This is a genomic window from Candidatus Competibacter denitrificans Run_A_D11 (assembly GCF_001051235.1).
GTDB classification, from domain to species: Bacteria; Pseudomonadota; Gammaproteobacteria; order Competibacterales; family Competibacteraceae; genus Competibacter_A; species Competibacter_A denitrificans.
Map to the genome: position 1 here is coordinate 1 of NZ_CBTJ020000080.1, position 56,974 is coordinate 56,974.

Annotated in this window: 48 protein-coding genes and 2 tRNA genes; 20 read left to right on the forward strand and 30 right to left on the reverse strand. The window is 55.0% G+C overall.

The genetic code is table 11. The annotated features are described in order from the left end of the window. Window positions 1-59: 59 nt before the first annotated feature. From BN873_RS14420 to BN873_RS14430, 3 genes are all read right to left on the reverse strand, one after another. Window positions 60-136, reverse strand: a tRNA-Arg gene (locus BN873_RS14420). A 171-nt stretch (window positions 137-307) separates the two neighbouring features. Further along, entirely contained in the window at window positions 308-1,093 is a 786-nt protein-coding gene (locus BN873_RS14425; protein ID WP_048675124.1) for an NRDE family protein, read from the reverse strand. Beyond that, window positions 1,084-1,776: a response regulator transcription factor gene (locus BN873_RS14430; RefSeq protein WP_071244295.1), complete on the reverse strand. Its 693-nt coding sequence runs from the start codon at window positions 1,774-1,776 to the stop codon at window positions 1,084-1,086. The genes BN873_RS14425 and BN873_RS14430 overlap by 10 nt, the downstream gene beginning before the upstream one ends. Before the next feature lie 422 nt (window positions 1,777-2,198). On the opposite strand from BN873_RS14430, the gene BN873_RS14435 reads away from it, so the two are divergent. Both BN873_RS14435 and BN873_RS14440 read left to right on the forward strand, forming a co-directional pair. After that, on the forward strand, window positions 2,199-2,996 hold the full coding sequence (locus BN873_RS14435; RefSeq protein ID WP_048675127.1) for an enoyl-CoA hydratase: 798 nt from the start codon (window positions 2,199-2,201) through the stop codon (window positions 2,994-2,996). A 64-nt stretch (window positions 2,997-3,060) separates the two neighbouring features. Further along, entirely contained in the window at window positions 3,061-4,704 is a 1,644-nt protein-coding gene (locus tag BN873_RS14440) for an acyl-CoA synthetase (RefSeq protein ID WP_048675130.1), read from the forward strand. Window positions 4,705-4,824: 120 nt separating this feature from the next. Here the strand turns inward: BN873_RS14440 and BN873_RS14445 are convergent, their stop codons facing one another. Then, the gene (locus tag BN873_RS14445; protein WP_048675133.1) at window positions 4,825-6,720 is read right to left on the reverse strand and encodes a propionate--CoA ligase; all 1,896 of its coding nucleotides are present in this window, start codon (window positions 6,718-6,720) and stop codon (window positions 4,825-4,827) included. 131 nt (window positions 6,721-6,851) lie between these two features. Beyond that, a complete protein-coding gene (locus BN873_RS14450) occupies window positions 6,852-7,838 on the reverse strand; it encodes a malate dehydrogenase (RefSeq protein ID WP_048675136.1) in 987 nt (328 codons plus the stop codon). A 233-nt stretch (window positions 7,839-8,071) separates the two neighbouring features. Here BN873_RS14450 and BN873_RS20480 point away from each other — a divergent pair, with 233 nt between their 5' ends. From BN873_RS20480 to BN873_RS14500, 13 genes are all read left to right on the forward strand, one after another. Then, a complete protein-coding gene (locus BN873_RS20480) occupies window positions 8,072-8,209 on the forward strand; it encodes a hypothetical protein (protein ID WP_171820490.1) in 138 nt (45 codons plus the stop codon). A gap of 82 nt (window positions 8,210-8,291) precedes the next feature. After that, complete coding sequence (gene cysZ, locus BN873_RS14455; RefSeq protein ID WP_048675139.1) at window positions 8,292-9,032, forward strand: sulfate transporter CysZ; 741 nt, start codon at window positions 8,292-8,294, stop codon at window positions 9,030-9,032. Further along, window positions 9,029-10,333: a lipid IV(A) 3-deoxy-D-manno-octulosonic acid transferase gene (waaA, locus tag BN873_RS14460; RefSeq protein WP_048675142.1), complete on the forward strand. Its 1,305-nt coding sequence runs from the start codon at window positions 9,029-9,031 to the stop codon at window positions 10,331-10,333. Before cysZ ends, waaA begins: the two co-directional genes overlap by 4 nt. Window positions 10,334-10,343: 10 nt before the next feature. After that, window positions 10,344-10,901: a GspH/FimT family pseudopilin gene (locus tag BN873_RS14465; protein WP_048675145.1), complete on the forward strand. Its 558-nt coding sequence runs from the start codon at window positions 10,344-10,346 to the stop codon at window positions 10,899-10,901. 91 nt (window positions 10,902-10,992) lie between these two features. Further along, window positions 10,993-11,454, forward strand: coding sequence for a type IV pilus modification protein PilV (gene pilV / locus BN873_RS18885; protein ID WP_171820491.1), 462 nt, complete (start codon window positions 10,993-10,995; stop codon window positions 11,452-11,454). A gap of 34 nt (window positions 11,455-11,488) precedes the next feature. Next, window positions 11,489-12,100 carry a PilW family protein gene (locus BN873_RS14475; protein ID WP_048675148.1) on the forward strand — a complete coding sequence of 204 codons (612 nt, stop codon included), beginning with the start codon at window positions 11,489-11,491 and terminating at the stop codon, window positions 12,098-12,100. Continuing rightward, a complete protein-coding gene (locus tag BN873_RS14480) occupies window positions 12,097-12,795 on the forward strand; it encodes a pilus assembly PilX family protein (RefSeq protein ID WP_048675151.1) in 699 nt (232 codons plus the stop codon). Before BN873_RS14475 ends, BN873_RS14480 begins: the two co-directional genes overlap by 4 nt. 175 nt (window positions 12,796-12,970) lie before the next feature. Then, complete coding sequence (locus BN873_RS19640; RefSeq protein WP_171820492.1) at window positions 12,971-13,594, forward strand: GspH/FimT family pseudopilin; 624 nt, start codon at window positions 12,971-12,973, stop codon at window positions 13,592-13,594. Further along, a complete protein-coding gene (gene pilV / locus BN873_RS14485) occupies window positions 13,585-14,076 on the forward strand; it encodes a type IV pilus modification protein PilV (RefSeq protein ID WP_048675155.1) in 492 nt (163 codons plus the stop codon). Before BN873_RS19640 ends, pilV (BN873_RS14485) begins: the two co-directional genes overlap by 10 nt. Before the next feature lie 82 nt (window positions 14,077-14,158). After that, window positions 14,159-15,250, forward strand: coding sequence for a PilW family protein (locus BN873_RS14490; RefSeq protein WP_048675160.1), 1,092 nt, complete (start codon window positions 14,159-14,161; stop codon window positions 15,248-15,250). Window position 15,251: 1 nt separating this feature from the next. After that, the gene (locus BN873_RS19645; RefSeq protein ID WP_171820493.1) at window positions 15,252-16,040 is read left to right on the forward strand and encodes a pilus assembly PilX family protein; all 789 of its coding nucleotides are present in this window, start codon (window positions 15,252-15,254) and stop codon (window positions 16,038-16,040) included. Window positions 16,041-16,056: 16 nt separating this feature from the next. Continuing rightward, on the forward strand, window positions 16,057-20,358 hold the full coding sequence (locus BN873_RS14495; RefSeq protein ID WP_082161312.1) for a pilus assembly protein: 4,302 nt from the start codon (window positions 16,057-16,059) through the stop codon (window positions 20,356-20,358). 86 nt (window positions 20,359-20,444) lie between these two features. Continuing rightward, window positions 20,445-20,924, forward strand: coding sequence for a type IV pilin protein (locus tag BN873_RS14500; RefSeq protein WP_071244299.1), 480 nt, complete (start codon window positions 20,445-20,447; stop codon window positions 20,922-20,924). Window positions 20,925-20,995: 71 nt separating this feature from the next. Here BN873_RS14500 and ispH read toward each other — a convergent pair whose 3' ends face one another. The 4 genes from ispH to ribF form a co-directional block, all read right to left on the reverse strand. Then, window positions 20,996-21,934: a 4-hydroxy-3-methylbut-2-enyl diphosphate reductase gene (gene ispH / locus BN873_RS14505; RefSeq protein WP_048675179.1), complete on the reverse strand. Its 939-nt coding sequence runs from the start codon at window positions 21,932-21,934 to the stop codon at window positions 20,996-20,998. Window positions 21,935-21,962: 28 nt separating this feature from the next. After that, complete coding sequence (gene lspA / locus BN873_RS14510) at window positions 21,963-22,463, reverse strand: signal peptidase II (protein WP_048675182.1); 501 nt, start codon at window positions 22,461-22,463, stop codon at window positions 21,963-21,965. Next, window positions 22,463-25,297, reverse strand: coding sequence for an isoleucine--tRNA ligase (gene ileS, locus BN873_RS14515; RefSeq protein ID WP_048675185.1), 2,835 nt, complete (start codon window positions 25,295-25,297; stop codon window positions 22,463-22,465). Before ileS ends, lspA begins: the two co-directional genes overlap by 1 nt. A 68-nt stretch (window positions 25,298-25,365) precedes the next feature. Next, window positions 25,366-26,337 carry a bifunctional riboflavin kinase/FAD synthetase gene (gene ribF, locus BN873_RS14520; RefSeq protein ID WP_048675188.1) on the reverse strand — a complete coding sequence of 324 codons (972 nt, stop codon included), beginning with the start codon at window positions 26,335-26,337 and terminating at the stop codon, window positions 25,366-25,368. Between the two features lie 314 nt (window positions 26,338-26,651). Here ribF and BN873_RS14525 point away from each other — a divergent pair, with 314 nt between their 5' ends. After that, window positions 26,652-27,677 carry an amino acid ABC transporter substrate-binding protein gene (locus tag BN873_RS14525; RefSeq protein WP_048675191.1) on the forward strand — a complete coding sequence of 342 codons (1,026 nt, stop codon included), beginning with the start codon at window positions 26,652-26,654 and terminating at the stop codon, window positions 27,675-27,677. A gap of 134 nt (window positions 27,678-27,811) precedes the next feature. Further along, window positions 27,812-29,152 (forward strand): dicarboxylate/amino acid:cation symporter, encoded by a 1,341-nt coding sequence (locus BN873_RS14530; protein WP_048675193.1) that lies wholly within the window; start codon window positions 27,812-27,814, stop codon window positions 29,150-29,152. Between the two features lie 39 nt (window positions 29,153-29,191). Here BN873_RS14530 and BN873_RS14535 read toward each other — a convergent pair whose 3' ends face one another. Genes BN873_RS14535 through BN873_RS14555 form a run of 5 tightly spaced genes read right to left on the reverse strand, consistent with a single transcriptional unit; the run spans window position 29,192 to window position 34,457 of the window. Continuing rightward, a complete protein-coding gene (locus BN873_RS14535; protein ID WP_048675195.1) occupies window positions 29,192-29,809 on the reverse strand; it encodes a lysophospholipid acyltransferase family protein in 618 nt (205 codons plus the stop codon). A 17-nt stretch (window positions 29,810-29,826) separates the two neighbouring features. Next, window positions 29,827-30,753 carry a phosphatidate cytidylyltransferase gene (locus BN873_RS14540; RefSeq protein WP_048675197.1) on the reverse strand — a complete coding sequence of 309 codons (927 nt, stop codon included), beginning with the start codon at window positions 30,751-30,753 and terminating at the stop codon, window positions 29,827-29,829. Continuing rightward, entirely contained in the window at window positions 30,744-31,355 is a 612-nt protein-coding gene (locus tag BN873_RS14545; RefSeq protein ID WP_171820494.1) for a CDP-alcohol phosphatidyltransferase family protein, read from the reverse strand. Before BN873_RS14545 ends, BN873_RS14540 begins: the two co-directional genes overlap by 10 nt. Beyond that, a complete protein-coding gene (locus BN873_RS14550) occupies window positions 31,352-32,695 on the reverse strand; it encodes a phosphatase PAP2 family protein (protein WP_048675199.1) in 1,344 nt (447 codons plus the stop codon). Before BN873_RS14550 ends, BN873_RS14545 begins: the two co-directional genes overlap by 4 nt. Further along, window positions 32,688-34,457, reverse strand: coding sequence for a bifunctional alpha/beta hydrolase/class I SAM-dependent methyltransferase (locus BN873_RS14555; protein ID WP_048675202.1), 1,770 nt, complete (start codon window positions 34,455-34,457; stop codon window positions 32,688-32,690). The genes BN873_RS14550 and BN873_RS14555 overlap by 8 nt, the downstream gene beginning before the upstream one ends. Before the next feature lie 180 nt (window positions 34,458-34,637). Here BN873_RS14555 and BN873_RS14560 point away from each other — a divergent pair, with 180 nt between their 5' ends. Further along, window positions 34,638-36,164: a sigma-54-dependent transcriptional regulator gene (locus BN873_RS14560; RefSeq protein WP_048675205.1), complete on the forward strand. Its 1,527-nt coding sequence runs from the start codon at window positions 34,638-34,640 to the stop codon at window positions 36,162-36,164. On the opposite strand, the gene murJ is transcribed toward BN873_RS14560, so the two are convergent. Next, window positions 36,105-37,646, reverse strand: a complete 1,542-nt coding sequence (gene murJ, locus BN873_RS14565; RefSeq protein ID WP_082161313.1) for a murein biosynthesis integral membrane protein MurJ — start codon at window positions 37,644-37,646, stop codon at window positions 36,105-36,107. The two genes, BN873_RS14560 and murJ, sit on opposite strands and share 60 nt — an antisense overlap. Window positions 37,647-37,826: 180 nt before the next feature. Between murJ and rpsT the strand changes: the two genes are divergently transcribed. Then, window positions 37,827-38,093, forward strand: a complete 267-nt coding sequence (rpsT, locus tag BN873_RS14570; RefSeq protein WP_048675209.1) for a 30S ribosomal protein S20 — start codon at window positions 37,827-37,829, stop codon at window positions 38,091-38,093. Window positions 38,094-38,143: 50 nt separating this feature from the next. Here rpsT and BN873_RS14575 read toward each other — a convergent pair whose 3' ends face one another. From BN873_RS14575 to rpsU, 15 genes are all read right to left on the reverse strand, one after another. Continuing rightward, window positions 38,144-39,487, reverse strand: a complete 1,344-nt coding sequence (locus tag BN873_RS14575) for a sigma-54-dependent transcriptional regulator (RefSeq protein WP_048675215.1) — start codon at window positions 39,485-39,487, stop codon at window positions 38,144-38,146. Between the two features lie 22 nt (window positions 39,488-39,509). Further along, window positions 39,510-41,453, reverse strand: a complete 1,944-nt coding sequence (locus BN873_RS14580) for an ATP-binding protein (protein ID WP_139031738.1) — start codon at window positions 41,451-41,453, stop codon at window positions 39,510-39,512. A 45-nt stretch (window positions 41,454-41,498) separates the two neighbouring features. Next, the gene (locus tag BN873_RS14585) at window positions 41,499-42,641 is read right to left on the reverse strand and encodes a 4Fe-4S binding protein (protein ID WP_082161315.1); all 1,143 of its coding nucleotides are present in this window, start codon (window positions 42,639-42,641) and stop codon (window positions 41,499-41,501) included. Between the two features lie 736 nt (window positions 42,642-43,377). Next, complete coding sequence (locus tag BN873_RS14595; RefSeq protein WP_048675226.1) at window positions 43,378-44,163, reverse strand: TorD/DmsD family molecular chaperone; 786 nt, start codon at window positions 44,161-44,163, stop codon at window positions 43,378-43,380. Then, on the reverse strand, window positions 44,160-44,834 hold the full coding sequence (locus tag BN873_RS14600) for a 4Fe-4S dicluster domain-containing protein (RefSeq protein WP_048675230.1): 675 nt from the start codon (window positions 44,832-44,834) through the stop codon (window positions 44,160-44,162). Before BN873_RS14600 ends, BN873_RS14595 begins: the two co-directional genes overlap by 4 nt. A 21-nt stretch (window positions 44,835-44,855) precedes the next feature. Continuing rightward, window positions 44,856-47,432: a molybdopterin-dependent oxidoreductase gene (locus tag BN873_RS14605; RefSeq protein WP_242434444.1), complete on the reverse strand. Its 2,577-nt coding sequence runs from the start codon at window positions 47,430-47,432 to the stop codon at window positions 44,856-44,858. Next, entirely contained in the window at window positions 47,429-48,247 is an 819-nt protein-coding gene (locus BN873_RS14610; protein WP_053085386.1) for a hypothetical protein, read from the reverse strand. The genes BN873_RS14605 and BN873_RS14610 overlap by 4 nt, the downstream gene beginning before the upstream one ends. 142 nt (window positions 48,248-48,389) lie before the next feature. Further along, a complete protein-coding gene (locus tag BN873_RS20655; protein ID WP_197613646.1) occupies window positions 48,390-49,232 on the reverse strand; it encodes a hypothetical protein in 843 nt (280 codons plus the stop codon). 42 nt (window positions 49,233-49,274) lie between these two features. Further along, window positions 49,275-50,012 carry a hypothetical protein gene (locus BN873_RS20660; RefSeq protein ID WP_197613647.1) on the reverse strand — a complete coding sequence of 246 codons (738 nt, stop codon included), beginning with the start codon at window positions 50,010-50,012 and terminating at the stop codon, window positions 49,275-49,277. A gap of 179 nt (window positions 50,013-50,191) precedes the next feature. Next, window positions 50,192-50,503 (reverse strand): hypothetical protein, encoded by a 312-nt coding sequence (locus BN873_RS19655; protein WP_082161317.1) that lies wholly within the window; start codon window positions 50,501-50,503, stop codon window positions 50,192-50,194. Between the two features lie 332 nt (window positions 50,504-50,835). Next, window positions 50,836-50,911, reverse strand: a tRNA-Ile gene (locus tag BN873_RS14625). 79 nt (window positions 50,912-50,990) lie between these two features. Beyond that, window positions 50,991-52,853, reverse strand: coding sequence for an RNA polymerase sigma factor RpoD (gene rpoD / locus BN873_RS14630; protein WP_048675233.1), 1,863 nt, complete (start codon window positions 52,851-52,853; stop codon window positions 50,991-50,993). Between the two features lie 81 nt (window positions 52,854-52,934). Then, window positions 52,935-54,689 (reverse strand): DNA primase, encoded by a 1,755-nt coding sequence (gene dnaG, locus BN873_RS14635; protein ID WP_053085390.1) that lies wholly within the window; start codon window positions 54,687-54,689, stop codon window positions 52,935-52,937. A gap of 105 nt (window positions 54,690-54,794) precedes the next feature. Beyond that, window positions 54,795-55,241, reverse strand: coding sequence for a GatB/YqeY domain-containing protein (locus BN873_RS14640; protein WP_048675236.1), 447 nt, complete (start codon window positions 55,239-55,241; stop codon window positions 54,795-54,797). A gap of 52 nt (window positions 55,242-55,293) precedes the next feature. After that, window positions 55,294-55,509 carry a 30S ribosomal protein S21 gene (gene rpsU / locus BN873_RS14645; protein ID WP_048675239.1) on the reverse strand — a complete coding sequence of 72 codons (216 nt, stop codon included), beginning with the start codon at window positions 55,507-55,509 and terminating at the stop codon, window positions 55,294-55,296. Between the two features lie 110 nt (window positions 55,510-55,619). Between rpsU and tsaD the strand changes: the two genes are divergently transcribed. Beyond that, a complete protein-coding gene (tsaD, locus tag BN873_RS14650; protein WP_048675242.1) occupies window positions 55,620-56,633 on the forward strand; it encodes a tRNA (adenosine(37)-N6)-threonylcarbamoyltransferase complex transferase subunit TsaD in 1,014 nt (337 codons plus the stop codon). Window positions 56,634-56,974 lie beyond the last annotated feature (341 nt).

The window sequence follows — 56,974 nt, forward strand, 5'->3', positions numbered from 1 at the left end:
ACCTTTCACTTATGGCTGGTTGGTGCTCAATGAGGGTATCAGTTAACTCATTGAAAACATGGTGCCCCGAACAGGAATTGAACCTGTGACCTCACCCTTAGGAGGGGTGCGCTCTATCCAACTGAGCTACCGGGGCCAAGCGAGGAGAGTATCCAGGGAAACGGCTACCCGTGATCGGGTTTATTGGTATGTAGTCTGTCTAGCATAGCTGATAGGGCTTTGCGCGAAAAGAGGCTACCCTTGGCCATCACTGGCCGCTCAGCGCTGCCTCCGAGGCAAGATAAACATCAGAGGCAGGCTGATGCAGTCACGGCGAATGGCCGATACCCAGCTTAAGTGGCGGCCACTCTATTTGAAATTGCCGTTGACTATGCTCCGGCCAGGTTATTTCGACCAGGCGAACGCGACCCGAATCCTGCACACAGAGAGCTGTCGAAGCGCGAGTCCCATAACCTGGGGCGGTAATGAAGATCGGCGACAGCCAGCGTTCCCATTCTAAAGGGATACCGGTATCGGGCAATTGGTGATCGGGCGCGGGTTCCTGATCGCGTAACAGCCCCAATAGATCTTCCGGGATTGGCTCAGCGTGCTGATCAAGTATCTGACGTAAAGCGGTGCGCGCCCGCTCCACCTTTGGCCAGGGGGTATCTAGAAAATGATTACTAAGGCCGTATAGCCCAGGCTTTAGCTCGCGCGGCCGACCTTCATAATTGGCGTAATAAAACAACCCTTCGCTATCACCTAACAGCAGGTTAAAGCCGTTGTAAAGATTGGCTCGCTCGACTACTCGGTCGAGATACTGGCGGGCCGGTTCTGTGCAGCGCAGATAATCGCTCACGAGTTGCCCCCGCGAAGGGGCGTTCGGCGTCAGCCGGGAGGGGTCGCGGTAATTGGTCAGGGCTGCGAAACGGCCTGTCGTGGTGATGCCCAACCATGTACCACCACCTTGGATATCACGGCCGGCAATAATGTGTGGCGTATCTTGCCATTGAGCGAGCGGTTCGGTGGGGCGGTTGTAAAATTCATCTCGATTAGCTGCTATCAGCAGGGGATAGCCTGGCTGGTAGCGATAGGCAATCAGGATTAGGCACACGATCTTTCGCTGTAGTCGGCTATGGTCTCACCGGGTGCGTCAATTGCGGCGGGATCACAAAAGACTTTGATGATATCGATGATAATAGCCATTTTGATGAGTTGGGATAATGTGTCCGCGCGCATCTTCTGCATCACTTTGGCGCGATGTACTTCCACGGTTTTACGGCTCAGACTCAAGGTTTCGGCGATTTTTCGATTGGACAAACCATCGACGACTTGGCGCAACACATCCTGTTCGCGCGGTGTCAAGGTGTCGAATCGTCTCTGCAAGTCCTTGCGGCGTGCGTAGGTTTGGCGCCGTGCCTTGTCCTCAGCCAGCGCGCTGTGAACGCAATCCAGCAGTAATTGATCATTAAAAGGCTTTTCTATGAAGTCCATTGCGCCTTGCTTCATGGCAGCCACCGCCATCGCCACGTTACCATGTGCGGTTATGATGACAACGGGCGCATTAATTCCTTGATCGTGCAAATATTTTTGAGAGGTTAGGCTGTTGCGTCCAGATACTCGAATATCCAGCAGTAGGCAACCCGGAGTATCGGCTTGATACGCAACCAGAAATGCTGCCGCATCGGCAAAACCGAGCGCCCGTAATCCCACGGATTCCAAAAGACGGCGCAGGGTATCGCGGAGGGTTGAGTCATCGCCAACGATATAAACCAGCGGTGGGTCTTGTGTGCTCATGATATGCCGGCCTTGCTCTTGTCGAGACCTAAAGCGGAACAGATCGTTGCAGCGCGCCTGGCATTATTTTCGGTCCACTAGCGGTTATTGTGATCCTGGGCTGCCAGGAGAAAACCAGCGAATCCTGCTTGCACGGTTCGCTTGCGTGAGGTGAAAACTCGATAACGGCGATCCGGTGTCGCTGGTTTCCGCTGGCCGTAGTGTGATATGAATTCCCCGGTTATGCTGCTGCTCGCCGAAGAATTGCGGCATTTTTTACAGAGTTCCCGTGAAAGAGTCATTGTTAGGCTAATGATTCAATCGAAAAGAATCTCTTACGATGTCTATAGTTCAAGGTGGCTAAGCCCTTTGAAGCTATTGCATAGAATATATCGTGTGCCTGGAAATTTCGAGCAACCCTCAACGCCAGAGGAGAATCCCGCATGACCGCGATTGCTGCATCTGAAGAAGCCTTTGTATTGTGTCAAACCGACGGTGGAATCGTCACGTTAACTCTCAATCGCCCCAAGCAATACAACGCGCTCTCGCAAGCGATGCTGGCCGCGTTGCAAGCCGAACTGGATCGAGTCGCGGCCGATAAAACCGTTCGTGTGGTGGTGATTGCTGGGAGCGGCCCAGCTTTCTGCGCCGGCCATGATCTCAAAGAAATGCGAGCACATACCGACCAAGCGTTCCATCACGCCTTGTTCGCTCAGTGCGGACGGGTGATGCTCACCATCAACCGAATGCCGCAGCCGGTTGTTGCTCGGGTACACGGCATTGCTACCGCCGCTGGTTGCCAACTGGTCGCGGCGTGTGATCTGGCGGTTGCCTCAGATAACGCGCGATTCGCAACCTCTGGCATCAATGTCGGCCTGTTTTGCGCCACGCCAGGCGTTGCCCTGAGTCGCAATCTTGGCCGCAAACAAGCGTTAGATTTATTGTTGACCGGTGATTTCATCGACGCACCCACCGCCTTACAGCAGGGCTTGATCAATTGCGTTGCACCGTTGGATCAATTGGACGCCGCTGTTAGGAAATTAGCTGATTCTATTTGCGCCAAATCCCCGTTGGCCATCGCGATGGGCAAAGAATTGTTTTATCGTCAGTTGGAGATGGGTCTGGAAGCCGCCTATGCTTGTGCGAGCGAGACCATGGCTTGCAACATGAACAGTGAGGACGCCCGCGAAGGCATTGATGCGTTTATCGCCAAGCGTAAGCCTGAATGGAGAGGTTGCTGATCATCCGGCAATTCCATAGCTCGTTGATTATCAGATTAAGACCACCATCGGAGGACATTGCGCTATGAGCGCTACCGGCCATAACCCCTATGCTTTACATCTTGATCAAAATGCCGCCAATTTCGTACCGCTAACCCCGCTGACCTTCATTGAACGCGCTGCTGCGGTTTATCCCTATAAAATCGCCGTAGTGCATGGTGGTGTGCGTCGCAACTGGGCAGACACTTACGCACGCTGCCGACGGCTGGCCTCGGCGCTGCAACGGCGCGGCCTCGGTGTGGGGGATACCGTTGCGGCGATGCTGCCGAACATTCCGGAAATGTTCGAACTGCATTTCGGCGTACCGATGAATGGGGCGGTGCTCAACACGCTGAATATTCGGCTAGATGCCGAGGCCATCGCCTTTATGTTGGGCCACGGTGAAGCCAAGCTGTTGTTTACCGACCGTGAGTTCTCCGACACCATCGGCAAAGCGCTGAATATGATGGAACCCGCGAAGCGTCCGCTGGTGATTGATGTCGATGATCCAGAGTACATCGGCGGCCAAAAGCTGGGGCAATTGGATTATGAAGCGTTTATCGCTGAAGGTGATCCCGAATTTGCCTGGCAAAATCCGGCCAGTGAGTGGCAGGCGATTTCGCTCAACTACACTTCTGGCACGACCGGCAATCCCAAAGGTGTCGTTTACCATCATCGCGGCGCTTATCTGAATGCGATTTGTAATGCCATGGTTTGGGACATGGGCCTGCATCCAGCCTATCTATGGACCTTGCCGATGTTTCACTGCAACGGCTGGTGTTTTCCGTGGACTATCGCTGCGACCGTCGGCACCAACGTCTGTCTGCGCCAGGTCCGCGCCGATCTGGTGTTCGATCTAATCAAGAAGGAAAAGGTTAATCACTTCTGTGGCGCGCCGATTGTGCTGAACACGCTCAAGAACGCCCCGGATGAGATGAAGGCCGGTATCAATCATCGGGTCAAGGTGATGACCGCCGGCGCGGCGCCACCCGCCGCCGTCATCGAGGGCATGGAGCGGATGAACTTCGAGGTCACCCACGTTTACGGCCTGACCGAAACCTACGGCCCGGCAGTGGTGTGCGCCTGGCACGATGAGTGGAATGAGAAGCCTTTGGAAGAGCGAGCTGTTTTGAAATCGCGGCAAGGCGTGCGTTATCCGATGCTGGAAGGGCTGATGGTAGCGCACCCGCAGACCCTGGAGCCGATGCCGAAAGATGGCAAGAGCATCGGTGAAATCTTCATGCGTGGCAACAACGTGATGAAGGGCTATCTGAAGAATCCCAGCGCCAGCGAGGAAGCCTTTGAAGGTGGTTGGTTCCACAGCGGCGACTTGGCGGTCTGGCACGAGAACGGTTACATCGATATCAAGGACCGTTCCAAGGACATCATCATTTCCGGTGGTGAGAACATCTCCACCATCGAGGTCGAGGATGTGCTGTACCGGCATCCGGCGGTGCTGGAAGTGGCGGTGGTGGCCCGGCCCGACGAGAAATGGGGCGAAACACCGTGTGCCTTCGTGACGCTTCAGCCCGGCAAGGAAAATACCACTGAGGAGGAAATTATCGAGTTCTGTCGGTCGCAACTCGCCCGCTTTAAGGTTCCGAAGACGGTGGTGTTTGGGCCGTTGCCGAAGACCTCGACCGGCAAGATGCAGAAATTCGTCCTGCGCGAGCGGGCCAAGGTGCTTTAAGCGGATTTCCATGCACAAAAAAACCCTTCCCCAGGCAGGGAAGGGTTACGATCAGATCGCTAATCCGACTGAGTTCGGGCCAGCCGAGGTGTGAAACCACGACCGGATAGCATCAGACCCTCAGGATTGACCGACCGCCCGCCGCACTTCTTCCAGCGAGTTCGGATCGTCCAGAGTGGACAGATCGCCCGGATCACGGCCTTCGGCCAGTGCCTGAATCGAGCGGCGCAACAACTTGCCGGAGCGGGTTTTCGGCAGCGCGGTGACGAAATGGACTCGATGGGGTTTGGCCACCGCGCCCAACAACTCCTGCACCTTGGCGATAACTTCCTTCTCCAGTTTCTCGGTTACGCCGTCGGTGCTCAATTGGCTCGGGTCTTTCAAGCGGGCGAAGCCGACCGGCACTTGGCCCTTGAGTTTGTCGGCCACGCCGATGACCGCCACCTCGGCGATGGCCGGGTGGTTTTGGATGGCCTCCTCGATTTCGCGGGTACCCAAGCGGTGGCCGGCGACGTTGATCACGTCGTCGGTGCGGCCCATGATGAAGTAATAGCCGTCCTCGTCGCGCACCGCCCAGTCGAAGGAGCTGTACACCATCTCCTTGAAGGCGGTGAAGTAGCTCTTGACGAAGCGTTCGTCGTCGCCCCAGACCGTGGACAAGTTGCCCGGCGGCAGCGGCGGCACCACCACCAAAACGCCCTTCTCGCCTGGACCCACTTCCTCGCCAGTACCTTCGCTGATGACTTTGATGTTGTAACCAAAATTCGGCAGACCCGGTGAACCGAAGCGGTTGGGTTTCAGTTCCACACCGGGCAGATAGGTTAGCATCGGCCAACCAGTTTCGGTCTGCCAGTAGTGATCCAGCACCGGCCGGGCCAGACCATCATTGATCCAGCGCGAGGTCGGTTCGTCTAGCGGTTCGCCCGCCAAGAACAGATAGCGCAGCGTCGATAGATCGTACATCTTCATGTACTTGGGATCTTGCGACTTCAGTACACGCACCGCAGTCGGCGAGGAGAACATGGAGGTGACCTTGTAATCCTGCACGATCTTCCACCAGATGCCCGGATCGGGATTGGTGGGCAGCCCTTCGTACATGATCGTCGTGACCCCGTTGATCAGCGGCGCGTAGACGATATAGGAGTGTCCGACCACCCAGCCGATGTCGGAGGTGGCGAACATCGCCTCGCCCGGATAGCAACAATACAGGTGCTGCATGGTGGCGGCCAGCGCCACCGTGTAACCGCCGGTATCGCGCTGAACGCCCTTGGGGATACCCGTGGTGCCGGAAGTGTAGAGGATGTAGCTGGGTTCGTTGGATTCCAGCCACGCCACCGGCACTTCGGCGTCCATATGCTTGGCGCGCAGGGTGGCGTAATCCACGTCGCGGCCTTCGACCAGTTTCATCCCCTTGTCCAGACCCCGGTTGCAGATCAGCACTTTTTCCGGGGGGAATTTGGACAGGCGGATGGATTCATCCACCAGATGCTTGTAGGGAACAGGCTTGCCGCCGCGCATACCGGCATCGGAGGTGATCATTAGCTTGGGTTTGGCATCGTCGATACGAACTGCCAAATTAGCCGAGGCAAAACCGCCGAATACGACCGAGTGAATCGCACCGAGCCGAACACACGCCAGCATGGCGATGGTGGCTTCGGCGATCATCGGCATATAAACGATAACCCGGTCGCCCTTCTTGACGCCCAACTCTTGCAGCACCGCCGCGCAGCGGTTTACTTCGCGGTAGAGTTCCCGGTAGGTGTAGACCTTGGTTTCGTTGACTTCGGTGGAGATGTAAACCAGCGCCGGTTGATCGGGACGGTCTTGCAAATGCCGGTCAACGGCGTTGTAACAAAGATTGGTTTCACCGCCGACAAACCATTTGACGAAGGGTGGCTTGGAGTAATCCAGAATTTTCTGGGGCGGTTTGTGCCAATAGATTCTCTTAGCTTCCTCGCCCCAAAAACCTTCGGGGTTGTCAATGGAACGGCGATGAAATTCTTCGTGGCTGGTCATGCATAGCCTCCAGTTTGGTAGTTGCGGGTTATGTAACGACGTTAAAGATGTCGCTGCAAAAGTGTAGTCGTCCCATCGGGATTTTTCTGTATACCGCCCCCATTGCGTTGATGGGGGCGGTGTAGAGCGCCTTACTTGGCTTTCAGCAGATCTTCGACGCTGGCGCGTTCCTCGCGCAGTTCCTGCTCGGTCGCCTTCATCTTCTCGCGGCTGAACTCGTCAATCGCCAGGCCCTGCACGATTTGGTAGTCACCGTTCTTGCAGATACAGGGATAGGAATAGATCACCCCTTCGCCGATGCCATAGGAGCCATCCGAAGGTACCGACATGCTGACCCAATCGCCCTCAGCCGTGCCCAAGCTCCAGTCGCGCATGTGATCGATAGCGGCGGAAGCGGCGGAAGCCGCCGAGGAGGCACCGCGCGCCTTGATGATTGCTGCGCCGCGCTGCTGCACATCGGGGATAAAAGTGTTGCGATACCAGCTTTGATCGACCAGCCCGGTAGCCGCCTTGCCCTTGACCGTACACTGACTGATATCAGGATACTGGGTCGAGGAGTGATTGCCCCAAATGGTCATCTTCTTGATGTCGTTGACGTGCGAGCCGGTCTTTTCCGCCAACTGACTGAGTGCCCGATTGTGGTCCAAGCGGGTCATGGCGTGGAATTGGCGGCGATCCAGATCCGGGGCATTGCTGGCGGCGATCAGGGAGTTGGTGTTGGCTGGATTGCCAACCACCAGCACCCGCACATTACGGGCGGCGTAATCGTTCAATGCCTTGCCTTGCGGTCCAAAGATAGCGCCATTGGCCGTCAGCAGATCCTTACGCTCCATGCCAGGACCACGCGGACGAGCGCCGACCAGCATCGCATAGTTGGCGTCGGTAAAGGCGGTCTTGAGGTCGTCGGTAGCGACCACACCGGCCACGAGCGGGAATGCGCAGTCGTTCAATTCCATCACCACGCCTTGCAGGGCTTGCAAGGCTGGCGTGATTTCCAACAGTTGCAGGATCACCGGTTGATCGGGACCCAACATGCTGCCGGAGGCAATCCGAAACGCCATGGCGTAGCCGATGTTGCCGGCGGCACCGGTAATGACGACGCGGACAGGTTGTTTCATGCGTATGCTCCTTTTGACGTTAGCGCTGAGGTGAGTGAGGTTGATAAAACTTCGGTCGTGCGTTGGTGGCGCGTGCCCGAAGTGTGGAGTAGCGGCAATGGCTGGCTAAAGCCGCAAATTCGACCTGCCCGACGGGGGGCAGAAGGTGTGGACACATGGCTGGGCCAGGGGACGGCAAACGGGCGTCGGCGGTCGGGCAAGTGTTATCAGCGTTATGAATCAGGTGGATCGCCATGTTCCGCGCTGGCGCGGTCACCGGAGATGCAGGGCGGCCAAACGCTTGGCTCAAGCCTTGGATCGACAATCGGAACCGCAGCGATATTCGTTATGATTATGATGATTATGTCATGCGCCACTGCATGGATGAGTGAACAGCGGCTTGAGTTACCTTGTAAATAGTATCGTAGATCGCTGCGATTTGAAACGAATGCCATTACGCCGCAGGGGTGTCCTATGAGTGGTTCTCTCGCTACCGGTGCAGGCTATGTACTGACTGGCTTACGTTGGTTGCCCAAATCAGGGGTACGCGGTTTTATCGTGTTACCGCTGACGATCAATAGCCTATTGTTTGGCGGGGCGATCTGGTGGGGTATTCATCAAATAGAGCGCCTGAGTCAGATGTTACAACATTGGCTGCCAAGCTGGTTGACCTGGTTGCACTGGCTGCTATGGCCCTTGTTCATCGTGGTGGTCGTGATCGGGGTTTTTTACGCTTTTGCCCTCGTCGCCAACCTGATTGCCGCTCCATTTAACGGTTTGCTGGCTGAGCAGGTAGAAAAAATGCTCGATTCACCAGCCGCCCCCGTACCACCGCCCAGCGGTAGTGGCGGCTGGCGCGATCTGGTGTTATCTCCAGTGGCTGGCTTAGGCAGGCTCGTATATTTCCTGCTCTGGCTAATCCCATTGATCATCTTGTTATTCGTTCCAGTGGTTAATGTGGTAGCGCCCTTTGTCTGGCTGCTTTCCACGGCATGGACACTGGCGCTCGAATACGCCGATTATCCGCTCGGCAAGCGTGGGATGAGCTTTGAAAACCAGCGTCAGTTGCTGCGTCGCCATTGGCCGTTGACACTCGGCTTTGGTGGCATGACCCTGTTGCTGACGTTGACCCCGATCTTGAATTTCCTGGCGATGCCGGCGGCGGTTATCGGCGCGACATTGATGTGGAATCGAGAATTGGCAGATGGATCATGAGCCGTTACAGCGATTGGCGTGAAGGGCTGCTGCGGGGTCTGTACAACGTTCTGCTGTATCTGCTGCTGCCGCTGGTGCTACTGCGGTTGTACTGGCGCGGCCGTAACGAAGCCGGGCATCGGCAACGCTGGGGGGAGCGGCTGGGGTATATCCCAGCGCTACCGCAAGCAGGTTGCCTCTGGATACACGCTGTGTCGGTCGGTGAGGTGAGGGCGGCGTTGCCATTGATTCGGGCATTACGGGTACGTTATCCCGAAGCATCTCTGCTGGTCACCACCACGACACTGACTGGCTCCCGGCAGGTTTTGGATGCGCTGAATGGCCAAGTTCATCATGTCTACGCCCCTTATGATCTGCCTGGCGCGGTGCGGCGCTTTTTGCAGCACGTTCAGCCACGCCTGACGATCCTGATGGAAACGGAATTATGGCCTAACTTACTGCGAGGCTGTGCCCTGAGCGGGGTGCCGGTTTTGCTGGCCAATGCTCGACTCTCGGAGCGCTCGGCACGCGGATATCGTCGAGTACAACCACTGACTGCGGCGATGTTACGGGATGTGACGTTGATTGCTGCACAGTCCGAGGCTGATACCGGGCGCTTTCGCGCCCTGGGCGCACCGCGTGTGCGCACAGTCGGTAACCTCAAATACGACCTGGAGGTGCCGGATAGCCTTCTTGAGCAAGGTCGGGCGCTGCGGCGAGAGCTGTTCGGAGATCGGCGACCGGTTTGGATCGCAGCCAGCACCCATGCCGGTGAAGAAGAGCAAATCTTGCAAGCGTTTATGGCGGTCACTGCTCGCTGGCCGGATTTGCTGTTGCTATTGGTGCCGCGCCACCCTGAGCGCTTTGCAGCGGTCGCCGGTTTATGCGAGCAGCAAGGTCTAAGCTTAGTTCGGCGAAGTGAGCGGCGCGCTTGCCCGCCGGAGACCGCTGTTTTCCTCGGCGACAGTATGGGGGAGTTGTTGCTGTTCTACGCCGCCGCCGATCTGGCGTTCGTCGGCGGTAGCCTGGTGCCGACCGGTGGCCATAATGTGCTGGAGCCGGCCCTGCTGGGATTGCCGGTGCTGTTTGGGCCGCACATGTTTAACTTCAATGAAGCCAGCGAGCGGCTGCTCGCAGCCGAGGCCGCTTGGCAGGTGGTTAATGCGGAGGCTTTAGCAGTGGCGGTTGATCGACTATTGGCTGCCCCTGAATCGCGCCGGGGAGCTGGCGAACGAGGAAAAACACTGGTTGAACACCATCGCGGGGCGTTACGGGCTTTTTTGGAATCCATCCATCCCTTGTTGAGATCAAGGTTCGAGTGATCGAGTGAAAATGCTATCAGCTTGCTCAAAGGTGAGATTTATCTTCAGGTGTAAGGGTCTTACCCTAATCGAGCTGATGGTTGTACTGGCCTTGGTGGTCGCGGCGCTTACTCTGGGGGTTCCAACTTTTCAAGGTTTGGTACGCAATCAGCACTTAGCTACTGGGATAAATGAATGGGTTGCCGCCGCGCAACTAGCGCGTTCAGAGGCGATCAAACGTGGTGTGCGGGTGACACTGTGTAAAAGTGAGGGTGGCGCGAATTGTACCCATAAAAGTGGATACGAACGAGGCTGGATTGTATTCAGCGATCCCAACAACAACGCTACCGTGGATGCGGGCGAGGAAATAATTGGCGTCTTTAGGGAAATTGCTGGCAATTCTGGCATGACTTTAACGGGAAATTCACCGGTCGCCAACTATATTTCCTACACTGCTGACGGGGTTACCCGATTGATAAGTGGGGCATTTCAAGCGGGTACGCTGACTGCTTGTATGGCACCTAAAGCTCGCCAAATCGTAATTAATAGTGTTGGAAGGATCAAAGTAGTTGAGTCCATGTGTTTGTAGAAGCTAGCTGGTTGCTCAACTATTCACTGTCACCTGTATTGGTGACGGATTTTTGCTGGTCGGCTGCCAACGAATTGATTAAGAGATAAAAGTGCGCGAGGGTTATGATGTGCAGAACACTTCAAAAACTGGAATAAGCAGCTTGGCAAAGCTAAAGAGAATTGTAAAGTTAGCAAACAGAGCAGTGTCAGGTTTTACCTTGGTGGAAATCACAGTCGCCCTTCTGATTTTATCGGTTGGTTTGCTGGGCTTGGCCGGCTTGCAGCTCCATGCTTTGCAGTACACCCATTCCAGCTACCAGCGTACTTTAGTAAACATTCAAGCGTTGGATATGGTAGAGCGAATGTGGACCCATTTGGTAGAGCCGCTTGTGGAGTTGGAAGATTGGCGGAGATTAAATAAAACATCTCTGCCGGGTTGGAACGGTACGGTCACGGCGCTTGGTGGCCAACCGGGCGATTATGTAATTAATATATCCTGGGTTGACCAACGCTTTTCTGAACCTCAATCTTTTTCATTCTCTTATCGACTACGATTGCCAATAGTGAATTAACTATCGAGATATTATCTGGATTAATTTTACTAAAATGATGATAAAGATTTATTTAAAGCGCGGATTTTCCCTAGTTGAAATACTAGTCGCTTTATCTATAAGCTTGATTTTACTCAGCGGAATGATCAGTGTTCTGCTGAGTAGCAAACAGTCCTATTTAAGAAAAGAAAGTCTTAGCTATATGCAGGAGAATTTGCGAGTGGCATCAGAATTGCTGCGAAAAACGCTGAGTATGGCTGAATCAGTTCAACAGGGCAGTAACGAGAATCAGATTATTATTGATTACAGTGGTGGTAAGGGGGTTTTTAATTGCCTGGGACAGCCGGTTTTATCCGGTAAGGTTGTGAGCTATTTTGATGTCCAGAATAATTCTCTTTATTGTAGTTCGGCTTATCCAATAATATCGGGGGCACGACAACCGTTGGTGGATGGCGTCAGAACCATGCGGATTCTTTACGGCATAGACTCGAATGCGGATGGTGCGGTGGAGCGATATGTCAGCTCGTCGGTGGATTGGACTACCGTCATCAGCGCCCGTGTCACCTTAGAGTTGCTGGATTCAGCGGTGCAGCGACAGCCCGAAGTGACTTTAACCATAGGGATGCGTCCCCGTATTTTTGCCCGGCTGAAAGCAGACGCGCCGTGAAGAATCATCGCCGTCAGCAAGGAAGCGTACTGGTCCTCAGTCTGATCATTTTATTGGTGATGACTGTTCTTGGCGTAAGCGCCATGACGGATTCCGGTTTGCAGGAACGGATGGTAGGCAATCAGAAACGTACCATTGAAGCCGCTTTGGCGGCGGAATCGGGTGCGGTAACAGCAATGCAGTGGTTACAAGCGCATCCGGAACAATGGGGTGATCTACAGGCGTGGAAGTCAGAGGCTCAGCTACCGGCCGAGCTGCCACACGTTCCAAATTTTAGTGATAACTCAGTCTATTGGATCGAAAGTATCCGTTTCGTTGGGGATACCGCAACCATTGTCAGTCGTGGAGGGATCTTAGTAGCCGACAAAATCTTCGCGCAAAGTACATTAATAGTGATCTTGCAAAGGGGGTATGACAAGTTGGATTTGGTTGTCAACGCGGACGGGGCGGGGAAAATAACCCATGATGATAATAAAGGTTTCAGTAGCCAACAAGGCATGTCATCCGACACCAGTACCATAACTGGAACCACCAGTGTGGCTGGGCAACCAACTGGAATCGTGGCCGAAAATAGTCGTGATAGAAATCGTAAGGTAGGTTCGGATAGCGCGGCATTTCTAGCAAGGATGAAAACCAGAATTATTGCCTGGCGGCCGTCGACTGCGATCAGCTCTACGAAAAATGACTCGGAGTAGGTGAAGATCGGTTGTGTTCTTGATTGTACTGAGCTGCCGCGAGATGTGCGGCAACGATTGCTCGACCGCTTGTCGGGTCGGAACGACCGTTCGTCTGTCGGTTTTGTCAAGCAAATCCAGAGCGTGTTTAACTCTCTCCAAGTCGGTTTTTTAACGTCCAGTTTTGAGGGATGCCGTGCTCATTCTAATAACAGCCAAATCTTCATCGCCGCCTAGGAAAAAGAGCGGTGGTTTCACCCTCCTTGAGCTGATGGTAGTGGTGGCTATTGTGGCCATCTTAATTGTGGTGGTCCTGCCTGGCTTTAAAGAGTTTTTTATAAAAAATCGCCTGACAGCCCAAACCAATGATTTTGTTACTGCTATCTCGCTGGCTCGTAATGAGGCAATCAAGCGTGGCCGACCAGTTTGCTTGGTTCGTACCAATACCAATTGGGAGATGGGCTATCGAATCTTTGTCGATAAGAGCAAGCTTACAAACTTATCTGCTGATACTGATGCTTGCAAGACAGATAGTGCTACAGGCTGTGCTTTAGGTGATGCCTCTTGTGAAATTTTTGTGCAAAATCAGGAATTGACTGGTGGCAATACTTTACGTACCGGTTCTGGTACTTCTAGTGGCTCTTATGGATTATGGTTGCGATTTAATTCGATGGGAGTCGTGGTAGATAGAAAAAATGCGGGAATAAATGGTGATTACAGGCTGTGTCGTTCCGATAAGATAATCAGTAAATCTAATCTTATAAAGATTTCTGTAACGGGATTTCCGATTTCAACGGTGGGCACTACTCAATGTCCATAAATCATTGTATCTATAAAAATTTATTATTTATCAGGCGGCAGACTGGTTTTACGTTGTTGGAAGTTTTAGTCGCCTTAGTCATTATTAGCATTGGCCTGTTAGGTGTAGCAATGCTGCAAATGAATGGCTTAAAAAATAATCACAGTGCCTTCTATCGTAGCCAGGCAAGTATCTTAGCTTATCAAATGCTCGATAGTCTGCGAGCTAACCGTAAAGAGGTGGACAGCGGTAACTATAATATTAAATTGACCGATAGCGATCCTTCAGGTTCGGCTATTTATGTTACGGATATTGTTAATTGGCGTACCGCACTTGTGCGCTCACTACCATCAGGAAAAGGTGCAATTGATTATCAGAGGAGCACTGGGGTGGCCCGCATTACTATTCAGTGGGATGATAGTCGTGGATCGACAGGCGGAGATACCCAACAGTTTTTTATGGAAACCCAATTATGTGATGTTGGTGGAGCCTCTTGTCAGTAAAAGCTGCTAATTTTTAAGTCGATTTTTTATGGGAAATTTTATGAGAAATTGTCATTATAATTCGTTGTCCACAAGAGCAGCCATGAAAGGTTTTTCGCTTGTGGAAATTATGGTGGCTCTGGGGATCAGTTTATTTATTCTTGCCGGAATTGGCTATGTCTACACAAACAGTAAGCAAACCTACCGAGTGCAGGATCAGTTATCACGTTTACAAGAAAATGGACGTTTGGCTTTTGAATATTTAACCCGTGATATTCGCATGGCGGGATATTGGGGGTGTGGAACATCGGGAATGGATTCGGATATTCAATACATTCCACCAACCCCTCCCGGAAAATGCGATGCGCCACCTAGAGGCCGGGTGACTAATACTCTCACTGATGCGGCCACTAGTCCATATAATTTTGGCCGCTATATCGAAGGTTTTGAAAATGTCAACGATACAACAACGTTTGCTATCTATCCGAATGTTCAGCCAAAAACAGATGTGGTCGTATTACGTGGTGCAGATTCACTAGGTTTGCGTGTGACTAAGCATGCGGGAGGAACTCCACCAGGATCATCAGACATTAAGGTAAATGATGCCTCCCAGATTTTTGAAGGCGATATTCTTATGGTAACTGACTGTAGTACCGCAGGCGTTTTTCAAGCCACTAATGTCAATAACAAGAGTAACGTAGTCCACAATACAGGCAATGTAGGTGGTTCAGGAGATAAGATTGTTCCCGGTAATAGTACCAATGATCTCTGTAAAAACTATGAGGGCGGCGAAGTGTTTAAGGCATTTAGTCGTGGCTATTATATTGGTAAATTAGATAGTGCGAATAAACCTACCAGTGCTGGGCGTCCTGCTTTATTTCGCGCTAATTTTAGTGTTAGTCAAGAGCTGGTGCCAGAAGTTGAAAATATGCAAATTACCTATGGAGTCGATACTAATGATGATTATTTTGTCGATACTTACCTGGCTGCGGATCAGGTAAATACTGCAAATCAATGGGGGAAGGTCAAGAGTGTGCATATTGAATTATTGCTCGTTTCGACTGAGGATAATATCACTTCTGGTAATGTAAGCTATCGATTTCCAACCAACGCATCAAGTGACACTGTTGCGAAGGACCGTCGCCTTTACTATGTTACCAGCACCACCATCAGTATCCGTAACCGCGCGCAATAGAATGCAAAATGCCATGTTAAATAGATTTTCATTATTGTCTTCAGGGAACCGACTCTATCGGTCCCATTTTATATCGCCCTATCAAACGGGATCGGTTCTTTTCGTTGGCTTGGTGTTTTTGGTCATTCTGACTGCACTCGGTTTAACCGCAATGCGGGTTTCTACTCAGCAGGAACGAATGGCCGGCAATATGCGTGATCGCAGTCTTGCTCTGGAGTCCGCTGAATCCGCAATGCGCGAGGCAGAGCGGAAAATTGACGACGACGCTCTGTCATTAGCATTCTCGGATGATCTCGCCTCCACTGCCTCCTCAGGCAGCACAGGTTTGATAGGCCCCTTATGCGAAGCGGGCGATCCGCGCCGATGGCAGGATCAGGTGGGTACGGCATCTGACTGCTTTCAATGCACGCCCAGTAAAACCAAAACCACTTCGATGGATTCTACCAGTGCTGGTAGCCAAAGCTATGCGTGTCCAGATACCGGCGCTTGTTGGATCTGTGGCAGTTTTAGTTGGAGCACACATTCTATGAAGCATGGTACTGCCAATTACGGTACTACACTCAAGTATGTAGGAACAACAACCTTACCGAACGCTGCTCGGTACGTTATTGAGGAGTTAAAAGCACGGGTTAAATGCAGCGATGATCTTTCGCTTGATGCCCGTCGGGGTGCCGAGTGTGTGTTGCCAGTACGCCGCATAACGACCCGAGGTACAGGTGTGGCAGGTGGCGGCGGTACTGATACCGCTGCCGTAGTTATTTTACAAGAAACTTATTTCCCGACCAAATAAGATTGGGTGGTTAGCTATGAAAAAATACGATAGCTTTTTAATCGCTTTAACGCTGGGGATGCTGCTGGGTTCTCCAGTTGCCCACACCCTTTCTATTTCGGATACACCGTTATTTCTGAATATTTCTGCACCGCCTGCGGTTTTGTTCAATCTCTCAGTAGAAGGACCAATGGGTGGGCCGGCTTATTCGGGAACCTACAGTGATCTCGAAGAGTATTTGGGTATTTTCGATGCTAATACATGCTATACCTATAATAATAGCGGTGTGGGTGCTCCAAATATGACGGGCCGCTTTGAACCCGTGACCTCTGGAGTTACCAGCCACTCGTGTAGCACAGGCTGGAGTGGTAATTTCCTTAATTGGGCAACGATGCGTTCCATCGATATGATGATTTGGAATCTGACAGGTGGAAATCGGGTTCGAGATACCGCCGGCGCTTCAGCCGAGACAGTACTGCGAGCTGCTAGAAAGACTGGCTATTTCACATCGCGCACTCTTACGATACCAGCGGGAGCAGCGCCTGTTACAGGTTCTCAAACTATTAACTACACTACTGATTATGGGTTTACGTTTGCTTCGGGTGATAGTTACAACATTCAGGTGCTTGTTTGTAAGAAGGCTACCAGCCCTACCAGCCCTAGGCCTGAAAGCAATTGCACGGCCTATACGGATAATGCAACAACGCCTAACACCTACTATAAACCGGAAGGTCTTATACAAAAAAATGCAGAAAAAATGCGCTTTGCACTGACCAGCTATACACTGGATAGTACTCAAAGTCGCGATGGTGGTGTTTTACGCTCAAATATGAAGTATGTGGGCCCACGTAAGTGGGACGATACCGACCGTGCCTGGATAAATAACGATGCTAAGGAATGGTGGGGTACCAGCCCTGTAACAGGAGCTAGCAATGCGGCCTGTAATTCTCCCAACCCAACAACTCCCGGTGTTTTGATCAGCAACCCGGAGTTATGCAATCAAGATTCAAATCTAAATGTCCCTGCGTCTAAAAACCTTAAGAGTGGAGTGATCGCTTATATCAACCAATTCAGCGATCAGGGCTACAAGAGTTACGATCCGGCTGGAGAACTATTCTACGAGAGCCTTAATTATTTTCGTAACCGTGGCCCGACACCAGAATATTCTGAGAGCGATACGGCTAATAACCGTAATTTGACGGCGATTACACGTAGCAATACTGATGGTCGAATGGGTGGTTTCTGGTTTTACAACCAAAATAGCGAATGGAAGGACCCTATGGTATATAGCTGTCAGCGCAATTTTATTATTGGTATTAATGATGCTAATCCTTGGCTCGACAAACGGCTGCCAGGAACTTACTTTACCGCAGATAAGATTGACGATGATAATAATTGGCGAGGGACTGCGGCTTGCATCAGTAGTGGTGCTTGTAAAGTTACTGCCGGCGATTACGGTGAACCATCCCGTTCAGATAGCATCAATGTGACTGATCTAACGAATCGAGTTGGTGCCTTGGAAGGATTGAATAATTTGCTTTGGAGTGCGTCGGAAACACCGAATTACTACTCTGGTATTGCTGTTAATGGAGTTTCGGTAACCAGTACGATAACCGATCCGATTCGCGGCATCCTTTGGAAAAAAGATGCAGTAGGTGGCTCGGTAGCCGCTGTCGGTGGTAATGGTACGTTCGATAACAGTTGTTCTGCTAAAACCGTTACAGCTTTGGGTCAAGTGATGGGTACATGTCCCTATCCCACCAAGCAAAACAGTTACTATATTGCTGGTTTGGCTTATTGGGCGAACACTCAGGATATCCGGCCCGATTTGGCCGGCAAACAAACGATCAATACTTTCATGATCGACTCGCAGGAACCTCAAGTGGGCAGTAACATTCTTGATGGGCCTCGCAACATGTTGTGGCTGACTGGCAAATATGGAGGTTTTGTTGATAAGAATAATAATGGCATACCTGATTTGGCTGAAGAATGGAATAAAGCTAGAGATGGTATACCAGACAACTACGTTTTTGCCAGCAACCCGAAAAAGCTTAAGACAGGCTTAGAGACAGCTTTTAGCAATATTACCGATTTATCCGCCACTTCGAATGACGCCTCATCTTCGGCGGTGGCTGCAAATTCTACCCGGCTTGATTTAGGCTCGATCATTTTTCAGATGAAGTTCAGTCCGGGAGACTGGAGCGGGGAAGTCATTGCGGAAACACTAAACAAAGACGGTACAATTAATAAAGTCGTGTGGGATTCATCGTATGCTAACCCTTCAAGTCCCTCTAGCCCCACTCTTGGTCGGCTCACTGCATCTGGGGCGGCAACTCGCCAAATGTTTTCCTGGAACCCGGACACCAATACTGGTTCTCTGTTTAAATGCAGCGGCAGTTCATCGGGTAGCACCTCTTGGATGGACCCGACAGTAACCAGTGTGCCCGATAATGTTAATTGCTGGCTGACGTCGGCGCAACGCACCGCATTGCGTGAAACATCATTGGTAAATCCATTGCCAAGTGATATTTACTGGGATGATCTACTCAAGTATTTGCGCGGCGATCCGACCAATGAAACGGATGGTTCGGGGAGAAAATCATTCCGCTATCGGCCTGTCACCTTGGGCGATATTGTCAATTCCGACCCTCTTTTCGTGGGTGATGAAAATCTCGGTTACGATGTGTTGCCGGAAACGGACGGTGGCGGGTCAATCTACGCTGCTTACCGCTTTACCACTGAGTCGCGCCAGAAGATGTTATATGTTGGTGCTAACGATGGAATGTTACATGCTTTTGATTCTACGACGGGTACTGAGCTGTTTACCTATGTACCCAATGAGGTCATTTTAGATTCAAGTAACACGCCACGCATGAAACAACTCGCTGCCTTGAACTACTCCCACAAGTTTTTTGTGGACGGCAGCCCTAACTTTAGCGATGTTTATGTGAGTACCAATACAGGTAGCGCCTGGAAAACTTATTTAGTGGCAAGCCAGGGAGCAGGTGGGCGCGCTATTTTCGCGCTCGATATTTCGGCAGAGACCAGTGGAACCAATATTGATAAAGTGGTTATGTCAAAAGATAAAGTATTGTGGGAGTTTGGGCCCAAATCAGACCCCAGTACGACCACTTCAAAATCTTCAGAAATTGGCTATGTTCTTTCGCAACCGGCCATCGTGCGTTTGCCCAATAAGCGTTGGGCCGCTATTTTCGGTAACGGTCCTGGCGGATCATCGGGCCAGGCTAAACTTTTCGTTCTTTATTTAGATGCTAAGGTGAGTGATACCGGCAAATGGGAGCTTGGTAAGGATTATCTGGTTTTTGACACTGATACTACAACCAGCAATACGAGCATTACTGGCAACGGGTTGAGCGGCGTATCGGTCGCTGGAGATACTTTCCTAACGGCTCAGACCGTCTATGCGGGCGATCTGCTGGGTCGGATGTGGAGGTTCGATCTATCCGGGATAAACGCCACTAACATTACTTGCAGCGCGAGTGCGAGTTGTGGCACCGGAACTAAGATATTTGCGGCGCCGGCTAGTCAGCCGATTACGACCGCGCCGGCCGTTGGCAGCAATTCAAAATGCGGCTTGATGATTTATTTTGGTACAGGTAAATACTATGAAAGCGGCGATCAGGCGAATACTGATTTGCAAACGCTATATGGTATCTGGGATCAGCCAGGTCGAGTATTGCCTTTGTCGAGAGATGATCTTTATCAATATGAAATTGATAATCAGGGTACTACCAGTGGTACTGATTGGCGGGTAATCGCTGACAATAATAGTACGAAAATCAAAGATCTTTACGCCCCATCCAGCACCAATGGCAATCCGGATGTTTGCAAGGCAACCAAGCCGGATGCGCCTAAAAAGGGCGGTTGGTTTATTGATTTGAAGGTGAAAAATACGACAGTCAATACCGGCGAGCGTGTGACGGCACGTACTCTGCTGCGCCACGGGCGAGCTATTTTTACCACGCTTGAGCCCTCCAAAACATTTTGTGAAGGTGGTGGTAAGAGTTGGGTGATGGAAATGACTGCCGAAACGGGCGCTCCGCTGAGCTATGGCGTGTTTGATATCAACAAGGATAATATTATCAATTCTACTGTGACAGCTACAGCTTGTGGTGATTGCGTTGTCAATAGCGCAGGAGTGCCAGTTTTAGCAAGCGGTGTATCAACCGGTACTATGGGTATCATCAAGACGCCTACAGTACTCACAGCGGGTGGTTTGGAATACAAGCTAGGCAGTGGTTCCACTACTGGAGAATTGGTGGTGATTAAGGAAAAAGGAGCTACTGCCCCCCGTGCTTCGTGGCGACAGCTACAGTAGACGAGGCAGTTCAATTAATTGTAAAGGTTATCACCCCCTGGTATGGTTGGGGCTGTGATAACCAAAAGAGGATGAATATGACCGTAATGAATAACCACGATGATCAAGGTTTTACTCTCATTGAGCTGATGATTGTGGTAGTAGTGATTGCTATATTGGCTGCGATTGCTTATCCGTCATATATGGAGCAAGTCGCCAGAGGCAAACGGACAGATGCGAAAACGGTAATGCTAGAGGCGGGGCAGGTACTAGAGCGGCGGTATACGGAATGTGGTGGATATAAAAAGAAATCAGATTGCTCCGCCGCGGCCAATATGGGAGAGGTGCTGCCGGCCTCCTCACAAGCGTCGCCCAAGGAAGGAGCTACTAAGTGGTATCAACTGGACGCAAGTGGAAAGACCACCGTGACGGATACCACATTTACATTGGTATTTAATCCGCAAGGTTCACTTAGTAGTGATAAATGCGGTTCTTTTTCGCTATCCAATACCGGGCAAAAACAGCTTATTATCAGTGGATCAGTCAGTTCTAACGCGACACTTGTTGGCGATTGCTGGAATCGTTAATCTCGAGGTTGTGGGTAATTTGGGTTTGCGCTGCTGTTTAAAGTTAAGGGAAGAAGGTTGCTTGGGTCAATTCAACGCAACTCTCTTGGCAGCGCGAACACCACATTTTCTTCACACCCACGGCTTTCGGTAACGGTCGCAGCACCAAGCTCCCGCAGCCGGTCAATCACCTGTTGCACCAACACTTCCGGGGCCGAGGCGCCGGCAGTGACACCGATGGCGGTTTTTCCTGTTAGCCAGGCCGGGTCGATGTCCGCGGGGCCATCGATTAGCCAAGCGGGTGTTCCAGCCTTCTCGGCCAGTTCCCGCAATCGGTTCGAGTTTGAACTGCTGCGTGAGCCGACGACCAGTAACAGCTCACAGTTTCCGGACAGGTCTTTGACAGCATCCTGCCGATTTTGGGTGGCATAGCAGATATCGTCCTTGCGTGGCCCCTGGATCAGCGGGAAACGCTCGCGCAAGGCGGTGACGATCCGGGCCGTGTCATCGACTGAAAGGGTGGTTTGGGTGACATAAGCCAGCTCGGTAGGGTCGCGTACCGGCAGCCGCCAAACATCCTCCACCGTTTCTACCAAATACATGTGTCCTCCTTGCGTTTCCTGGTATTGGCCCATGGTGCCTTCGACTTCGGGATGTCCGGCATGGCCAATCAGGATCACCTCACGGCCGGCACGGGCGTGACGGCTGACCTCCATGTGAACTTTGGTCACCAGTGGACAGGTGGCGTCAAACACCTTAAGGCCGCGTTGCTTGGCCTGTTCCTGGACGGTGCGTGAGACGCCGTGGGCGCTGAAAATCACCGTCGCGTCGTCTGGAATCTCGTCCAGTTCTTCGACGAAGATTGCACCACGCTGGCGCAGGTTATCGACCACAAATCGGTTATGCACCACCTCATGACGGACATAAATCGGCGCCCCGAACAGCTCTAGCGCACGTTCGACGATGCCGATGGCCCGATCCACGCCTGCGCAAAAACCTCGGGGATTAGCAAGATGAATCTGCGCACTCATGACAAGGCTCCCAAGAGTGATGGCCTGATTAGGGGTTATCCACCGGATTTTTCAAAGACCCCGTATTTTTCGAAAGCAAGCTATCAAACACCAATAATCCGGCACCGATATTGATGGCAATGTCCGCTACATTGAATACCGGAAAGTACCAGCGTTCGTAGTAAAGTTGAATAAAATCAATTACCTGTCCAAACAAAATCCGGTCAATCAGATTGCCGACAGCGCCCGCTAAAATCAGCGCCAGCGCGGCCGCCAACCAGCGGTCGCCGGGTTTGAGCCGGCCCAGCCAGACGATCAGGCCGATGCTGACCACCAGGCCCAACCCAAGAAAGAACCAGCGTTGCCAACCACCTGCGCCGGCCAGGAAGCTGAAGGCGGCACCGGTGTTATACGTGAGCGTCAGGTTAAACGACGGCAACACCGGCACCGGTTCGTGCATGACCAGCAGCGCTTCGGCAAGGTGCTTAGTGGCTTGATCGAGCGCCAGGGTCAAGCCACTGAGCCACCAGGCCCAACGAGGTGCCGACATTAGGTGTAACGCCGCGTTTCGCCAGCGCCAGTCACATTGGCCACACACCGCCCGCAAAGCTCTGGATGGTCGGTAGTTTGGCCGACATCTTCGCGATGATGCCAGCAGCGCACGCATTTAGCGTGGGTGGTGGGCAAAACCCGGATGGCGAGTGACTGGCCGTTGGTCTGGATTTCAACCACTTCGGTCGGACGCTCTGACAGAGGTTGCAAACGGGCGTAGGAGGTGATGAAGAAAAACCGTAGTTCATCTTCCAGTTTGCCGAGGTCGGTGGCCAGCGCGCCATCGCAGTATAAATCCAATTCCGCGTCCAGCCCGGAGCCAATCCCTCCCGCAACTCGCAGCTTTTCCAGTTCCTTGCTGACGGCTTCGCGGACTGCGATCAGCCGATCCCAGTAAGCCGTGTTGAACGGATCATCGTCACTGACCGCAGATAGCCCCTGGTACCAGGTAGCCAGAAACACCGATGGCCCGCGCTCGCCAGGCAGGTTTCGCCAGATTTCCTCGGCGGTAAAGCTTAAGATCGGCGTCAGCCAGCGGGTCATCGCTTCCAGGATGTGATACATCGCGGTTTGCACTGAGCGGCGGGCGAGGCTATCGCGTTGGGTGGTGTACTGGCGATCCTTGATGATGTCCAAATACAAACTACCCATGTCCACTGAGCAGAAGTTATGGATTTTCTGGTAGATCAGATGGAATTGATATTGCTCGTAATATTCCAGAATTTCCGCCTGCAAGCGGCGGGTGCGATCCACCGCCCAGCGATCCAATGCCAGCATCTGCTCCGGCAGCACGAGATGTTGCGCCGGGTCGAAACCATTGAGATTCGCTAGCAGGAAGCGGGCCGTATTGCGCATCCGCCGGTAGGAATCGGCCATGCGCTTGAGAATTTCATCGGAAACCCCCATCTCACCGCGATAGTCGGTCGCCGCTACCCACAACCGCAGCACGTCCGCGCCCAGCGAGTTGACCACTTTCTGCGGCGCTACCACGTTGCCCATCGACTTCGACATCTTGCGGCCATGCGCGTCCACGGTGAAGCCATGGGTCAGCAGGCCCTTATAAGGCGCAACCCCGCGCATCGCTACCGAGGCGAGCAGCGATGACTGAAACCAGCCACGATGCTGGTCGGAGCCTTCCAGATACAATTCGGCCGGGAAATGCAGTTCAGGGCGACGATCCAGCACCGAAAGATGGGTGGTGCCAGAATCGAACCAGACGTCTAGGGTGTCGCGGATTTGGTCGTAATCGGCCGCCTCGGCGCCTAATAATTCGGCTGGGTTCATCTCGAACCAGGCGTCGATGCCGCCCTGTTCGATCCGTTGCGCCGCCTGTTCCATCAAGGCTTGGGTGTTCGGATGTAATTCGCCGGTCTGCTTGTGAGTGAACAGCGTAATCGGTACACCCCAATAGCGTTGCCGGGATACGCACCAATCGGGACGGTTTGCGACCATGCCCTGAATCCGTGCCTCGCCCCAGTCGGGGGTAAAACGCAGTTTCTTGATCTCCTCCAACGCGCGGGCGCGCAAGCCATGATGCTCCATGCCGATGAACCATTGCGGCGTAGCCCGGAAGATGATCGGTGTCTTGTGCCGCCAGCAATGCGGATAGCTGTGTTGCAGGCGGGTAGCCCGCAGCAACATGCCATGCACTTTCAGGGTGTCGATGACCCGATCATTGGCGGCAAAGACGTGCAAGCCGGCGAATAGCGGTACATCCGCCAGGAATTTGCCGTCTGGGCCAACCGGATTATCCACCGCCAACCCGTAGCGCGAGCCGACCACATAGTCTTCCTGGCCGTGGGCGGGCGCGGTGTGAACCAGGCCGGTGCCTGCTTCGGTGGTGACGTGATCGCCAAGGATGACCGGCACTTCGCGGTCGTAAAACGGATGGCACAACGCCAGGCCCTCCAAGTCAGCGCCCGCGCCGTAAGCGATGATCTGGTAATCGTCGATGCCCCAACGGGCCAACGATTCCTTGAGCAAGGGTTCGGCGACCAGCAGCCGTTCCTGGCCTCGGTCAGTTGCTACCTGTGCCACCACATATTCAAAACCTGGATTGACTGCAACCGCCCGATTGGCGGGCAAGGTCCACGGGGTGGTGGTCCAGATCACCACCGCCAGCGGGCCATGGCCGTTGTGGCCCTCGACGTGGCGGCAGCGAGCCAGTAGCGATTCTGGGTCGGCTACCGGAAACCGCACGTCGATGGCCGGGGAATCACGATCCTCGTATTCGACTTCGGCCTCGGCCAGCGCCGAACCGCAATCGATGCACCAGTAGACCGGCTTGGAACCGCGATAGAGATGGCCATTGGCAATAATCCGCGCCAAAGCGCGCACGATGTCGGCCTCAGCGCGAAAATCCATGGTCAGATAAGGATTCGCCCAATCGCCCAAGACACCGAGGCGCTGAAAATCAGCACTTTGGCTGGCGACCTGTTCACCGGCGAATGTCCGGCAAGCGGTACGAAACTCGCGGGCGTTGACCTTGACGCCAACCTTGCCCAGCTTCTTTTCTACAACCTGCTCAATGGGCAGGCCGTGGCAATCCCAACCCGGCACATAGGGCGCATCGAAGCCGCTCAGGGTGCGGGATTTGACGATGATGTCCTTCAGTACTTTGTTGACGGCATGGCCGATGTGGATGGTGCCGTTGGCGTAGGGCGGGCCATCGTGCAGCACGAACTTCGGCCGACCGGCGAACTCTGCCCGCTGACGGACGTACAGATCCAACTCTCGCCAATAGCGCAGCAAGTCCGGCTCGCGCTTGGCGAGATCGGCTTTCATCGGAAAGTCGGTGTGGGGAAGATTGAGAGTGTCTTTATAATCAGCCACGATAAGCCTCTAAAAACCGATATGAAAATGCTCCGCTCCCTGCGGGAGGGGAGTATATCCTTTTCATCCTAATTCCTTACCTCTACTGGAGAAAGAGGGCAGGAGATGCCGCGCTCGGAGAAATACGTTCTGGCGATTTGTTCGTCCTTCTGGATTTGTTGCCGCAATGCGTCCAGAGACTCAAAACGCCGTTCCGGGCGTAAATAGTGTAAAAAATCGACCTTGACCTGCTGGCCGTACAAGTTGCCCCGATAATCGAGCAAATGGACTTCCAGGCGCTCGCGATGGCCGGCCACCGTAGGACGACGACCGACGTTGGCAATACCCGGCCAGGGAGGCAGAGTGCGCCCACTCATTAGGACGGCATAAACGCCGTAAACCGGCGTGACCCGGCGATGAAGGTGGATATTAGCTGTCGGGAAACCAATGGTCCGGCCGCGCTGCTCGCCATAGGCGATTCGTCCGCACATGTCGTAAGGCCGCCCCAGCAGCCGGGCCGCCAGTTCTAAATCACCTTGACTGAGCGCTTGTCGGATACGGGTGCTACTGACGCGCTCGCCATCCACCAGATGGCTTTGGGTGTTCGATACCGTAAAACCGTGCTGCTGACCTGCTGCAACCAGCATGGCGAAATCACCAGCGCGGCGGTGACCGAAGCGAAAATCATCGCCAACCACCAAATAGCGAAGGCCCAAACGTTCGACCAGCAGATCCTCAATAAACGTTTGCGCCGGCATAGCCGCCAAGTGGTGATCAAATTTCAGGCATAGCACCCGCTCAATGCCCAATCCATCCAGTGCTAGCAGCTTTTCCCGCAAGCGCATCAGCCGAGCTGGGGGTGCGTTGGGGCCGGTGAAGAATTCTTGTGGTTGTGGCTCGAAGGTAATGACCAAGCGCGGTAGGCGTAGCCGCGACGCCTGTTCGGCCAGTTGGGCCAGAATCGCTTGGTGGCCGAGATGCACCCCATCGAAGTTGCCGATGGTGGCGACGCAACCCCGATGATGAGGTTGCAAATTATGCTGGCCGCGAATCAATTCCATGCTGGCTTTCGATAAAGGTGAGAGGACGAAGGGCGGCATTATAAGGTAGGCAGTGCAGCCTTGCCGAATATGACGAAGACTTCAGCAAAGATAAGCACTTTATCGTCGTCTCGGAGAGCGATGCTTTGCATAAAGGCGATTCATTTCAGGTTCTGGGCTGGCCTCTCATCATGATTCCGGTTTGCATCTGGATTGTTGGAAAAATCCTGCTAGGTTTTCTAGTTACATACGAATTTTGTATTCGTGATGAGGCCGTGCCAAGGTTGTAGCGGTAGCGGCTCTGTGCATTAATCCAGTACTTTGGGGTAAAGACCATGGGTCATTGGAGCCGGTCGGTTTGTGCGGATACCCGTAAAATTTGGGAGGCTCTAAATGGCATCGCCCCAGCACACCAACGGTGCTTACCGCCCGCTCGGAAATTATTCCCAGTACGTTGGTCTTCGCTGACGATCTTTATCCTATACCTGACTGCGGCCTTTAGCTCACAGGCGCAGCAAAAGGTCTTTCCCATCGTCGAACCATTCTCCGGCACATTGCAGAAGATCTACACCAGCGGCGTGATTCATGTCGGCCACCGTGAAAATTCGCCACCTTTTGCTTTTCTTGACACCCAGCGCCATCCCATCGGTTACTCGCTGGATATCTGCGAGGTGGTGGTCGAAGAAATCGCCCGCCATCTCCACAAGGAAGATCTCAAAACCGAATACGTGCCGGTAACGCCAGAAAACCGTTTCGATCTGGTTAAAAACGGTACGGTCGATCTCGAATGCGGCTCTACTACCGCCAGCACAGAGCGGCGTCTTACCTTGGGTTTTTCCCCCACGATTTTCGTCACCGGGGCCAAGCTGCTGGTCAAGCGCGGCAGCGGCATCGTGTCGCTGCGCGGGCTGCAAGGCAAAACCGCCGTGCTGACCAAAGGGACGATTCATGCCGAGACTCTCCCCAAAATCGCCCAACAACAAAATCTCACAATTCAATTCATCTTTGCCGACGATCACAACCAATCGTTTGAGGCGTTGGCAGCCGGTAAAGCCGACGCCTTTATCAACGACGACGTGCAATTGCACGGCATGATCGCGGCACGCGATGCCGAATCCGATTATCGCGTGGTGGGCGATTTCCTCACCTATGCCGATTACGCGCTGATGTTCCGCCATGACGATGCCGAGTTCGCCAAGGTCGTTCAGCAAGCTTTTGAACGGCTAGCCGGTAGTCGGGAGATCCGAGCAATCTATCGGCGCTGGTTCATGCGGCCCTTACCTTCGGGAGTCAGCCTTAATCTGCGAATGAGTCCGCACCTGGAGCATGTCTTCCAGCTTCAAGGCTTGGCGGCTGACTGAATCTGGCGGCGATTGCACCAAACGACAAGAGAAGACGTTGGCCCCAGCGCTGAGAGGCGCTGAAGGTCTCTTTGGTCCAAGACCGCCCGAACGGACGGGGTACTACAAAAACAGCATCACCAGAGGAAACGAACGTGGACGAACCCGTCAAGAAGCAATCTCTTTATAAGTCACTGTATTTTCAGGTTTTTACGGCTATCGTGATTGGGGTCTTGCTCGGTCACTTCTTTCCCGAAACCGGCACGGCTATGAAACCGTTCGGCGATGCGTTCATCAAGCTGATCAAAATGATCATCGCGCCAATCATTTTCTGCACGGTGGTGGTCGGTATCGCGGGCATGGAGGATATGAAAAAGGTCGGAAAAACCGGCGGCTATGCACTGCTCTACTTTGAAATCGTGAGCACCGTCGCCCTAATCGTCGGCTTGACCCTGGTCAATCTTTTGAATCCCGGTGGCGGTATGAATATCGATCCGGCCACATTGGACACCAAGAGCGTGTCGCAATTTACTGGGCCGGGCAAACTGCAAGGCACCACTGATTTCTTGCTGAACATCATTCCCACCACCTTCACCGACGCCTTCGCCAAGGGCGAAATGCTGCAAGTGCTGCTGATTGCGGTGATGTTCGGGTTCGCGCTGCACACGTTCGGCGGACGCGGTACGCTGGTGTTCGACATGATCGAGAAGTTCTCACATGTCCTGTTCGTCATCGTCGGTTACATCATGAAAGTAGCCCCCATCGGTGCGTTTGGTGCGATGGCCTTCACCATTGGCAAATACGGTTTGGGATCGCTGGCCTCACTGGCCAAGCTAATGGGTACTTTCTACTTGACCTGCCTGTTGTTCATCTTCGTGGTGTTGGGCAGCATCGCCCGCTACCACGGCTTTTCCATCTGGAAATTCATCAAATATATCAAGGAAGAATTGCTAATCGTATTGGGCACCTCCTCCTCGGAATCGGTGCTGCCGCGCATGATGGCTAAATTGGAAAACCTGGGTGTGCGCAAATCGACCGTCGGTTTGGTGATTCCGACCGGCTATTCTTTCAACCTCGATGGCACGTCGATCTATCTGACGATGGCGGCGGTGTTCATCGCCCAGGCTACCAACACGCCGCTGACGCTGATGCAGGAAATCACATTGCTGGCCATCCTGCTGCTGACTTCCAAAGGCGCGGCGGGCGTCACCGGCAGTGGGTTCATCGTGTTAGCGGCGACCTTATCAGCGGTTGGCAACGTGCCGGTAGCGGGGCTGGCCCTCATCCTGGGCATCGACCGCTTCATGTCCGAAGCTCGTGCGCTAACCAACCTGATCGGCAACGGTGTGGCCACCGTGGTGGTGGCCAAGTGGACCAACGATGTGGACACCAACCGCCTGCGTGCCGTGCTCAATAATGAGACCGAGGTGCTGGCCGATAACCCGGAGCTAGTGCTGGATGCGGTTAATACACAGATGCCGGTGCAAGTGAAGTAGCCCATTGATTGATGGCGCTTGGTGGTTTTGGCCTGACTGTCATGTCGGCTCGGTCAATCGAGTCACCAACGCCGTCATAAATCTTTGGCGGTCGCCCTCCCAGCGGAGGCGTTCACCGACCCAGGCATCGCAAAAAAACGGCACCGGCAGCCAAGCGCCCTTGGGGAGTACCTTGCCCAGGCCACGCAGGCGGATCGGGTAAATCGGCACCTCCGGCAAAGTTTCCGCCAGCCATACGATGCCAGATTTAAGTTGCCCCAAGGCTTCCGGCTCACCCCGCGTGCCTTCTGGGAAGAAGATGACCAGATCGCCGGCCAGCAATGCCTCTTTGACTTCATGCAGCACCTCGGCGTGTGCTGCGCCGCCTTTGGTGGCCACCGGAATAATGCCGATGACCTTCCGGGCGAACCAGGAGCGCCAGCGGCCCTGCAAGAAATACTCGGCTGATGCAGCCGGGCGCGTGTGCGGCAATAGCCGCAAGGGTAGGATGGCCGCCAAGGCCAGTGCGTCGAGATGACTGTTATGATTGGCGACGATCAAGGCCGGGCCTTGGTGCGGCAAGCGCTGGCGACCCCGCACGCTGATCCCGACTGCCAGGAGCAGAAACGGTTTGACGAGCAACAGAAAGAATAAGAAGCGTAAGAAGATGGGCCACATGGCGATGTTTGGCGCCGTCAGAAATACAGGTAGCGGGTGAAGTGAAAAAACAGCGGCGCGGTATAGGTCAAGCTATCGATCCGATCCAGAATGCCGCCGTGGCCTGGCAACAGCCGACCGCTATCTTTGATCCCCAAATCGCGCTTTAGCGCTGACAGGCTCAAATCACCAAAAAAGCCAGCCACCGCAATCAAAGCACCTGCCAATAGCGCATCGCGTAAGCCAAACGGCGTCAGCCACGATGCCAATAGCGCCGATAACAGCAACGTGGTCATCGCGCCCCCCACGAAACCTTCCACTGTCTTGTTCGGGCTGACCGTGGGCGAAATTTTATGCTTGCCGAACAGTTTGCCCCAGCAGAATTGCGCGACATCGTTTAACTCGGTCAACAGCAAAAGAAATAACACCAGTCCCGGCCCGCTGACCTGCGGGTATTGACCCTGCGGCAACACCAGCAAAAACGCGAGATGGCTGAGGCTGAACACCATGCTCATCAGGCCCCAGTGCAAAGTGCCGGCGGCCCGCAGATAGCCCTGGGTATCGCCAGCGAGCACCAGCGCGACCGGTATCAGCAGGAACATATAAACTGGGATGAAGATGATGAACATCCCGTACCATTCGATGCCGATCCAATAGTATTGCAGCGGGATGCTGAGATAGGCCCAGAACAGCACCCGGCGATCAGCTTGCCGGGTCGGCACCAGCGTCAGATACTCCTTGAGGGCGAGGAAGCTGACCAGCCCGAAAAACACCAGTGCGGCGGTGCGGCTGAAGGTCAAGGCCAGCGAGCACAGCGCTACGATGATCCACCAGCTCCGCACCCGCTGCCGCAGTTCGCTATCCGGCGTCGGCGCGATCCGCCACACCACCAAGGTGGCCAGCAGCAGCAAACCCCATACCCCACCCAGAATTGCGAGAACGGGCGATGAGAGAATCACGGACATGCTTTTGACTCCTGGAGCGCCCCGTACAGTCGGTTATAACAGGTTAGCACGAGCAAGCCATTAGCGATCCAGAGCAGGGCATGGAGCCAAAAGCCGCTGGACACTCCAAAGCCAAGGAGCAGGGCGATGCCACCGAGTAACAGCGCACGGTCGCTCTTGCCCATCGGCCCGTCATAGCGGCGACTCGCTCCAATCTGCACGCCCAACACCCCACAAAATTCACTGAGCAGCGCCAGCAACACGAAAGCCACTATCGCGGCCGCTGATAGACCAGGCAGCAAGAGCAGCGGCAGATATAAACCCATATCGGCTACTACGTCGCCCAGTTCGTTCAGGAGCGCGCCCAGCGGGGTCGGCCCTTGAAATTCGCGGGCGAGCATCCCGTCCAAGGCGTTCAAAGCCATTCTCAGTAACAAGACTGGCGGTAGCAGTAAAAAGGTGAGCGGCGTTGGCCAAAGCCAAATCACGCTACCGACCGCCAGTGACAGCAGCAGTGCAGCCAAGGTGACTTGATTGGCGGTGACGCCCCGGCTGTGCAGCCCGTAGGCGATAGGCCGCAGCAGATTCTGAAAAGCGGGTTTGATGGTGTAGATGCTGATCATGCGCTTTCTCCCGCCAGCGTGGGACAGCGCCACGATGACGCCATGACGATACCGGGCCGAACCGCACGAATTTTCGTGAATGCTTCTTCAAGCGAGTGGGCGCGACCCGTTACGGTCAGCCAGTGGGCCACGAGGTGCGCGCTACGCGAATACCCCAGAGTACAGTGAACAAACACGGTTTTTCCTTGTTGTAGCGCCATTTCAATGGTAGCCGCGCCATCGCGCAAAGCGTCCGGCGGCGGTTCGGTCAAATCCAACAGTTGCAGATTGACATAATCAGTCTGGCGGAAGCTGGCGGTTTCGTTGAAATCGCCAGTCAGATCGATCACCACACGGCGCGGATGAGCGGCGACAAAGCTCCGCGCCTCCTGTTCATCGAGCCGTGCGCCTATAAACAGGCCCGGCAACACTTCCACAAACGGCAGTCCCATTCGCCGCCGATACCACCGCCACGAGAGCTGTTGGCCGAGACGATAGGGCGCGAAAACCCACTGTGCCGCCCATGACAGCCGCCCGTCGTGCTTGCGAAACACCGTCGGCCCGATTCCGGCGTAAGCGGCGGCCACCACGCTTAAACTCAGCGCGGGCCACAGCAAAATTAGCCAGTAATCTCCTTGCACAGCGAGCGCCAGACAGAGCAAGCCGCCGCTCAGATAGCGACCGGCCAGGCGCTTCCCACCGATTGGCCGATAGCGAACCGTTTTACCAACCTGCTCGGCGTGCGGATCGGGAAATAGCCAAAAGGCGATTACCCCGACCAACGCCCCCGCTGGCAGGTCGATGACATGATGCTGCCAGGTCGTCAGCGTCGAAAGGCCGATCAGCACAAACCAGCCGTGCAGCAACCAACGCAGCGGCCCGTGTGTGTATTTGGCGTACAGAGACCAGAGGATCATACCTAAGCTGATGTGCAAGGACGGCGCTTGATTGAACGGCCGGTCGAAGCCGTACAGCGCCTGGAACAGCGAGCCGAATAGCCCTTCTACTTCGGGCCGAGGAAAGCCAAAACGCAGCGGAAACAGCAGAAAGCCGACGGCGGAGAGCAGAACGGCGCTGATGATCCGCCCGGCGTGGCGATCCAGTTCCAGTCGATTCCGGCACAGCAACACTGAAAAAGCGTAGAACAGATCGAGCGACCAGTAGGGAATAATCGTCCAGGGCAACACCGGAATCTGCCGTTCCCACGCAAAGAAGAAGCTGCCCACGTCAGCGCGCAATGCTGTCAGTTCATTGCAGAGGCCGTAGACCAGGAAGAAACCCGGCCCCAGCACCAGCGCCATCCAGGCAATGGCCGCACGCCAGGGGCGGGCCGCTTCGACCGCACCGGATTTTTCACGCATGGCCCGGCTCCAGCCGACGGGCCAGCGACACCGTAAAAATCCCCCACGGGTCGGTTTCCTGGGCGATCTTTTCAAACCCGGCGGCGGCGACCAGTTGATCCATTTCCTGCTGGCTGCGTCGCCGCATCACCCACGGTTTACCGTCCCGATGGCTGCTCAGCACCCGTGCAATGAATTCGAGCTGTGGGTGCCAGGGCTGGCCGGTATAGATCAGATAGCCGCCCGGCGTGACTGCCGCCGCCAACCCAGCCAACGAGGCGCGCACCGGCCCATTTTCGGGAAACAGCTCATACAGCCCGGAGACGATGCCGACCGTGGCGTCGCGCGGTAGGGTGGCGAGGCTGGCCGAATTGAAGGCGTCGCCCTGCTCGAAGGCAAAGCGCTCTTGCAAACCCCGTTCAGCGATCAATCGCCGCCCCGCTTCTACATTGATCGGACTGAAATCCCGCAGCACCCCGCTCGCTGGAATTTCAGATGGTTCGCCCACCGCGTCCAGCACGTAGCGGCCATGACCGGCGGCGATGTCAACGATCCGCACTGGTTTATCAGCGGCGTGCAATTCGCTCATCGCCCGGCGCAGCAATTTTTCCAGATGAATCTTGCGCAACCGAATGCCTTGCCAGCCGATGGCGTTCAAATAATTGCGGTCGATCAGCCGACCCAACGGGGTCAAGCCTTCGGCACGGTTGCGGTAGACGTAATCCAGCGTGGTACCCGAATCGAAGCCGGTGGCAACGCCGAGCTTGATGCCTCGACTGAAACGCGCACCGATGGTTTTCATAAAAAATCGACTCAGGCCGTAAACCAGGCGTCGGCCCGACAGCGCGGGCAAGGGATTCGCCAGCCGTTCGTATTCGCGCTGGGTCGCGCTGTTGCGGTCGGCGTCCAGCAAGGACGGTTCATAGCGCGGCTGTGCAAACGCTTCCAGAATGAAGCGACGGGCGTCATTCAACGGCAGATGGTGGTCCCGCTCGTTAAAGGTGTCATGGAAGAAGCCAGGATAAACGTGCATCTCCTTGACTGTAGCCCCCAAGCGCTCGAAGAAGCGATGCTGAATCGCCTGATCGACCACCCAATCCGCGCCGGAAGTCAGCACCAGAGTCGGTACGGTAATGGCCGCCGCATCGTCCACCAACTTGCGACCGGCATCGTGCAAGTCGACCAACAGATTCACCGCAATGCGGCGAGTGATGAGCGGATCGGCGTCGTAGCTGGCGATTTTGGCCGGATCGTGGGTCAGCAATTTCGCCTTCACGTAGCTGTTGACGTAGGCTTTTGGCTTGAATTTCAGCAGCCAGCGCAGCGCGGGAATGGCGAAAGGCACATACAGTTGCACTTGCAAGGCCGGACTGCCCAGCACCAGAGCGCGGATTTTCGGCGCGTAGTCATGCACCCAGGTGGCCGCCAGCACGCTGCCGACGCTGTGGGCGAACACCACGATATTTTCGATGGGAATGCCGTAGTGGCGCGAAACGTGGCCGACGAAGGTCTCCACATCGCGCACCAGCACGCCGAGATTTTCCGCATCACCGCGCGCGCCGGGACTGCGGCCGTGGCCGCGCGCGTCCCAGGCGAACAAGGCGAAATCGGCTAAATCGAGCTTGTCCACCACATCCTGCCAGCGGCCGGAATGCTCGTGGCCGCGATGGAACAGGATCACTGCCCGATCCGTGTTGGATTCGGGCAACCAGGCTCGGTAGAACAACTCCACGCCATCCCAACTGCGAAAACTGTGGTCGTGGTCTTGTCGATGGGGGTTCATCTGATGGCTCCATGTGGTCTTAAGGCTTCTGCTTTCCTTAATCAAAACCCGTGCCAGCCGTAAAATGCGCTTAAGTCCTTGTTGTAACGAAGCGTTGCCGCGCGTTATAAAATGATCCTCAAGAACACGGGTACATTTTATGATAGCTGGCTAGACATTTTTTGCTGGGAGATTTCCGAAATGGCGGGCACTCGACTACAACTCGAAGCAGATGAACGGCAATTTTTGGCCGCTGCTTCCGACGTAATCATGGCGAATCCGTTCGAGATCGACCGCCGCCAGGTTGCGGCCTTGGTGCCGGCATCGGCTTTGGCGATCCCCAATGGCCATCACGCCCTGACCACGCTGTTTCCGGTGTTGCTGGCGCGACTCGACCGCTTGAGCCAGCGCAACGCGGGCAGTCTGACCCAGTACGCGGGCGAGGAACGGCAATGGTTGGCCGACGCTCGACTGTTCTGCGGCTATCACCGCTTTTTGCCGGAGTTGGATCGATTGATTGATCAGGAATCGACCCAGCCCCGCCCGTTGACGCCCGTCGCCTTTGCCGATGAAGCATTGGCCCTGCTGCGGGAACAGGGTTTCGATCAAACGGAAGCGGTGCGCTATTTCGGATTGTTTTATCAATTACGGCGTGCTTACCGCTTCATTGACGGCGCGCTGATCGGTTCCAGCCCCTGTATGCAGCAACTGCGGCGGGCGTTGTGGAACAACGTATTCGGCTGCGATATGCGGGTGTACGAGCGCTATCTGTGGAACCGGATGGAGGACTTTTCGACCCTGATACTGGGCGAGACCGGCAGCGGCAAAGGTTCGGCGGCGGCGGCCATCGGCCGGTCGGTATTCATCCCGTTCGATCCCGCCAGCCATCGTTTCCAGCACGGTATCGCTGACACCTTTATCGCGGTCAACCTGGCGGAATTTCCCGAAAGCCTGATCGAATCGGAATTATTCGGTCATCGCAAGGGCGCGTTTACTGGCGCGGTGGAGGATCATCAGGGCGTATTCGCGCGCTGTAGTCCTTACGGCTCGCTGTTTCTGGATGAGATCGGCGACGCCAGTCTGGGCGTGCAAATCAAACTGCTGCGGGTGTTGCAGGAGCGTGCCTTCACGCCGGTCGGCAGTCACAAGCCGCAACGCTTTTCCGGGCGGGTGATCGCCGCTACCCATCAAGCGCTGGCCGAATTACGCCAGCAGGGCAAATTCCGGCCGGATTTTTTCTATCGGCTCTGTTCGGACACCATCACCGTGCCGTCGCTGCGTCAGCGTTTGGCCGAAACGCCTGCTGAGCTGGATTTGCTGGTGGACGCTCTGGTGGCGCGCTTGTTGGGGTCGAGCCGTTCGGAAGCCGTCGAATTGGTGTTGACCGCGCTGCATCGTGATCTTCCCGCCGATTACCCTTGGCCGGGCAACGTGCGAGAACTGGAGCAGGCAGCACGCCGGATTCTGTTGACCGGACGCTATGCAGGGGAACCGGCCGCTCCCACAGCGTCCGATGCTTTCTGGCAACAGATGCAGGCGGGAACGCTGGATGCGCGAAGCGTGCTAGCCCAGTACTGCGCCTTGCTTTATCAGCGCTGTGGTAATTACGAGCACGTCGCCCGCCAAACCGGCCTGGATCGGCGAACCGTGCGGAAATATCTGAGTCGGTCAATCCTGCCGCAACAGCAAATGCCGGGGTCGGATGCCGACCGCCAGCACGGCCAGTAGATAACTGGCTCCACCCGCCAGGATCAGCCCGCTTAAATGCCACAGCCGTTGTTTGGCGCTGGCCTGAAGCCAACTGTCCAGATCGCCCACACCAAACCCAATGACTGCACCCATCACCCCATTAGCGAGCAGCAGTTGCAGCAAGAATTTGGGCCAGCCGGAACGGGCTTGATAAATACCCCGTTGCCGTAAGTTGTAGAACAGCAGGCCCGCGTTCAGATAAGCCGCCAATGAGGTCGCCAGCGCCAACCCGGCATGGGCCAGCGGCCAGACCAGCGTCAACACCAGCGCCGTATTAGCTCCCATAGCAATCAAACCGTATTTCACCGGGCTGCGGGTGTCCTTGCGCGCATAAAAACCGGGCGCTAGCACCTTGATCAGCATAAACGCGGTCAAGCCGAGCGCAAACGCCATCAAGCTGCGCGTCGACATGGCGACATCACGGGCGTCGAATTCTCCGTACTGAAACAACGCCGACAGCATCGGCCCGGACAATAGAATCAGCGCGATGGTGGCGGGAACCCCAATCAGCAAGGCCCAGCGCAAAGCCCAGTCCAGCGTTTGTGAAAAGCCGCCTGCTTCGGCGTTGGCGTGCTGGCGGGACAGTTTGGGAAGAATCACCGTACCCAGCGCCACCCCGAAAATACCGAGCGGAAATTCCACCAGCCGGTCGGAGTAGTACAGCCAGCTCACGCTGCCGGAAACCAGGAATGAAGCCACCAAAGTGTCGATCAGCAGATTGACTTGCGCGACCGAGGAGCCAAACAGGGCCGGCACCATCAGTTTTAAGATTTGCTGGACGCCCTGAGAGGCCCAACCCCAGCGTGGTCGTGGCAGCAGCTTGACCTGGCGTAAAAATGGAATCTGAAAACTCAGTTGAATGATGCCCGCGATAAAGACGCCCCAGGCTAAGCCAACCACCGGCCGTTCCATCTGCGGCGCCAGCCATACGGCTGCCGCGATCATGGTCAGATTCAGCAAGACCGGCGTGATGGCGGGAATGGCGAATTTGCCACAACTATTCAGCACGCCACCGGCAAAAGCTGTTAAGGAGATGAACAAGAGATAGGGGAAGGTGATTCGCAGCATCTCGACGGTCAAGTCATACTTGGTCGCGTCGGTGGTAAAGCCCGGTGCGAACAGCAGGATCAGGATCGGTGCGGCCACTACCCCGATGGCCGAAATCAGCAGCAAAATCGCGCCCAGCGTCCCCGCCACTTGATCGACTAATTCTTTGAGTTCCTGGGGTGAATGCTGGGTCTGGTATTCCGAAAAGACCGGGACGAAGGCTTGCGAAAACGCGCCTTCAGCAAACAGGCGGCGTAAGAAATTGGGAATGCGGAAGGCGACGAAAAAAGCATCAGTGCCCGCGCCTGCGCCAAACATCTGCGCGTAAACCATATCGCGGATAAAACCGGTAACCCGCGATAATGAGGTCATCGCGCTAACAATACCGGTGGATTTCAGGAGGGCCTTACTCATGATGGTGCGATCCCGCGCAGGCAGCGTTTGAAGGCGCGGATCATAACGAGATTCGCCTCATCTGTCAGCGATAACGCTGGAAGGGGATTGACAGACTAGCGGAAAGTGTCATTATTATTCCCCTTTTTTGAAGTCGGAATGTATTCTGTTTATCCTGTTGTCTTGTAAGGAGTCTTGATCTTGGCCAATACCGCTCAAGCGAAAAAGCGCGCCCGTCAGGCGGAGAAACACCGCGAACATAACGCCAGTATGCGTTCCATGCTGCGTACCTACATCAAGCGAGTGATCAAAGCGATTCAGACCGGTGATAAGGGCAAAGCCGAATCGGAATATCAGACGGCGGTGCCGGTGATCGACCGCATGGCCCGCAAGGGGCTGATTCACGTCAATAAGGCCGCTCGTCACAAGAGCCGTCTGACGCATCACATCCGCGACATGGCGGCTTGATCAGCTGCTGGACAGTGATCCCAGAGTGAAATGGCGGGTAGACGGCGGCATCAGTGCTTTGGTAGGCCGTGTTTGTGCAGGAGCCGATAGAGGTTGCGTTCGCTGACGCCGAGCACCTTGGCCACATGCGCCCGATGTCCCGAATGCTTGTCCAGCATTTTTTCCAGATACATCCGCTCAATTTCATCCAGATTAGGGTCATGGTCGAAGGTGAGCGAGGTGATGGCGGCGGGATTATGGCCGGATGCGGCAAAGGCCAGATGCTCCGGGCGAATTTCCGCTTTGTTGCCGGATAGGATCATCGCCCGTTCGACGACGTTGCGCAGTTCGCGAATGTTGCCCGGCCAGTCATAGGCCACTAATTGTTTTAGCGCCGCCGCTGAGATGGTTTTATTGACCTGAAGACGGATGTCGAGATGGTGGAGGAAATACTCCACCAGTTCGGCGATATCTTCACGCCGTTCCCGCAGGGGCGGCACCCGAATGACGAAGCTGCTCAGGCGAAAATACAGATCCTGTCGGAATTGATTGTCGCGGCTCATCTGCGCCAGGCTGCGATTGGTTGCAGCGACAATCCGCACATTGGCCCGTAAGTCCTTGGTCCCGCCCAGGCGGCGGAACTGACCGGTTTCCAACACCCGCAACAGCTTGGCCTGTAACGCGATATCCAGTTCGCCGATTTCATCCAGAAACAAAGTACCGCCTTCAGCCCCTTCGACCAGACCGGGTTTGCGACGATCCGCGCCGGTGAAGGCCCCCCGCTCATGACCGAATAATTCCGATTCGAACAGGGCGTGATGCAGCGTTGAGCAGTCGATTTCGAGCAGATTGCGGTCGGCCCGTGCGCTGCGCTGATGGATTTGTCGCGCCACCAGTTCCTTGCCGACCCCGCTTTCACCCTCAATCAGCACCGTGATATCGGCGGCGGCTACCGCGTCGATCAGGGCATGGACTTCGGCCAGCGCCCGGCTGCGACCGATCATCGCGTTCTTGCCCATCGCCTGAATTTGGCGCTGATACCACTCGTGCTCACGGCGCAGTGTGTCTGTGTCCAGGGTGCGCTTGACCATCAATTCCAGTTCGTCGAGGTTGACCGGTTTGGTCAAATATTCGGCGGCACCGGCCTTGATCGCCCGCACCGCGTTTTGTACGGAGGCGTAGGCGGTGAGCACGATCACCGGATATTGGTGAGCGATTTCTGAAATGATTTTATAGCCATCCATATCGGGCAGCAGGCAGTCGAGCAGGATCAGCGCCGGTTCACTGGCGGCCAGATACTCCTTGGCGCTGGCCCAATCCAGGGCAGATTTGACCGAGTGGCCCAGTTTTTGTAAATGCCGGGCCATCAGATGATTGAGGGTTCGGTCATCTTCAATAATCAAGATATCTTTCATGGCCTAGACGCCTTTTTTGTTTTTAGACCGCATCGAGCGCATCGGCGTTGGGAAGCTGGACAGTGAACTGCGATCCCTGATCCAGTTGGGTAGCGATGGCGATGCTGCCACCCCAGCGTTCGACGATGGCGCGGCAAATCGGTAAGCCAAGCCCGGTGCCCCGGTCGCCGTCGGCGCGATGGCTGAAAAAGGGATCGAAAATATACGGCAGGTCTTCGGGGCGAATGCCGGTGCCGTTATCCTCGAATGTCATCGTAACGTGTTGCCCGTCCACTTGACTGCTGACCTGAAGCTGGCCACCGTGCGGCATGGCGTGAAAAGCGTTTTGCACCATGTTGACGATGACGATACGGATTTCGCTATCGGCGGCGACCGTCCGGGCATCGTGCGCGCTCAGCGCCAGATTGATAGTGACCTGGCGCTGGATCGCTTCCAGTGTCATCAGCGACACCGTGTCTTGCAGCGCACTATTGATCGAAACCAAATCCGGCGAGTGGCCGGGCGGTAAACTCAGCCGCAGCAGGCGCTCGGTAATATCGATACAACGGTCAATTTGCCGGTCGGCGAGATGCAGGTACTCGTACAGTTGTTCGTCATCCCGCACCGCGTTATCACGGAGTTTGAAGAGCGTATCCAGTGCGATACGGATCGAGGCCAGCGGATTGCGAATTTCGTGAGCAACGCCGGCCGCAAGCTGGCTGAGCGTCGCATGTTTCTGCTGATGCGAATATTGCAGTTGCTTGGCCAGATCCCGAATCGATTCCACGACATACAGCGTGTCTTGGCCGTTGCTGCGGGCGGGCATGGAGGCACCGTACACCTCGACATGAACGGGGCTGCCATCGTCGCGGCTGAAGCTTTGCAAGGTTTTAACCGGCTGGCCGGTTTTGGCGATTTCAGCCAGTGGGCAGGTGATCAGGTGTGGCGGACAGGGGTTATCGCGCTGGTGGCTGGAGCGATAGCAGGGGGTGCCAATGATCTGCCGCGCTGTTTGGCCTAAATGCTGGCTGTAGCTTTGATTGGCCAGGACGATGCGGTAATCCGGGCCGATCACCCGAATGCCATCGGGAATGGCGTCGATCAGGTTTTGCAAAAAGGCTTTTTGTTCCTGGGTGGCGGCCAGGTTATGGGCGAGCGTGTCGGCCATGTGGTTGAAGGTGGCACCAAGTTGGCCGAGTTCATCCGCGCTGGTCGCTACAATCCGGCTGTTGAGTTGACCGCTGGCCAGTGCGTTAGCGCCGCTTGCCAACCGAGCGACAGGTTTGAGGACGAAGCGGTTAATGAACCACCAGCCGCCTGCGACTGAAAGCAAAACCACGACTGCGCCTGATCCCATCAGCAGACCGGTGCTGTGTAAGGTGCGCGCCCGCAGCGTTTCGGCCTCGTGATCGATCACTAGAATGCCGTTGATAGGGTTTAACTCGGTCGGGCCATGACATTGCACACAACGCGGCTGGTTATGTACCGGATGGATCGCCCGCAAAACATCCCGGCCCAGGCTATCGCTGAGGGTGAGCTGTGTCTCTTGACTCAGCGCGCTCTTGGGCAAACACACAGGGCAGTCTGTACCGCTCGATAGCGCCAGTTGTGTGCCGATAAGCCGATGATCGGAGGCAAAGCGCACCTCGCCGGTTGGGTTCAAAATCATCGCTTGCCGAATCGAGGGTTCCTGACCCAACCCATCAATGATCTCCCGCAGTCCGGGTAGATCGCGCTTGAGCATGGCGTTGACGAGTGCGGCTTGTAAAAGCCGGTTGACTTCCGAAGCCCGTACAGTTCGCTCCTCGCGGAGCTGGCCGTGATAGAGCGTGACAAAAGCCAGGAGAAAAATGAGTGAGACGGTCAGTAAGCCAGCGGCAGCCGCCACGATGAATTTGCGGTTGAGGCTGCGGGCAATCCAGTGACGCAAGGGTAGGGTTCTCAAGGCGGTTTGAGCAGGGCCAGCATACCATGCTTGGGCTGTCATTTTGACAGGAGCCTGACCGGTGAGGGCCACCAAGGGGGTCGATACCTACCTCAATACTTGATAGAGCTGACGGCCGTGGCGCGTTCGCGCGCAGATGGTGCATAAGCCATCGGGTCGAAGCTGTCCGGTAGGCAGGTGGTAGCGGATGTTGCACGCCGGGCAGTGTCCTTGGGCCAAGGCAACGGCTTGAGGCCGGAGTGCAAGCGCGGCAATGTGGATGGCGTTTTGGTCGCAGGCATCCCGACAGATCCCGCAACCGGTGCAGTACTGGGCTTTGATTTGATAACACGGTTCGCTATCGGTCGTTTTCAAGCGGATGGCTTGGTGCGGGCAGAGCCGGACGCAGGCGTCACAGCCATTGCAGCGGGTCGGGTCGATGTTGGGTGTCGCTAGAAAAAGATCATCCGGCCCTGTCTCCGGTAGCGATGCTGTGGGTGGTGTGGAATTGGCCGGTTCGTCCCCGGCCAGCGCGGCGGCATCGCGGGTGGTGTTGATGGCAGTTCGCAAGGCATCACGAAAGAAATTTCGGCGGGTCGAGACTGGCCCGCTTTGGCAGGGAGTTGATTGCTTGAGGATTTTCTGCCATTGCGCTGGCTCCAGTGCGACCAGGGCGATGGGTTCTAAACTTCGGCTTTGCAGCAGCGTGTTGGTTTTTTGAACGGATTCCGATAGGCGTTGGCCGCGACCGCGCAGGCAGGCGTCACAGTCGGCGTTGGTGATGATCCAGGTCGCCATGCCGCACCGGTACTGATGCAGCAGCTCGCGCGTTCCGATGCTATGGAGGCAAGGGATTCGGCAGTCGGCGGCGTCTAAGTCCGTTCGTTCGCAGGCGCGAAAGAGTGCAGTGTGGCCCTTCCAGGAACGGACGCCCGTATCAGCCAGAGCCTGATCGCAGGCGATGGCATTCTCTGGGCAGGCGGGAACGCACAGGCCGCAGCCGTCACAGGCATTGATGTTGATTCCTAGCCGTTCGTCGTCGATCACCCACGCATTAAGCGGGCAAGCGTCTGCACAAGCGCGGCAACGGGCGTCGTTGATGTGGCTGTGTACGCAGCGGTCGGCGCTGACAGTGGGGAGTCGGGCTTTAGCGGCGATTGTTTCTGTTAAGGCGCGTAGCGGGGGTTTAGAGACCGTCTCCGGTGGAGATGCGGTTTCCTTTGGAGTGTTGGGGCGGGGAGGTGGAGTCACGCTATCCTTGATAGAGTCACGAGCCTTTGTACCACTCCTTTGAGTTGGAAGGCGTCGATATAGGCCCGAGCATGCTGGTGACTGAACAAAACCGGATGGGCCAGTATCAACCCATCGTAGGTGGTCTTGCCAGAGACGAAGAGGACTTCCTCACCTACAGCGTCTATGAAGCGGAAGGGTGCTTGCCAGGCTTGCTTATCCTCTTGACGGAGCAACAAGCCCAACTTGGAGTAGGAGCAGGCCAAATCTTTGTCGCAGAGCAACAGTCCAGGTTGTCCGCCATTGGGATGGACTAGGCCTTCGAGCCAATGTTGTGTCTGACCCACACAGTGGTTTATCCGTTCGTGGTAGCCACCCGTGTGCTGCGGACACGGGCACCGTACCCCGTTATCCAAGGCCACAGTCAACCCCGGCGGCAAGCCGGACAGAGCTTTGAGTAACGGCTTTATCCAACAGCGGCGCCCAGCAGCCAGCGAAGAACCATCTTGTTGAACCCACAAATCCAACACAGTTGGCACAATGCGGTTGTTACTGATACCCGGTTCTCGGAAGATTGCAACCAGATGGACGGGCGTCTGTGCCGACTGTTTGGTCCAAGTGGTCCCGTTTGTGTGTAGCCGAACTGTCGCTGGTTCGGCGGCTAGAAGCGAGGCCCGATCCGGACATGTAGGACAAGCGTAAGGGTTCTGCATACTTTGCTACGGTGAATATATACAGCGGAGCCGCCTCTAAAACTCTACCACGTTGGCCCTTGTCCAGAAATAAAAGTAGACGGAGCCGGAGCCGGAGCAGCGCCACGTTTCGGCTTCATCCGTTGCTCGATGTCTTCGGCAGTAGGGCGAGGTTCGGCCAGCAATTCCGCCAGCAAATCGCGTAGCTCTTGGCAATAGGCAGCGGTGAGCAAGGCGAGAGCAGCGAAGAATCGGGTACGGCAACGCTCCGCCACCCGCTGACTGAAGAGTGGCAACCAGCGTAACAAATGCTCATCCATAAAGCGGACGGCCTCGGTCAGAGTATCGCCCCGCACTGGCTCAAACAGATGCGCCAGGAATTGGAGTTCCAGCGCCAGATGATCTTCCGGCCGGATGCGCCAATCACCCACCGTCAAACCGTGGCGAGTGTAATAAGCCCGAACCTGAAACATTGGCTCCTGTCGCATCAAATGATCTTCATCCAGCCAGACCGATTCGTGCGGTGAAGCGCCGTAGCCGTTGGTGAGATAGATATCGGTGTAGTCGGCGGCATACTGATCAAGAATGGTTTGACTGAGCGTTTCTGGCAGACCCTCAAACGCCGCCGCCATTGCCTGCAACGCTTCCCGACCAACCGGTGATTGCAATTCCAGACCGAGCGACAGACCGCCTTCTTGCCGCAGTGATTGCAGCAGTGTGCTGCTGGGTTCGGCGTGATGAAGCAGAGCAAGCGATAGTAAATCCTCGGCTACCGCCTGCCGGAAACTATCCAGGGTAACGGCTGGCCCGGCATCCGGGTCAGCGGATGCCGTGTCGGCCCGTGCCGTCACTCCACGATCCCTTTGCGGTGGGGGATAAAGACCATCGAGGGATTAGTCAACTCAGGATCGGCAAAATTCTTCACCGCCCGCACCGGCTTATCATTCGGTCCCAACGCCTTGGTTTCCCATTCGCCGCTCATTAACTTATCCACCGGGCCGATGTCCAGCACCCGCATCATACAGGCCATCACGCAGTACGGCTTGCGGCCAGCCTCGATTTCATCGACGCACATGTTGCACTTCTTGACCAGATGGTCGCTCGGATCGTACTGCGGTGCGCCGTAGGGACAAGTCGCCTCACAGCGTCGGCAACCGATGCACAAGGTCGAGTCAATATCGACGATGCCATCCTGCTTACGCTTAAAAATCGCGCCGGTCGGGCAGGCGGGTAAACAAGCCGGTTCGCCGCAGTGGTTGCAGGAGATGTTGACTTTATAGGCGTAGACATCGGGATAGGTGCCGCCTTCCACATACATCACCCGCCGAAAGCGGGGGCCTGCTGCCAGCCCATTCTTATCCTTGCAAGCGATTTCGCAGGCGCGGCAACCGATACAATCGACATTGTTATGGATGAAGCCTAACTGCATGTCAGGCTTCACCGGCGTATACACTTCCTTCTTGCGACGCTTGACCGCTTCCTTGATCACGGCCGCATTTTCGGGGGCTTTGGCGTCAGCCATGGCATCGGCTCCTCAAGGGGTTCACAGTTCGCGCCGGAAGATGTACGAGCGGGCCGTCGCCTGCTTATCCCATCCCGGTCGATGGGCTAGATCGGTTTTCTTCACGTTCGCCAGCACGGTGTTGTAGGCGAAAGCCCCAGCCGGGCTGGGTTCGTCAAGCGTAAGGAAATCAGGATTACCAGCGCGGTCGATGCCATTTTCGTCTAAATCCAGCCAGGCCCCCTCGTGCAGGACCAGCACACCCGGCATACAGCGTTCGGTTACGTAGGTGGGGACGACGACTTTGCCTCGATCATTCCAGACCTCTACGGTGTCACCCGTCTGGATGCCGAGCCGTTTGGCATCGGAGGCGTTGATCGTCACTTCCTGTTCGTAAGTCTCTCGTAGCCAAGCGCAGTTATTGAAGATGGAGTGGGTGCGCCAGCGGGGATGCGGTGAAACCAGATGGAATGGGTATTGCTTCGTTTTCTCACTGCCCGCATATTCCCAAGGCTCGATCCATTTTGGAATCGCCGGAATCGGATAACCGTATTGGGTCCGCGTCCAATCCTTGATCTGTGCCAGTTGGGTAGAAAAAATTTCGATTCGGCCAGAAGGGGTCTGAAACGGTAGTCCTTGCTCAATTTGGGCGCGAAACGCTACATGCGGCTTGTCCAGCTTGAACTTGTACACACCGCGTTGCTTGAACTCATCCCAGCTCATCATCACGCCCTGGTGATGCATCACCTTCTCTTCCCACCAGGTACGCAAATAGGCATCATCGACCGCATCGTTGTACTGGAAATACTCGCGGTTGGCGCGCGGGTTATAGCCTGGGCCAAAGCCGAGCCGATACGCCAGTTCGGTGAAAATCTGGAAATCGGTCTTACTCTCGCCCATCGGTTCAATGACTTTGGGCCGATGGATATAGTAATGCCCTTTGTACCAAGGTAGGGCGACATCGTGGCGTTCGAAGTGAGTGGCGACCGGCAACAGCACATCGGCGTAGAGGCCCGACGGGGTGATGGTGCTATCCATGCACACCACCAGATCAAGCTTCTTGATCGCCTGGATTTCCTTGTTGATATTGGTGAGCTGGTTGAACCAGTCCGAACCTTGCCAGAAGATGCCGCGAATGTTGGGAATCACGCCGTCAAGATGATCCTGGCGTGGCCAGAGGCCGATTTCTTCGCGTTTGACGTTGGGATAATTGAGCACGCAATGTGCCCAACGGTCGGATTTGATGGAAGCGAACCAGACGTTGGCGTATTGATCGTAGGGGTAGGCGACCGCTTCGGAATGCCAGGCTTTGCCGACGCCTTCCGCGCAACCGCCCAACACGCCGATATTACCAGTCATCGCCTGTACTGCCGCTGCCATGCGGTTGTACTGCTCGCCGTAGGCGTTGCGGCCCGGCGCCCAGGACGCTTTCAGCGCCGCCGGTTTGGTGCGGGCGTACATATCAGCCAGCTTCTTGATGTCCTCGGCCTTAACCCCACAGATTTGGGCCGCCCATTCTGGGGTCTTGGGCTGATTATCGTACTTACCGAGGATGTAGTCCTTGAAATTTTCCTGATCCTTGGCCCAGTCCGGCATCGTGCCGGCGTCCATTCCTAGACAGAATTTATCGATGAACGCTTGATCGTGGAGGTTGTTGGTGAAGATGTAATGGGCCATTCCCGCCAGCATCGCTGCGTCGGTATCGGGATGGATCGGAATCCACCAGGCGTCATAAGTCGCAGCGGAATCCGTGTATTGCGGATCGATCAGCACGAACTTGCAACCACGCTGCTTGGCCAGCCGCATGTAGTAAAACGTATTGCCGCCGTGGAAGGTGTAGGCCGGGTTCCAGCCCCACATGATGATCAGCTTGGAATGGGCAAAAGCGTCGTCTTCGTTACCGTCCTCAATGGTGCCGAAAGTCATCCGCGAACTGAAGGTGGTGCCTTGATAGGATGGCACCGACCAGGAATTGGTGCGACAACCGAACATGCCCAGGAATCGCGCCAGTAGCCCTTCAATCTGGTCAGACTTGTGCAGCACCCCGTAAGAAGCGCCGGCATAGCCTTGATCAAGCAGGGCGGTTGGCCCGTATTGCTGTTTGATCGCAACCATCTTCTCGGCGACCAAGGTCAGCGCGTCGTCCCACGACGCGCGCTTGAAGCGGCCTTCGCCCCGCTCACCAACACGGATCATCGGATAGAGCAGCCGTTCTGCGGAATAAAGCCGCTGCCGGTAGGAACGGCCGCGCAAGCAGGCGCGTAATTGCGGCTCTTCAAAAGTGTCTTTACCAAATGCGCCATCCGCTTGATAGCGACCATCGTCAGTAGACAGTCGGACAATCACATCACCCTTTTTATGCGCTACCAACATGTGGCGCGAGCCGCAGTTGTGAGCGCAACTGGTGACGACGGTTTGCAATTGATCGTCACGCGGGTAGGGTTCGTAAGCGAACGCCTTGGCTTCGCGGGCGGTTTTCAGTTCGATCAGGCCGGTGCTACCCAGTGCGGCGCCAGCGGCGGTAGCCTTGAGGAAGGAACGCCGCGACAAATTAAGACGGCCGCGCAAAAGGTCGAGGGGTGAATTTGCAGTCATATTGGCATCATCCCGGCTTTTCATTGGGGGGCGCCCGATGCTTGGCTTGGCGTCTTCATGTATTGTAAAAACCGTGCTTCTGATTCTGTCGGACGGCCCTTGGCCCATTCCGGCGTTTCGAGAGTCATGCCCGGCCAGGGGTGACGCGGGTAAGGATAATTAATCCGGTACCACTGACGCCCGCCATGGCAGCCGTAGCAGAAGTCACCGCTCTCCTTGCCCGCTACTTCGATGGCTTCCGGTTTCAGGAAATTGACTTTATGGCGGTTGGTGCGAAACGCAGCGTGGCACGCGAGACAGTTGTTGCCAAATAATTCGCCCGATTTCGACCAGTGATCCGGTAGGCCCGTCATTACCTTGTAATTAAAATTACCGTGACACATCAGGCAGGTATTTGGATCAACCTTTTTACGTAAGGTGAAGGTAGCACCCGTTTGAACCGGAGGGATGGGCGCTGCTTCGCGGGGATCACTGCCCTGATGGCAGGTGCTGCACTTCATGTCCATTAAGCGGGTTGCCAGCGGCCCGACCAAGTGTCGGCGATGCATGGTGTCCTGGTCACCTTGATAGGTATCAAGCGTTTGATACCAAGCGAGGACATCGGTCGTTTTAACACCGGCTGGTGATTGTTCCAGCGGTTTGTCTTTAAGAATTTCCTGATGGCAGCTCAAGCATTGTTCGTTAGTGGCGTTGGCTATTTGTGGTTGGAAATGGATGGGATGCCACTGGGCCTTCTGATAATCGGGATTCTCGGCTTGTACGGTGTTGATCGAGATCAGCGACAGCGCCATGAGCAAGCCTGCCCATCCCCGCAGGGATTTCGGCTGCAACCTCCACATAAACCTGACCTCACTTGGCAATCTTGATTTAAAAGATGATTGACCGACTGTTCTAGTTTGAGGTGAGGGGCGCTTATCCTTAAGCACCCCATTCACCGAAATCTTTACAGCAACTGCCTTGTTTCTTGGCGCTGTAACCTTGTTATTTCTTCACTTCTTCCTTTTTGGGTTCCTTAGCTTCTTCTTTCTTCCCTTCCATACCCTGCATACCACTCATACCTGACATGCCGGACATGCCGCCCATGCCGCCCATGCCGCCCATGCCGCCCATGCCGGACATTCCCGACATACCGCCCATTCCTGACATGCCACCCATGCCGCCCATGCCAGACATACCACCCATTCCTGACATACCGCCCATACCACCCATTCCTGACATACCGCCCATGCCGGACATGCCGCTCATTCCGCCCATGCCGGACATGCCGCTCATTCCGCCCATGCCACCCATACCGGACATGCCGCCCATTACAACTGGGTTATACGTCCATTGAACGCATACCGCACCTTGGCCACCCATGCCGGACATCCCCGACATACCACCCATTCCGCCCATGCCGCCCATTCCGCTCATGCCACCCATACCGGACATGCCGCCCATTCCGCTCATGCCACCCATACCGGACATGCCGCCCATTCCGCTCATGCCACCCATGCCGGACATAGGTTGAGACCATTGTGTACATACCCATCCAGCATTACTACCACCACCCATACCGGACATGCCGGACATACCGCCCATGCTACCCATACCGGACATGCCGGACATACCGCCCATGCCGGACATACCGCCCATGCCGGACATACCGCCCATGCCGGACATACCGCCCATGCCGGACATACCGCCCATGCCGGACATACCGCCCATGCCGCCCATGCCGGACATACCGCCCATGCCGGACATACCGCCCATGCCCGCAGCAAAGCTTGGGGCAGTGACCAGTGTGCCAAGGAATAGACCGACGGCTACAGACATCTTCGACATTTTAATTTTCATGAAAATTCTCTCTAAATTTTAGTTGTTTACTTAGTAGAAGCCAAAATTTCCGCCCATTCCCGACATACCACCCATGCCGGACATGCCGCCCATTCCCGACATACCACCCATGCCGGACATACCACCCATTCCCGACATGCCGCCCATACCACCCATACCACCCATTCCCGACATGCCGCTCATACCGGACGGTATCCAAACCCAATTACCACTCATTCCCGACATGCCACCCATACCAGACATTCCTGACATGCCACCCATACCGCCCATGCCAGACATTCCTGACATGCCACCCATGCCGGACATACCCGACATGCCCCTCATCCCACTCATAAAGTAAGCAGGATAGGTCCATTGCGCACACACCCAGCTTGGGCTAGCAGCAGGCTGAACCCACATCGTGCATACCCAGTTTGAGCCGCCAGTACCACCCATGCCGGACATTCCCGACATACCACCCATACCGCCCATGCCACTCATGCCGGACATTCCCGACATGCCGCCCATGCCGGACATTCCCGACATGCTGCCCATGCCGGACATTCCCGACATGCTGCCCATGCCGGACATTCCCGACATGCCGCCCATGCCGGACATTCCCGACATGCCGCCCATGCCGGACATTCCCGACATGCCGCCCATACCGTCCATACCGGACATGCCGCCCATACCGGACATATCGGCCGTTGCAAGAGGGCTTGCGCCTAGAGTTCCAAGAAGCACACCAAAAAATAGCGGTAACTGTGAGACTCTACTGATCTTTTTCACGAAATTCCTCCAGATTATGGCTTCGGTTGACATGTCAAATACAGAGCAAACCTTGAGTAACGCTTGAATGGCTTTTAGCAAAGCTCACCATCCAGCAAATCAATGGTAGATTCTCTGTGTGCGACTGATACGATTTTTGAATGGGATTTTTGGACCTGCTTGATCTTAGTCAAAAAGGTCTAATTACTTGAACGGTGCCAGCCACGAATATCGTAACGCCCTGTCATTCCAGGTCGATTAAACGGTGTATACCAGTTACCTTGATCGTCCAGAAAACGAAGGCTATTGGGGTAAGGTTGGGTAACGCCAGTTAGCGCTTTTGCGTACCATGCTTGATCTTTGAATGCTTCCAAGATGATTGGAGTGTTTGCGGGTCGTTGATCAGGGTTTATCCCGGCGATAAATAAATTATCCGTGGCAGCAATGATAACGCTGGGAGATGACAGAGCTGCAATGGCTAACCCTAAGATAATCTTTGCTTTTCGCATCATGTTTGCGTTCTTTGGTGTTTGCCCTATGGTGCTAGCGATTATCTGGTACTAGCTGAGGTAAAAAAGCGCATTTAGTAAGTATTTAAGTATTAGCAAAACCTAAGCCATGCGCATTTTTATTTTTAACTATTTATTTTTAATGAATTTTTATTTCGAGCCCGTATGCTGAATGCTATATTTTTATGCCAAAATGACAGTAATTTCAGGTTAAAAATTAATAACTATTTGAAAATCATTTCAATAACTTCATGCCAAAATTGCATATTTGGCAAATGCACAAATGAAGAAGCCTTGATAAGCGATCTATCAAGGCTTCGATTGAAAATAAGTTTTGGTGGGCCCTGTAGGATTCGAACCTACAACCAAGGGATTATGAGTCCCCTGCTCTGACCATTGAGCTAAGGGCCCGGATTGAGGATGTTATCTTCTGGCTAGATTCCATGCCGGTTGGCATCGCTCCAAATCAGTGCTGCATCATGGCGATAGCTTATTCTAAATCCAGAAAGCTGCGCAGTTGCTCGGAGCGATTGGGGTGCCGGAGTTTACGCAATGCCTTAGCTTCAATTTGCCGGATACGCTCGCGGGTTACATCGAACTGTTTACCAACTTCTTCCAGGGTATGATCGGTCGACATATCAATGCCAAACCGCATCCGCAGCACCTTGGCCTCACGCGGGGTCAGCGTCGATAGAACCTCTCGGGTCGCCTCACGCAAACCTTCGACCGTCGCAGCTTCAACCGGCGATAATACACTGAGATCTTCAATAAAATCACCTAGATGAGAGTCTTCATCATCGCCGATGGGAGTCTCCATCGAAATAGGCTCCTTGGCGATTTTCAAGACCTTGCGTACCTTATCCTCCGGCATTTCCATCCGTTTCGCCAGTTCATCCGGTGTCGGTTCGCGACCCATTTCCTGCAACATCTGCCGCGAAATTCGGTTCAGCTTATTGATCGTTTCGATCATATGTACCGGGATACGAATGGTCCGAGCCTGATCAGCAATGGATCGGGTGATCGCTTGTCTGATCCACCAGGTGGCGTAAGTCGAGAATTTGTAACCGCGCCGGTATTCGAACTTATCGACTGCCTTCATTAACCCGATGTTGCCTTCCTGAATCAGGTCTAAAAATTGCAGACCTCGATTGGTGTACTTCTTGGCGATGGAGATCACTAGGCGCAGGTTGGCTTCCACCATCTCTTTCTTGGCGCGGCGTGCTTTAGCCTCGCCAATGGACATGTGGCGATTAATATCTTTGATTTCGTGGATCGATAAGCGGGCTTCCGCCTCAATGACTTGCAGTTGTTGCTGCGCCTGTAATATCTCCGCACGGTAGTCGGCTAGCAAGGCGGAATGCTTTTTACCGGCTCCAATCTGCTCATCCACCCATTCCAGTCGCGTTTCATTTTGTGGGAAGGAGGTGATGAACGCTTTGCGTGGCATCTGCGCTTTATTGACGCAAATCGCCATGATTTCTTTTTCCTGAGTACGAATACGCTCAGCGATTTCGTGCAGATTGGCAATCAGCAGATCCAGTGTTTTTGGCACTAGCCTGAACTGGAGAAAGCGCTCGCTGAGTTGCTGGCGCAGCTCTTGAGGATGGGCGTTTTGTAAGCCTAGCGCATCAATGGCCTCTAATGCTTGGGTACATAAACCCCGTAAATCGGCAAAACGTCGAGCCGTTTCTTCGGGGTCGGGACCGCTCTCGACAACAGCCTGCGCACCCTCTTCATCGTCGTCCTCAGGTACTACCACCTCATCTTCAACGACCACGGCATCCGGGTCATCGACGGCCAGCAATAAATCGACGTCCGGCAAGGGTGGGGCGGTTTCCTCTACATCTTTGAAGCCACTGATGACATCGGCAAGCCGAGTACCGTTTTCACTGATGGAATCGTAAATCTTCAGCAGGGTAGCGGAGGTGAGGGGATAGCTGGCCAAAGCTGAGAGAACTTGGGTCATCCCTTCTTCGATCCGCTTGGCGATCTGAATCTCACCTTCGCGCGTCAGCAACTCGACCGTACCCATCTCGCGCATATACATGCGCACCGGATCGGTGGTACGTCCGAATTCGCTATCGACTGCTGCCAGGGCTGCCGCCGCTTCCTCAGCGACCACATCGTCATCGGCACTGACCGGATTTTCATTGAGCAGCAGGGTTTCAGTATCGGGAACGAACTCGTGAACCTCGATACCCATATCATTGATCATCGAGATAATATCTTCGATCTGTTCAGGATCGACGATATCATCCGGCAGATGGTCATTCACCTCGGCATAAGTCAGGAAACCCTTTTCCTTGCCGCGGGCAATCAACTTCTTCAATTGCGATTGTTGCTGCTCGCTCATGACCTGTTCACATATTAGAAAGGTAAATAAAAATCCAAACCTTCGATGATATCACAGTATTTTTTATTTAAAAAAGTTGGTTCAATTAGACCTTTTCGCTTTTAGCAAGTTCCGTAAAATTTCCTCACGTTCCTCGGTGCTGAATGCTCGCGCTGTTCCCCGGCCCATGAGCAGGTCGGGCAACCGGTCGGGCAGATCGTCACGCCGCTTTAGAGTGGCAACGATGTCGCTAAATTCCTGTTCAAATTGGTATTCTTCATCCGGGATCTGCGGCTTCCAAGCGGCTAACCGCTCCAAGATCGCCCCTTCTGGAGTATCTCGATGGCGCTCCAGCAGGGCGGCAGCGGTCAGCTCTGGATTGGAGTGCAGCGCGCAAAGCAAGTTCGCCACGAGTTGCATTCCCGGTCGGTTGTCGTCTGGGAGTACGAGATCCTCGACGGTTGTTTGTTGTGCTAGCATCGGTCGATACAGTAACAGAGCGATCAGTCTGCGCACTGGCGTGCGTGCTAAACGCAAGCTGTGATCTTCGGTTAGATGGGCTGTCGGCGTTGGGGGCCGCAGCCGGGTGTTCACCAATTGTGCTTCCTTGCGCAGTCGTTCCTGCATGAGGTCGCGAAAGTGCCCTTCTGGGAGCTTTTCGAGCAATGGGCGGGCCAGTTCCGCCATACGGGCACGGCCGGCCAACGTATTTGGATCGCCCTGGCCCCGCAGTTCGTCAAACAAGTAGTCCGCCAAGGGGGTACTGTGTTGGATGCGGCGCGCAAATGCGGCTTGCCCTTCAGCTCGGACCAGGCTATCCGGGTCTTCACCGTCCGGGAGAAATAAAAAACCAGCCTGGCGGCCATCGCGCAAAAAAGGCAGCGCCACAGTTAACGCTCGCCACGCAGCAGCGCGTCCGGCCCGGTCGCCGTCGAAGCAAAATACCAGATCGTCAGCCGTGCGAAACAGGCGATCAATGTGCTCGGCGGTAGTGGCTGTGCCCAGGGTGGCGACGGCATACGAGATCTCATGTTGGGCCAAAGCGACCACATCCATATAGCCTTCCACCACTAGCAGCCGTGGCAATTGCCGGTTCTGAGTACGCGCCTCATAGAGGCCGTAGAGTTCCGATCCCTTATGAAAGAGAGAGGTTTCGGGAGAATTGAGATATTTCGGCGTGGTATCTCCGTCGAGCGCACGGCCACCAAAGCCGATGGCCCGGCCTCTACGGTCGCGGATTGGGAAAATGATACGGTCGCGGAAGCGATCCCGTGCCCGGCCTTGTTCGTCCATGCTGACGAGGCCGGCGGCGATAAGATCGGCGCTGTTCGCACCGGCCCCATTCAGTGCCTTGCCGAGATTTTCCCAGCCGGGAGGCGCGTATCCGATACCGAAGGTATTGGCAATCTGGCCGGTTAAGCCGCGTTGGCGCAAATAATCCACAGCCCGTTGTCGGAGTGGATGCTCGCGTAATTGTTGGCGGAAAAAATGGTCAGCTTGAGAGATCCATTCGAGCAAACGCTTAGTCGGTAGCGCCGACGCGCTATCGCTAGTGGTCGTTTCAGGCAGATCAAGTCCTGCTAAATGCGCCAATTCCTCGACGGCATCGAGAAATTCCAAGCGCTCGTAGGCCATCAAAAAACCAATAGCGTTGCCGTGAGATCCACAGCCGAAACAGTGATAGAACTGCTTGCGCGGGCTTACCGAGAACGAGGGGGTTTTCTCGGCGTGAAACGGACAGCAGGCCATAAATTCGTGGCCTGCACGCCGCAGGGGTACTCGGCTGTGGATAATCTCGACAATATCCACTCGCCCGAGCAATTGATCGAAGAACTCCTGGGGTATCCGGCCAGCCATAGGCCAAAGACTAGCGGAGAAATCCCCAACCGTCAGCGGTCGGGGCGCTCAAAGACCACAAAAAAGACGTGAATATCGCTAGCGAGAATCCGGGAGGAAGGCGAATCAACTATTAAAGCGTGCTTTAACGCGGGAGCTGACGGCCGCCATATCAGCCCGACCTTGCGCCTGATCTTTGATTAGGGCCATGACCTTACCCATGTCGCGTAGCGATTGAGCACCAGTGGCCGCGATAGCGTCAGCGATCAGGCTATCGATCTCGGCATCGCTCAGTGATGCCGGCATATACGTTTGGATCAGATCAATCTCAAAAGATTCTCGCGACGCCAGATCATCCCGTCCGGCATTTTGATACTGTGCGAGAGATTCGCGGCGCTGCTTGATCATTTTCTCCAGTACGCCAAGCACTTGAATTTCACTCAATTCAATGCGCTCGTCCACCTCACGCTGTTTGATGGCGGCTAAGATCAGGCGGATGGCGCCAAGACGTTCCTTATCCTTGGCGCGCATGGCGGTTTTCATGTCTTCATTAATCTGAGCTTTAAGGGACATGAGGTTGGCTCGGAACGGGAGAGTTGAAAAGAAGGCTCTGTTTGAATATACGTCAGTACATGCGGGTGCGGCGAGATACTTCCCTGGAAAGCTTTTTTAGATGACGTTTGACGGCGGCAGCACGCTTGCGTTTGCGTTCCTGGGTCGGTTTTTCGTAAAACTCGCGCCGACGGACCTCAGACAGGACCCCGGCTTTCTCGCAGGAACGCTTGAAGCGGCGCAGGGCCACGTCAAACGGCTCATTCTCTTTCACTTTCACGGAAGGCATTTAAAACGTCACCTCATTCATGTTTGATCGGTTAGTCGTTAGATATCAAATTATCGGTAAACGGCGAATTGTAATCGTGCGTATTGCCAAATGCAAAGATGAGGGGGGTCATGCTGATTTTAGGTCTCGAAACCTCGTGTGATGAAACAGGTGTGGCGCTTTACGAGAGCGAGCGCGGCCTGTTGGCTCATGCGCTGCATAGCCAGGTCGAACTCCACGCCGAATACGGCGGGGTAGTGCCGGAACTGGCCTCGCGTGATCACGTTCGCAAGATCTTGCCGCTGCTGCGCGAAGTGTGTCGGCAAGCAGCCGTCGCTCCAAGCCAAATCGACGGTGTGGCGTATACGCGAGGCCCCGGCTTGATTGGTGCATTGCTGGTTGGAGCGGCTATCGGGCGTAGTCTGGCTTGGGCGTGGCAAGTACCCGTGATCGGTGTTCATCATATGGAAGGCCATTTACTGGCACCGATGCTAGAGCCGAATCCACCGAAGTTCCCCTTCGTAGCGTTGCTGGTCTCCGGCGGCCATAGCCTATTGGTTGATGTGCAAGGTATCGGCCGCTACCGAATTTTGGGCGAATCAATCGACGATGCTGCCGGTGAGGCGTTTGATAAAACGGCCAAGCTGTTGGGATTGCCGTATCCGGGTGGCCCAGCCTTGGCCAAATTGGCGGAACAGGGCGATCCTCAGCGCTTTAGGTTCCCGCGACCAATGACCGACCGACCCGGCTGCGATTTTAGTTTCAGCGGCTTGAAAACCGCTGCTATCAATACTTGGCGAGCGTTGGAATCCAGCCCTGAAAATCGAGCGGATGTGGCACGCGCCTTTGAGGAGGCAGTGGTGGAGACATTAGCCATCAAATGTCGGCGAGCTTTGCACGCGACGGGCTTAAAACGCTTAGTGGTGGCGGGTGGGGTAGGGGCCAATCGGCGGTTAAGGGAACGGTTGTGGGAATTGGCCGCTGAATTGGGTGGGCAGGTTTATTATCCGCGCTTGGAGTTTTGTACCGATAACGGTGCCATGATCGCCTATGCGGGTTGGCGACGGCTGGCAGCTGGTCAAGGGGAAGATGCCGCGATTGAGGTCATGCCGCGTTGGCCCCTAGATAGTTTGCTGGCGGCCTGAAAACCTAATCCTACTAAGTGAATTTGGCTTATCGCACCCGCCAATTACGGCGGGTGAATTTACGGTACGTGTCCGGGTAAGCTGATGGGTCGTACTGTTTCAATCCGCACCTGCCAATTACGGCGGGTGAATTTGCTCGCGCCAATACCGGCTTGCCCGCAATGTATCGCTGTTTCAATCCGCACCTGCCAATTACGGCGGGTGAATTTGCTACGCCAAGACGCACTACGTCAAGCCGCTGAACGTTTCAATCCGCACCCGCCAATTACGGCGGGTGAATTTCAATGGGCGGCGCAGCCGGCACAAGGAGCGAGGTGTTTCAATCCGCACCCGCCAATTAC

What these genes read in the sequence shown, in the direction of transcription:
- BN873_RS14440 (WP_048675130.1), top strand. Translation starts at nt 3,061, where the DNA reads ATGAGCGCTACCGGCCATAACCCCTATGCTTTACATCTTGATCAAAAT.
- BN873_RS14600 (WP_048675230.1), bottom strand. Translation starts at nt 44,834, where the DNA reads ATGGCTGACGCCAAAGCCCCCGAAAATGCGGCCGTGATCAAGGAAGCG.
- BN873_RS14535 (WP_048675195.1), bottom strand. Translation starts at nt 29,809, where the DNA reads ATGTGGCCCATCTTCTTACGCTTCTTATTCTTTCTGTTGCTCGTCAAA.
- BN873_RS14475 (WP_048675148.1), top strand. Translation starts at nt 11,489, where the DNA reads ATGATGATAAAGATTTATTTAAAGCGCGGATTTTCCCTAGTTGAAATA.
- BN873_RS14545 (WP_171820494.1), bottom strand. Translation starts at nt 31,355, where the DNA reads ATGATCAGCATCTACACCATCAAACCCGCTTTTCAGAATCTGCTGCGG.
- cysZ (WP_048675139.1), top strand. Translation starts at nt 8,292, where the DNA reads ATGAGTGGTTCTCTCGCTACCGGTGCAGGCTATGTACTGACTGGCTTA.
- BN873_RS14640 (WP_048675236.1), bottom strand. Translation starts at nt 55,241, where the DNA reads ATGTCCCTTAAAGCTCAGATTAATGAAGACATGAAAACCGCCATGCGC.
- BN873_RS14525 (WP_048675191.1), top strand. Translation starts at nt 26,652, where the DNA reads ATGGGTCATTGGAGCCGGTCGGTTTGTGCGGATACCCGTAAAATTTGG.
- BN873_RS14580 (WP_139031738.1), bottom strand. Translation starts at nt 41,453, where the DNA reads ATGACAGCCCAAGCATGGTATGCTGGCCCTGCTCAAACCGCCTTGAGA.
- BN873_RS14445 (WP_048675133.1), bottom strand. Translation starts at nt 6,720, where the DNA reads ATGACCAGCCACGAAGAATTTCATCGCCGTTCCATTGACAACCCCGAA.
- BN873_RS14495 (WP_082161312.1), top strand. Translation starts at nt 16,057, where the DNA reads ATGAAAAAATACGATAGCTTTTTAATCGCTTTAACGCTGGGGATGCTG.
- BN873_RS19655 (WP_082161317.1), bottom strand. Translation starts at nt 50,503, where the DNA reads ATGATGCGAAAAGCAAAGATTATCTTAGGGTTAGCCATTGCAGCTCTG.
- waaA (WP_048675142.1), top strand. Translation starts at nt 9,029, where the DNA reads ATGAGCCGTTACAGCGATTGGCGTGAAGGGCTGCTGCGGGGTCTGTAC.
- BN873_RS14540 (WP_048675197.1), bottom strand. Translation starts at nt 30,753, where the DNA reads ATGTCCGTGATTCTCTCATCGCCCGTTCTCGCAATTCTGGGTGGGGTA.
- ispH (WP_048675179.1), bottom strand. Translation starts at nt 21,934, where the DNA reads ATGAGTGCGCAGATTCATCTTGCTAATCCCCGAGGTTTTTGCGCAGGC.
- BN873_RS20655 (WP_197613646.1), bottom strand. Translation starts at nt 49,232, where the DNA reads ATGTCGAAGATGTCTGTAGCCGTCGGTCTATTCCTTGGCACACTGGTC.
- BN873_RS14575 (WP_048675215.1), bottom strand. Translation starts at nt 39,487, where the DNA reads ATGAAAGATATCTTGATTATTGAAGATGACCGAACCCTCAATCATCTG.
- murJ (WP_082161313.1), bottom strand. Translation starts at nt 37,646, where the DNA reads ATGAGTAAGGCCCTCCTGAAATCCACCGGTATTGTTAGCGCGATGACC.
- BN873_RS14555 (WP_048675202.1), bottom strand. Translation starts at nt 34,457, where the DNA reads ATGAACCCCCATCGACAAGACCACGACCACAGTTTTCGCAGTTGGGAT.
- BN873_RS14430 (WP_071244295.1), bottom strand. Translation starts at nt 1,776, where the DNA reads ATGAGCACACAAGACCCACCGCTGGTTTATATCGTTGGCGATGACTCA.
- dnaG (WP_053085390.1), bottom strand. Translation starts at nt 54,689, where the DNA reads ATGGCTGGCCGGATACCCCAGGAGTTCTTCGATCAATTGCTCGGGCGA.
- rpoD (WP_048675233.1), bottom strand. Translation starts at nt 52,853, where the DNA reads ATGAGCGAGCAGCAACAATCGCAATTGAAGAAGTTGATTGCCCGCGGC.
- rpsU (WP_048675239.1), bottom strand. Translation starts at nt 55,509, where the DNA reads ATGCCTTCCGTGAAAGTGAAAGAGAATGAGCCGTTTGACGTGGCCCTG.
- BN873_RS14550 (WP_048675199.1), bottom strand. Translation starts at nt 32,695, where the DNA reads ATGCGTGAAAAATCCGGTGCGGTCGAAGCGGCCCGCCCCTGGCGTGCG.
- lspA (WP_048675182.1), bottom strand. Translation starts at nt 22,463, where the DNA reads ATGTCGGCACCTCGTTGGGCCTGGTGGCTCAGTGGCTTGACCCTGGCG.
- BN873_RS14605 (WP_242434444.1), bottom strand. Translation starts at nt 47,432, where the DNA reads ATGAAAAGCCGGGATGATGCCAATATGACTGCAAATTCACCCCTCGAC.
- BN873_RS14450 (WP_048675136.1), bottom strand. Translation starts at nt 7,838, where the DNA reads ATGAAACAACCTGTCCGCGTCGTCATTACCGGTGCCGCCGGCAACATC.
- tsaD (WP_048675242.1), top strand. Translation starts at nt 55,620, where the DNA reads ATGCTGATTTTAGGTCTCGAAACCTCGTGTGATGAAACAGGTGTGGCG.
- BN873_RS14500 (WP_071244299.1), top strand. Translation starts at nt 20,445, where the DNA reads ATGAATAACCACGATGATCAAGGTTTTACTCTCATTGAGCTGATGATT.
- pilV (WP_048675155.1), top strand. Translation starts at nt 13,585, where the DNA reads ATGTCCATAAATCATTGTATCTATAAAAATTTATTATTTATCAGGCGG.
- BN873_RS14465 (WP_048675145.1), top strand. Translation starts at nt 10,344, where the DNA reads ATGCTATCAGCTTGCTCAAAGGTGAGATTTATCTTCAGGTGTAAGGGT.
- BN873_RS14490 (WP_048675160.1), top strand. Translation starts at nt 14,159, where the DNA reads ATGAAAGGTTTTTCGCTTGTGGAAATTATGGTGGCTCTGGGGATCAGT.
- BN873_RS14560 (WP_048675205.1), top strand. Translation starts at nt 34,638, where the DNA reads ATGGCGGGCACTCGACTACAACTCGAAGCAGATGAACGGCAATTTTTG.
- BN873_RS14610 (WP_053085386.1), bottom strand. Translation starts at nt 48,247, where the DNA reads ATGTGGAGGTTGCAGCCGAAATCCCTGCGGGGATGGGCAGGCTTGCTC.
- ribF (WP_048675188.1), bottom strand. Translation starts at nt 26,337, where the DNA reads ATGGAATTGATTCGCGGCCAGCATAATTTGCAACCTCATCATCGGGGT.
- BN873_RS20480 (WP_171820490.1), top strand. Translation starts at nt 8,072, where the DNA reads ATGTTCCGCGCTGGCGCGGTCACCGGAGATGCAGGGCGGCCAAACGCT.
- BN873_RS19645 (WP_171820493.1), top strand. Translation starts at nt 15,252, where the DNA reads ATGCAAAATGCCATGTTAAATAGATTTTCATTATTGTCTTCAGGGAAC.
- BN873_RS14435 (WP_048675127.1), top strand. Translation starts at nt 2,199, where the DNA reads ATGACCGCGATTGCTGCATCTGAAGAAGCCTTTGTATTGTGTCAAACC.